This window comes from Blastococcus saxobsidens, from assembly GCF_010682065.1.
GTDB lineage: Bacteria > Actinomycetota > Actinomycetes > Mycobacteriales > Geodermatophilaceae > Blastococcus > Blastococcus saxobsidens_B.
Genome location: NZ_JAAGWG010000033.1, coordinates 1 through 47,361, shown reverse-complemented (window position 1 = coordinate 47,361; position 47,361 = coordinate 1). Strand labels below are relative to the sequence as shown.

Below are 47,361 nucleotides of genomic sequence, written 5' to 3'. Positions count from 1 at the left end.
TCGCCATCGTCTACCGAGCTGCTGCCGTCCTGGCCGCGATCATCACCTGGCTACGCACTTAAGAGACATGCCCTAGCGGCCGCCGGGTCGGTGGTCAGCGCCGAGCGGCGAGGCTGGTGATCTCGTGCGCGGACTCGACCGTGGGGGCCGAGGCCAGGGCGCGGGCCAGGGCGCGCTCCTCGCGCAGGTGGGCGCGAGCGGCGTGCCGGCGGCTGAGGACGGTGCGGATGCGGGTCATGGCTGGTCCTTCGGGTGCAGCGGATGGAAGCGCCGCAGGGGGCCGGGCGGGCCGGCCGGAGACCGTCCGCCTCCTGAGTTCGCAACTCGAACTCTGCGCCTCCCTACTGAGTTCGTCAAGTGAACCCAGCATGGCTACGATCACACTGTGAGCGACGCCTCCTACGACCGTTCCCGCTGCTCCGTCGCCGGCACGCTGGCCGTGGTGGGGGAGAAGTGGAGCCTGCTGCTGCTCCGCGAGGCGTTCCTCGGAGTGCGCCGGTTCGCCGACTTCCAGCAGGCACTGGGCGCTCCCAAGGCGGTGCTGACCGACCGGCTGGCCACCCTCGTGCAGGAGGGCATCCTGCGCAAGGAGCCGTACCAGGCCGACGGGTCCCGCCAGCGGCACGAGTACCGGCTGACCAGCAAGGGCCGCGACCTCTATCCCACGCTCGTGGCCCTGATGCAGTGGGGCGACCGCCACCTGGCCGACGGCCCGCCCCCGCTGGCCCTCGTGCACGCCGACTGCGGCGCCCCGGTGCGCGTCGCCCTGGTGTGCGACGACGGGCACGAGGTGGCCGGACCGCGCGACGTGCGACCCCACGCGGGCACCCCCACCGGCTGATCGGCGGCCGGCCGACGAGGGTCCTGACGCCCTCGCGCGGTTGTCGTAGGGGAGCCCCACACTCGACAGTGACGGGCCGGGCACGGTCCGGCACCACGTCGCCGAGGGGGAACAGTGATCGAACCGAGTGGCCCCGGGGTCCCAGGTCTCGTCCGGCACGGGGCGGTGGGGCCGCTGCCCCGCACCACCGGCCGGCAGATCGTCGTCCTCGCCGACGCCGGCGACGACCGCCCCGTCGACTGGGCCCGGGTGGGCCTGCACTCGGTGGCCGACTCCCGGGACTTCGCCGACGGCGACGTCCCGCCGCAGACCCTGCAGGACGCGGAGGCGACCGTCTTCAGCGCTCTCGGGATCGCGGTCGTGGCGGCCGAGCCCGGGCAGCTGGGCCTGCTGCAGACGGCGGGGGCCGGCGGTCGCCCGGTGCTCTCGGTCTCCCCGGAGCTGGTGCACCGCGTGCTGACCGGGACGCCGCGGGACGTCGGCCCGTACGCGGCGGGCTACCGCGACGGTGTCGCCGATCTGGCCGGCCGCCTCCTCGCGCCCGGCGCCCCGCCGGCAACGGCGGGGCCGGCGCGCTTCGAGGACACCGTCCAGGCGACGTGGGGCGTCCAGGCCGTCCGCGCCGACGCCTCGGCCGCCACCGGGCGCGGCATCCGGCTGGCGGTGCTCGACACGGGCTTCGACTCTGCCCACCCCGACTTCGCTGGCCGGACGATCGTCGCCCGCTCCTTCGTCACGGGGGAGGACGCCCAGGACGGGCACGGGCACGGCACGCACTGCATCGGCACCGCGTGCGGCCCCCGGACGCCGGCCACGGGGCCCCGTTACGGCGTTGCGCACGAGGCGGAGATCTACGCGGGCAAGGTGCTGGGCACCGACGGCAGCGGCACCGACGCCGGGATCCTCGCCGGCATCAACTGGGCGGTGACCAGCCGGTGCCCGGTCGTCTCGATGTCCCTGGGCGCCGACGTCATGCAGGCGCACCCGCCCTATTCCGCGGCCGGCCGCCGGGCGCTCCGACAGGGCTCGCTGATCATCGCGGCGGCGGGCAACAACGCCGACCGGCGGGCCGGCGACCCCGGGTTCGTGGGCGCGCCGGCGAACAGCGTCGAGATCATGGCGGTCGGGGCGCTGGACCAGGCGCTGGAGATGGCGTACTTCTCCGCGCGCAGCCTCCCCGCCCGTGGTGGTCAGGTGGACATCGCCGCTCCCGGCTGGGAGGTCTACTCGGCCTGGCCGATGCCGACCCGCTACAACACGATCAGCGGCACCAGCATGGCCACGCCGCACGTCGCCGGCCTGGCGGCGCTGTGGGCCGAGTCCACCGGGCACCGCGGCCTGGAGCTGTGGGCCACGCTCGTGCAGGAGAGCGTGCGGCTGCTGCAGCCCTCCGTCGACGCCGGGAGCGGTCTCGCCGTCGCTCCGCACGGAGGCGTCGCCGCGTAGCCTGCGCGGCATGACCCACGTCAGCGTCACCGTCGACGACGGGCACCTGGCCGCCCTGGACGGTGTCGTCCAGGGGTTGCGTGCGCGCGGCATGCAGGTGGACCAGGTGCTCGACAGCCTCGGCATCATCACCGGCTCCGTCGCACCCGGTGCCGCCGGTGGGCTCAGCGCCGTCGACGGGGTGATCTCGGTGGACGAGCAGCTGGGCGTCCAGCTGCCCCCGCCGGACGCGCCGGTGCAGTAGCACTGCGGCAGTCAGGGCGTCGGGGGCGCGGGCGTGGGGATCACGGGGGCGCGTTGACCGGCTCGCAGCACGCCGGCCGGGGGTGGCGAGCGGTGCTCGTCCGGGGCCGGCGGCCCGCCCGGCAGCAGGGCGAGCAGGTCGTGCAGGCCGACGAGCACCACCAGTCGGTGCAGGCACGGGCTGGGGCGCTCCAGGACCAGCTGGCAGCCGTGCCGCCGGGCCAGGTGGTGCCCGGTGACCAGGGTCCGGAGCCCCGCCGCATCGCAGAACGTCACCCGCTCGGTGTCCAGGACCCACCGTGGCCGGCCGCTCCCGGTCAGCGACCGCAGGCCGTCCAGCACGTGCGGGGCGTGGTCCCGGTCGAACTCCCCGGCCACCACCACGGTGGCCGAAGCGACGTCGACCGAGACCTGGAAGGGCACCCATCCGGCGTCGTGGTCCAGGCCCGTAGGGCTCGCAGGTGCTGCCATGGCCGGCCTCCCGCCGTCACCCGGGCTGTGCCCGGGCCCCGCTCTCGACCTCTTCGCGAAGCTACACCCGACGCGGCCCGGACACCGGCCCTGCGGTCGTGATGGGATGAGCGGGATGAGCGAGAACGCGACCCGACTCCGCGATGTCCGTCCCGAGGACGCCTTCGACGTCGAGGCGGTGCACGCGTGGCTGGCGCCGCGCGTCCCGGCGCTCGACGGCCACGCGCCACCACAGGTGCGGCAGTTCTCCGGCGGCGCGAGCAACCTCACCTACCTGCTGGACTACGGCGACCTCGACCTGGTGCTGCGTCGGCCGCCGCACGGCCACAAGGCGGCCTCGGCGCACGACATGGGCCGGGAGGTCCGGGTGCAGCAGCGGCTCCGTCCGCACCTGGACGTCGTCGCCCAGATCCACGGCTTCTGCGAGGACCCGTCGGTCATCGGCAGCGACTTCTACGTGATGGAGCGCCTGACGGGCACCGTGCTCGGCCGGAAGCTGCCCGAGGGCGTGGAGCTCTCGCCGGAGCAGGCCCGGGTGCTGGGGGAGACCGCCTACGACCGGCTGGCCGACCTGCACTCGATCGACGTCGACGCCGCGGGGCTCGCCGATCTGGGCAGGGGCCCCGGCTACGTGCGCCGGCAGGTCGAGGGCTGGTCGCGGCGCTTCCGCGACGCGCTGACCGACGACGTCCCCCCGGCCGAGGAGCTCATGGGCTGGCTGGCCGAGCACCAGCCGCAGGACGTGCGGGCCAGCCTGCTGCACGGTGACTGGAAGCTCGACAACCTCGTGCTCGACCTGTCCGGCACGCCCCGGATCACCGGCGTCCTGGACTGGGAGATGGCCACCGTCGGTGACCCGCTGATGGACCTGGGCGCCTCGCTCGCCTACTGGGTCACCGCGGACGACGACGAGGAGTTCGGGCTGGTCTCGACCCAGCCGAGCATCCTGTCGGGCATGCCGACCCGCGAGCAGCTGGTCGAGCGGTACCTGGCGCGCACCGGTCTGCAGCCGGCGAACTGGACGTTCTACGAGGTGTTCGGGCTGTTCCGGCTGGCCGTGATCATCCAGCAGATCTGGGCGCGGTACAGCTCCGGCCACAGCACCAACCCGCGGTTCGCCAACTTCGGCTTCGCCGCGGCCGTCCTGCTCCAGCGCGCGGAGAAGCTGGCCGGATGCCGCTGATCTGCCTGGTCCGCCACGGGCAGGCCTCCTTCGGCGCCGACGACTACGACGTCCTCAGCGACCTCGGTCGCGAGCAGGCGCGGTGCGTGGGGGAGGAGCTGCGCCGGCGGGAGCTGCGCGACCCGCTCGTCGTCTCCGGCACGCTGCGCCGCCAGCGGGACACCGCGGCCCTGCTGACGGAGACGGCCGGCTTCGGGCCCGTGGCCGGGCCGGACCCGCGGTTCGACGAGTACGACCACCTGGACCTCCTGGAGCGCTATCCGGCGGAGGGGGAGCAGCCGTCCGGGGACTCCGGGTCGCGGCAGGTGCAGCGGCTGCTCGACGGCGCCCTGCGGTCGTGGATCGCGGCCGGCGACGCAGACGGCTGGCCGGCCTTCTCCACCGGCGCGCCGACCGCGCTGCGCGAGCTGGCGACGGGCCTCGGCTCCGGTCGGGACGCCGTGGTGGTCAGCTCCGGGGGTGTGATCGCCGCCGTCGTCGCCGGGCTGCTGGGCGCCCCGGCCGACGGTGTGGTGGCGCTGAACCGGGCCGCGGTGAACGTCGGCGTCACCTCGGTGCTGGCCGGTGGGTCGGGCCTGTCCCTGCTCGCCTTCAACGACCACGCGCACGTCACCGGCGACCGCCGCCACCTGCTCAGCTACCGCTGACCCCGGGCCCGGCAGGCCCGTCGCCTCCGGCGGGCCGGCACGGGTGCCGGCGGCCCGGAGCGGACTACGGTCGTCCCATGAGCCACGACGAGGGTGCCGGTGACGTGCGGTACCTCGGCGAGACGATGAGCCGGATCGCCCGGCAGCTGCAGGGCGAGCACGGCGACGTCGAGGCGACCCTGCACGCCATCACCGCCGCCGCGGTGGTCGCCGTGCCGGACGCGGACGAGTGCGGCATCAGCTACGTGATCGGCCGGTCGAAGGTGGAGCCGCGCGCGTCGACGGGCGACCTGCCGCGTCAGGTCGACGAGTTGCAGAGCCGCCTCCAGCAGGGGCCGTGCCTCGACGCGATCTGGGACGAGGAGGTCGTCCGGGTGGTCGACCTGGCCGAGGAGCAGCGGTGGCCGGAGTTCGCTCCGGAGGCCGCTGCCCTGGGCGCTCGCGGGATGGTCTGCTTCCAGCTGTTCGTGGCGGGCGACCAGATGGGTGCGCTGAACCTGTACTCGCGGACGCCGGACGCCTTCGACGAGGAGTCCCGGGAGATCGGTCAGCTGTTCGCCGCGCACGCGGCCGTGGCGCTGGCCGGGGCCGAGCACGAGTCGCACCTGCGCGACGGCATGGCCAACCGCGACCTGATCGGGCAGGCCAAGGGCATCCTGATGGAGCGGCACGGGCTCACCGCCGACCAGGCGTTCGGCGTGCTCGCCCGCGTCTCCCAGGAGCTCAACCGGAAACTGGTCGAGGTGGCCCGCGAGCTGGCCGACACCGGTGCCGTGCCGGGCGGCTACCGCCGCGCGAGGTGAGCCGGCCACCCTCCGAGGAGGATGGCCGCGTGCCCGAGGAGCTGTTGCCCGACGAGCTGCTGCCCGGTGAGCAGCCACCCGGCAAGCCGCTGCCGGACGTGATCGCCCCGGGGCTCGAGGTGCTCTTCTGCGGCATCAACCCCTCGCTGATGTCGGCGGAGCGGGGACACCACTTCGCCCGGCCGGGCAACCGCTTCTGGCCGGCGCTGCACCGGGCCGGGCTCACGCCGCGGCAGCTGGCCCCCGAGGAGGACCGCGAGCTCCTCCGGCACGGGCTGGGGGTGACCAACCTGGTGGACCGGCCCACCCGCACCGCGGCCGAGCTGTCCCCGGCGGAGTTCCGCGCGGGCGCCGTGGCCCTCGCGGCCCTGGTGGCGCGCTACCGGCCGCGGGTGCTCGCCGTCCTGGGCATCACCGCATGGCGCCAGGGCTTCGACCGCCCGAAGGCCGTCGTGGGCCGGCAGCCCGAGCGGATCGGCGGCGCGGAGACCTGGGCGGTGCCCAACCCGAGCGGGCTGAACGCGCACGCCCAGCTGCCCGACCTCGCCCGGGCCTACCGGCAGCTGCGACCGGGGAGCTGACCGCGCTCAGCCGACGACGACGTTCCAGGTGCGGATGGTCCAGCCGGTCACGACGCCCCGGGTGACGTAGGGGTCCGCGGCGGCGAACCGTTCGACGACCTCGCGCGGCGCCGTCCACACCAGCAGGGCGCGGTCGAAGGGATCGGGGAGCGCGCCGGCGAGCAGCAGCTCGCCCCGGTCGTGCGCCTCCCGGAGCATCGCCAGGTGCTCCTCGCGGACGGCGTCCCGGCGCTCCAGGTAGTCGTCGGCCAGCGTGTACTCGAGGACCAGGTGCATGCCCCACCCTGGCACGACGGCGACAATGCCGGGATGCCCCGCCTGCTGGTCGTCCACCACACACCCTCGCCCGCGCTGCAGGCGGTGCTGGAGGCGGTGAAGGAGGGAGCCGCGATGGTCGACGACGTCGAGCTGTCCCTGCGGCCGGCGCTGTCGGCGGGCCCGGCCGACCTGCTGGCAGCCGACGGCGTGCTGCTGGGCACGCCGGCGAACATCGGCTACATGTCCGGGGCGCTCAAGCACTTCTTCGACACGGTGTACTACCCCTGCCTGGACGCCACGGCCGGGCTGGCCTACGGCGTGTACGTGCACGGCAACGACGACACCGCGGGGGCGCTGCGGAGCATCGAGCGGATCACCGAGGCGCTGCGCTGGAAGCGGGTCGCCGCGCCGCTGAGCCTGACCGGTGCACCGTCGCCGGCGGACCTGGAGGGTGTCCGCGAGCTGGCCGCGACGGTCGCCGTCGGCCTCTGAGCGGCTACCCGGCGTCCTCTGCCACCCGCAGCACCAGCAGTGCCACGTCGTCGGTGAAGTCCGGCGCGGTCCGGGTCAGCAGCGCGTCGCAGATCTGCGCGACCGGGGTGCGGTGCAGGTCGCGCGCGGCCGCGGTGAGCGCGTCGAGCCCGTCGTCCAGCGTCGCGCCCCGGCGCTCGACCAGGCCGTCGGTGTAGAGCACGACGGTCGAGCCGGCGGGCAGCGGCAGGGCGTGCGACTGCCGCGGGCTCCCCGGGCGCACCCCGAGCAGCAGGTTCCGCGGGCGCCCCAGCAGCTCCACCTCGCCGTCCGGGCCGAGCAGGAGCGGAGGTGGATGCCCGGCGTTGGACCAGCGGAGCAGCAGCGGTCCGTCGTCGGCCGGCCGCTCGACCCGGGCCACGAGCGCCGTCGCCAGGCTCCCGACGCCGAGGTCGGCCACCGCCTGGTCGAGGACGGTGAGGACCTGCGCCGGGTCGCCGTCCAGGGCGTGGGCGATGCCGCGCAGCAGGTTGCGCAGCTGACCCATGACCGCGGCGGCGTCCCGGTCGTGCCCGGTGACGTCGCCGACCACCAGGGTGGTGGCGCCGTCAGGGCTCAGGAACGCGTCGTACCAGTCCCCGCCGACCTCCGCCTCGCGCGCCGCCGGCCGGTAGCGCACCGCGATGTCGAGTCCGTCGAGCTGCGGTGGTTCGGTCAGCAGCGACCGCTGCAGCGTCTCGGCGAGGCTGCGGGTGGCCCGGGCCGCCCGGCGCTCGCTCTCCAGCCGGCCGACCCGGTCCAGCGCCTGACCGCACTGGTCGGCGAACGCCCGGAGCACCCGGACGTCGTCGGGCTCCAGGGGGTGCGGGCGCCGCCAGCCGACGAGCAGCGAGCCGAGCGCCCGCTCCCCGGTCCGCAGCGGCAGCGCCGCCCATGCCCGGAGCCCGGCGTCCGGGGGCGGCGCGTCGGGGGCGAGCTCGGCGGAGGGGACGAGGACCGGCCGGCCGGCCGCCGCGACGGCCAGGGGCGAGGCGGAGCCCGCCGGGATCCGCCGGGTGACCGAACCGCCGTCGACGACCGCCAGCTCCGAGCCGCCCGGGAGCACGAGCGCGGCGGCCAGCAGGTCGGCCGACAGCCCCGGGCCGCCGTGGTCGGCCAGCAGCCGGAACAGGTCGTCGCGCGTCTCCGCCGCGGCGAGGGCCGAGACGGTGCGGGCCAGCCCGGCCAGGGACCGTGCGGTGCGCTGCTCCCGCTCGGTGAGCGCCCGCAGCTCCGCGTTGCGCTGCTCGAGCTCCCGGGTGCGCGCGAACAGGTCGGACTCGACCTGCGCCACGCGATCGCGCCACTCCTGCCGCCTGGCCGCCTCCGCGCCGCCGGCGTCGCGGTCGCGGACGTACTCGGTGATGTCGTCGGCGCGGTGCAGCAGCAGCACCACCGTGCCGTCGTCGTCCAGGATCGGGACGTTGCGCGGACTCCAGAACCGCTCCACGTAGCTGCCGTCGGGCAGCGCGATGTCGTACTTCTGGATCGGCATGGTGTGCGGCTGCCCGGTGTCGCGCGCCTGCTCCAGGGACGCCCGGAGGTTCCCGGGGCCGTCGGCCGTCGGATCGTCGGGGTTGAGCGGGAAGACGTCGAAGAGATGCCGGCCGACCGTGCCCTCGAGCGTCGTCGCGGTCTCCTCCAGCCGCGCCCGGTTGGCGTAGACGATGACGAGGTCCGGGGTGAGCAGCAGGATCGGTGTCGGGGCCGCGTCGAGCACCCGGCGGAAGTCGGGCTCGCGCAGCTGGGGGATCACGCCGCTCCTCCTGCTGTCTCGTCGTCGGCCCGGGGCGCAGTCATCCTCCCCTGCCGCCCGTCGGGCAGCCCGCACCGCCCGTTTCCCCGGCCCGGCCCCGGGGCACGGCAGGCCCACCCCGTCAGCGGCCACCGGACCGGTCCCGGCATCTCCGGACGTGCAGGAGGGAACCGTGCCCACCCGTCGAGCGCTGCTGGCGGGCGGTGCGGGCCCGGCGGTGGCCGTCCTGCTCGCCGGTTGCACCGTGCGGTCCCCGGGCCGATCCGGGGACGGCAGGGGAGCGGAGCCGGCGCGGTTGTCCGCCCGGCCGGGTGCGCCGGCCGTGGCCACCGCACCCGCGCCCGGGACCCGGGCGCTGGACCTCGGGGCGGAGCCGGACCCGTTGCTGCACGTGCCCCCGGCCGGGGCGGCGGGGAGGCCGCTGCCGCTGGTCGTCAGCCTGCACGGAGCCGGGGGGAGCCCGCAGGCGGGGCTGGAGCTGCTCCGCGGACCGGCCGACGAACTCGGCGTGGTCGTACTGGCACCGGGCTCGCGGGGACCCACGTGGGACGCCGTCGGTGGGACCTACGGCCCGGACGTCGCCCGCCTCGACCGGGCGCTGCGGCAGGTGTTCACCGAGCTGCCGGTCGATCCCGGACGGATCGGGATCGCCGGCTTCTCCGACGGCGCCTCGTACGCCCTCGGGCTGGGACTGGCCAACGGCCGGCTCTTCTCCCGGGTCATGGCCTTCTCACCGGGCTACGTGCCGCCCGCGCCGCGATCGGGGACGCCGGAGGTGTTCCTCACCCACGGGGAGGACGACACCGTCCTGCCCGTCGACCGGACCAGCCGGCGGATCGTGCCCGCCCTGCGGGACGAGGGCTACGACGTCACGTACCGCGAGTTCGCGGGGCCGCACACGCTGCCGCCGGAGCTGGCACGCGCGGCCGTGGAGTGGTTCGCCCGGCCTTGAGGGACGGGTGGTTCCCCGGCAGGACGCCGTCACCGACCGCTGCAGTGGCGACGGCGACGTCCCGCCGGGGACGCTGCATGGCGAGGTGACGGACACCCGCGACGCAGCGGCTCAGGGGTGGTGCGACTACCAGCGCAGTGGGTGCGTGGAGCGGGAGTGCGCGGTGCGGCAGGCCCGGCAGTTGCCCCACGAGACGATGCTCAGCGGGGTGGTCGGGGAGCCGCACTCGGGGCACTCGACCGTCAGGTCGGCGGTGGCGCGGGCCTCGCTCAGTTCGCGGGACCGCTCCTCGTGGATGGCCTCGTCGCCCCGGCAGGGACAGCCGAGATGGGCTTCCGCGCAACGTCCGACGTGCATGGCGATGGGGTCCCCTCGGTGTCGTGCTCGACGCTACGCCTGGTCCGGGCCGGACAGGCGAAAGGGGCCACGGCGCGCTGCGCCGTGACCCCTTCGTGTTACCCGATCAGATCGGGCGGACGTTCTCCGCCTGGGGGCCCTTCTGGCCCTGCGTGACGTCGAACTCCACCTGCTGGCCCTCGTCGAGCGAACGGTAGCCGTCACTCGCGATGGCGGAGTAGTGGCAGAAGACGTCGGCGCCGCCGCCGTCCTGGGCGATGAACCCGAAGCCCTTCTCCGCGTTGAACCACTTCACAGTGCCCTGAGCCATGTCGTTCTCATTCCGTGCTGGGAGGTGTCCGCACAGGTACGTACCGGGTGCGGGGCCGCCGCACCGACCGGCAGGACCGAGAGGAACGTCAGGCAGAGACGACTGCGGACGTTCAAGAACGAAAGCAGAGGCGCAACAGCGACCAGGGAGGACACTACCCCGCGTTGGCGATCTTGGCCAGGGCCCCCCTCCGGCGTGTGTCGCCGCCCGCTCCGGTGCGGCCCCCGCCGCTGCGGGGTGGTCCCGGTGTGCGGCAGCATCGCGGGCATGAGCGCCCCGCGCACCGATGGACCGGAGTGGGTCCGGGACGCCATCTGGTGGCACGTGTACCCGCTGGGGTTCGTCGGCGCGGAGCAGCGCAGCGAGCCCGGCGCCCCCGTCCGCCACCGGCTGGCCCACCTGACCGGCTGGCTCGACCACGCCGTCCGGCTCGGGGCCTCGGGGCTGGCGCTGGGGCCGGTCTTCGACTCCACCACCCACGGCTACGACACCGTCGACCACCTGCGCATCGACCCGCGACTGGGCGACGACGGGGACTTCGACGCCCTGGTCGCCGGGTGCCGCGAGCGCGGCCTGCGGGTGCTGCTGGACGGCGTCTTCAACCACGTCGGCCGCGGGCACCCCGCCTTCCGGGCGGTCCTGGAGCAGGGACCGTCGGCGGCGACCGCCTCCTGGTTCCGGCTGCGGTGGCCGGGCGGGGCGGACGCATGGCGGCCTGGCGTCGAACCCGACCACGACGACTTCGAGGGCCACTCCCACCTCGTCGCCCTGGACCACGGCTCGCCGGCCGTGCTCGACCACGTCGTGGAGGTGATGTGCCACTGGCTCGACCGGGGCGCCGACGGGTGGCGGCTGGACGCCGCCTACGCCGTCCCCACCTCGTTCTGGGCGCAGGTGGCCGACCGGGTGCGCGCCCGGCACCCCGATGCCTACCTGATGGGCGAGGTCATCCACGGCGACTACGCCCGGGTGGTCGCCGACGGACACCTGGACGCCGTCACGCAGTACGAGTTGTGGAAGGCGATCTGGAGCTCGCTGAACGACGCGAACTTCTTCGAGCTCGACGCCGCGCTGACCCGGCACACGGGCCACCTCGAGCACTTCACGCCCTACACGTTCGTCGGCAACCACGACGTCACCCGCATCGCCAGCCGGCTGGGCGACGAGCGGCACATCCCGCACGCGCTGGTCGCGCTGCTCACGACCGGGGGGACGCCGGCGGTCTACGCCGGCGACGAGCACGCCTTCCGGGGGGTCAAGGAGGACCGGGCCGGGGGCGACGACGCCGTCCGCCCGCCCTTCCCGGCCGGCCCGGAGGAGCTCTCCGACCTGGGGCTGCCCACCTACCGGCTGCACCAGGAGCTGATCGGCCTGCGCCGCCGGCACCGGTGGCTGCACACCGCGCGCACCACGACGCTGCACCTGGCCAACGAGCAGCTGGTCTACGAGCTGTCCGGCGCGGGGGAGCGGCTGCTCGTCGCGCTCTCGGTCGGCGAGCGGCCCGCCGAGCTGCCGGCCGCGGGGGCCGGGGAGGTGCTCGCCGGGGCGGCCGACGTCCTGGCCGCCGGCACCGACGGGGCCCGCGTCCGGCTGCCCGCCCACGGGTGGGCGGTCCTCGCGGGCTGAGCCGGGTCAGCGGTTGCTCGCCAGGTCCTTCACCGCCTTCGCCACGTACATGACCGACAGGGCCAGGAACAGCGCCCCGATCGCGGCCCGCACCTGGTCGTCGGTGACCGACGTGCGCCGGGCGACCGGTCCGGCCACGGCGTCGGCCACCTTCGCGCGCCAGCCCTTGAGGCCGGCCTTTCCGAACGAGACTGCATCCATCGGACTGCCCTACCCGTCCACCCGCGGACCAGCCCCCGCGTCTCCCGGCCGGCCCGTCGGGGTTCCGGCCAGGCATCGCGGGTACGGCTGGACCATGACGTCGACGCTGGTCAGGCCACGGTCCGGAAAGATGATCGCGGGGGTCTGCGCCGCCCTTGCCGACCGGTTCGGGCTCTCCCGCGGGCTCGTGCGGCTGGGCTTCGTGATCTTCGGCCTGGTGGGTGTCGGCGAGCTGGTCTACATCGGCCTCTGGCTGATCATCCCCAAGGCGGGCTGAGCCGGCGGGAGCGGCGGACCGTGCTTGACTGTCCGCCGTTCCGCCCGCCCCCCGAAGGGACCGCGATGTCGATCCTGTCCAGCTTCGCCGAGGCCCTGGCCACGTCGCGGATCGAGGTCGTCGACCTCACCGCGCCGCTGTCGTCGGAGACGCCGGTCATCCAGCTCCCGGAGCAGTTCGCGCAGACGGCGACTTTCCAGCTGGAGGAGCTCAGCCGCTACGACGACCGCGGCCCGGCCTGGTACTGGAACAACCTCCGGACCGGCGAGCACACCGGCACCCACTTCGACGCGCCCAACCACTGGGTCACCGGCCGCGACGGCGAGGACGTCGCCTCGGTGCCGGCGCGCCGGCTGATCGCCCCCGCCGCGGTGCTCGACTTCTCCGAGCAGGCCGCCGCGGACCCCGACTTCCTGCTCGAGGTCGACCACATCCGCCAGTGGGAGGCCACCCACGGCCCGCTGCCCGAGGGCGGCTGGCTGCTCTTCCGCACCGGCTGGGACGCCCGCTCGGAGTCCCAGCAGGAGTTCCTCAACGCCGACGACACCGGCCCGCACACCCCCGGCCTGTCGGTCGACTGCGCGCGGTGGCTGGCCGAGGAGTCCCGGGTGCTGGGGCTCGGGGTCGAGACCGTCGGCACCGACGCCGGTGCGGCGCATTCGTTCGACCCGCCCTTCCCGTGCCACGCCTCGCTCATGGGCAGCGGCAAGTACGGGCTGACCCAGCTGCAGAACCTGGCGCAGCTGCCGCCCACCGGTGCGCTGGTCGTGGCCGCACCCCTGCCGATCGTCGGCGGCTCCGGCTCGCCGTCGCGGGTGCTGGCGCTGGTCGAGCGGGGATGACGGCGGCGCCCGGGGACGCTCCGGCGCGGACGGTCGCCGCCGCGGTCGGCGAGGTGCTGGTCCGGAGCGGGATCGACACCGTGTTCGGGGTCGTGGGATCCGGCAACTTCGTGGCGACCAACGCGATGGTCGCGGCCGGCGCCCGGTACGTGGCCGCCCGCCACGAGGGCGGGGCGGCCACGATGGCCGACGCGTTCGCGCGCACCAGCGGACGGGTCGCGGCGGTCAGCCTGCACCAGGGCTGCGGGCTGACCAACGCGCTCACCGGCATCACCGAGGCGGCCAAGAGCCGGACGCCGCTGGTGGTGCTCACCGCCGAGGCGACGTCGCCGCGGTCGAACTTCTTCGTCGACCAGCCCGCGCTGGCCGCCGCCGTGGGCGCGCTGTCGATGCGGGTGACCTCGGCGGCCGACGCGGAGGCGCAGGCGGCCGCTGCGGTGGCGGCGGCCCGCGACCAGCGGCGCGTCGTCGTCCTCAACCTGCCTCTGGACGTCCAGCAGCTGCCCGTGCCCGACGGGGCCCGCGAGGTGGCGCCCCCGGCCGGCGCCGCCGGTCAGGTCGACGTCGGACCGCTCGTGGCGGCCCTCCGCCGGGCCCGCCGGCCGGTGTTCGTGGCCGGCCGGGGTGCGCGGGGTGCCGGTGCGCGGATGGCCCTGGAGGACCTCGCCGACCGCTGCGGCGCCCTGCTGGCGACCTCCGCGGTGGCCAAGGGGCTGTTCCGCGGCAGCGCCTGGGACCTCGACGTCTCGGGCGGTTTCGCCACGCCGCTGGCGGCGGAGCTCATCTCCGGTGCCGACCTGATCGTCGGCTGGGGCTGCCAGCTCAACATGTGGACCATGCGGCACGGCCGGCTCATCGCCGACGACGCCGTCGTCGTCCAGGTCGACGTCGAACCCGGGGCCATCGGCGCGCAGCGCGCGGTCGGCCTCGGGGTGGTGGGTGACGTGCGGCTGGTCGCCGGGGCCGCGGCGGTGCTGCTCGAGGAGCCGGAGGTCGTCGGGTACCGGACGCCCGAGGTCCGGCGGGCGATCGCCGAGCGCGGCCGCTGGCGGGACGAGCCCTTCGCCGACGGCGGGGGAGCCGGGCTCGTCGACCCGCGCACGCTCACCCTGGCCCTCGACGACCTGCTCCCCGCCGACCGGGTGGTGGCCGTCGACTCGGGCAACTTCATGGGCTACCCGAGCATGTTCCTCGACGTGCCCGACGAGCACGGGTTCTGCTTCACCCAGGCCTTCCAGTCCGTGGGCCTCGGCCTGGCCACGGCCATCGGTGCGGCGCTGGCCCGGCCCGACCGGCTGCCCGTGGCGGCCCTCGGCGACGGCGGCGCGCTGATGGGCGCCGCGGAGCTGGAGACGGTCGTCCGGCTCGAGCTGCCGATGGTCGTGGTGGTCTACGACGACGCGGCCTACGGCGCCGAGGTGCACCACTTCGGCCCGGGCGGCCACCCGCTGGACACGGTGCGGTTCCCGGAGACCGACTTCGCCGCGATCGGCCGCGGCCACGGGTTCGAGGCGGTGACCGTCCGGGAGCCGGGCGACCTCGACGGCGTCGCCGCCTGGCTGGCCGGCCCCCGCAGCGCACCGCTGCTGGTCGACGCGAAGGTGACCAGGACCGAGCCGTCCTGGTGGCTGGAGGAGGCCTTCCGCGGGCACTGACCAGCGGCGCTACCAGGCGGTGGTGGCCTGGAGCACCGCCTCGGTCAGCGCCCGGGTGCGCAGCTGCGTCACCTGCTGGTACTCCGGGTCGGCCACCATCGCGCTGAAGGCCGCGCGCGACGGGTAGCGGACCAGCAGGACGGCGTCCCACTCCTGACCCTGCTCGGCGACCAGGGACGTCGAGCCGTCCCCGGCGTAGAGCACCTCGCCGCCGTAGCGCGGCAGGAACGTCGAGCTCAGCGCCTCGGCGTACTGCGCGTACAGCTCGCGCCCGCCCTCGGCGTAGCGCAGCAGGTTGAGCATGACCACGGGGCCGCCCGGGTCCTCCTGCAGGTACCGCTTCAGGTCCGCACCACGGGGATCGATCGCCATGCCGGCACGCTAGCAACGGTCGACGTGCCGGTTCGACGACATCCCGACAGGTCGATCTGCCGACAGGGCGACTTGTCGACACGGTGTGGGTAGGGGACCCGGCATGGGCGCGGGAGCGGGACCTCGGGAGAGCAGCATCCGGCTGGGCGACGGCCGGACGCTGGCGTACGCGGAGTACGGCGATCCGGACGGTGAGCCGGTGCTCGGCTGCCACGGGTCCCCGAGCTCCCGGCTGGAGCGGCACGTCGAGGACGCCGAGGACTACCGGCGCTGGGGGGTGCGCCTCGTCGTCCCCGACCGGCCCGGCTTCGGGCTGTCGGACCCCCAGCCCGGTCGCCGGGTCATGGACTGGCCCGACGACGTCCGGCAGCTGCTGGACTCCCTGGGGATCGGGCGGTTCGCCGTGCTCAGCCTCTCCGGAGGCGCGGCCTACGCGCTGGCCAGCGCGCACGTGTTCGGCGACCGCGTCCGGGTGGTCGGCATCCTCGGCGGGGCGCCGCCGCCCGACGTCCCGTGGCCGTGGCCGCGGTGGGTGCCCGAGCGGATCCGGGCGGCCGCGCACCGGCCCGCGCAGCTGGCCTCGGCGCTCCGGCCGGTGTTCGCACCGATCGCGCTGCGCCCGGCGATGATCCCGCGCTACCTGCAGGTCCGGCTGAACGCCGCCGACCGTCGCGTGATCGGCCGTCCCGCCGTCCGGCGCATCCTGGCCGACACCTTCTCCGAGGGGCTGCGCAACGGCCCGGCCGCGCTGGCCGAGGACCGCGCGCTGCTGTTCCGGCCGTGGGGGTTCCCGCTGTCGGCGATCGGGCAGCGGGTGCACATCTGGCACGGGACGCAGGACTGGCAGGTCCCCGTCGTCATGGGGCAGGTGCTCAGCGCGATGCTCCCGGACAGCTCAGGGCACTGGCCGATGGGCGAGGGGCACTTCCTCGTCTTCGACCACGCCGAGGAGATCTACCGGACGCTGCTGGCCTGAGTCACCGGTCAGAGCTGCGCGGCCACCAGGGGCTCGAGAGTGATGGTCGAGTGCCGCTGCTGGAGCATGCGCAGCGCCCACTTGTCGGTGAACAGCGCCAGGAGCTCGCCGTTGGACCGCTGGACCACCTCGGTGCCGCCGGAGGCCTGCACCAGCGGCACCGACTCCGCGTCGGTGCGCATGGCCAGGCTGTAGGGCAGCCGGTCCAGGTGCACCGCGGCGTTGAACTCGTGCTCCATGCGGTGCGTGGCCACCTCGAACTGCATCGGCCCGACCACGGCCAGCACGGGTGAGCCGTCGCCCCGGCGGTCCGAGCGCAGCACCTGCACCACGCCCTCGGAGTCCAGCTGCTCGATGCCCTTGCGGAACTGCTTGTGCTTGGCGGTGTCCTTGCTCCGGACGACGGCGAAGTGCTCCGGGGCGAACGTGGTGACCGGGGGATAGGTGACCGGCTTCTCGCTGTAGAGGCTGTCGCCCACGCCCAGCGCGTTGGCGTTCACCAGGCCCACGACGTCCCCGGGGTAGGCCAGGTCGACGACCTCGCGGTCCCGGCCGAACACCTGCTGGGCGTACTTGGTGGCGAACGGTCGCCTGGTCTTCCCGTGGGTGACGACCATGCCGCGCTCGAAGACCCCCGAGCAGATCCGGATGTAGGCCAGCCGGTCGCGGTGGGCGGCGTCCATGCCCGACTGCACCTTGAACACGAAGGCGCTGAACGGGGCGTCCAGGTCGCGGACGGCGCCCTCGGCGTCCGGGCGGCCGGTGGGGGCCGGCGCGAGGTCGACCAGGGTGTCCAGCAGCGCGCCGACGCCGAAGTTGGAGACCGCGGAGGCGAACAGGACCGGCGTGCTGACCCCGCCCAGGAAGGACTCCTGGTCGTGCACCTGACCGGTCTCGGTCAGCAGCTCGGCCTCCTCCTGCGCCTGCAGCCAGACGTCGCCCTCCCGCGCGGCCGCCGCCTCGGCGTCCAGCAGCTCCTCCGGGGCGATCGTGGCGCCGCCGGCGGTCCGGGTGAAGCGGCGGAAGTCGCCGGAGCGCCGGTCGAGCACGCCGCGGAAGTCACCGGCGATGCCCACCGGCCAGGTCAGCGGGGTGGGGGTGAGCCCGGTGCGCTCGGCGATCTCGTCCATCAGCTCCAGGGCGTCCTTGCCCGGGCGGTCCCACTTGTTGATGACGGTCACGATCGGGATGCCGCGGTGCTTGCAGACCGCGAACAGCTTCATCGTCTGGGTCTCCAGCCCCTTGGCGGCGTCGACCAGCATGACCGCGGCGTCCACCGCGGTGAGGACCCGGTAGGTGTCCTCGGAGAAGTCGGCGTGGCCCGGGGTGTCCAGCAGGTTGACGACGGCGTCGCGGTACTCGAACTGCAGCGCCGCGGAGGTGATGGAGATGCCGCGGGCCTTCTCCATGTCCATCCAGTCGGAGACGGTGCCGCGGCGGCCGGCCTTGCCGTGCACCGCGCCGGCCTGGCCGATGACGCGGGCGTGCAGGGCCAGGGCCTCGGTCAGCGTGGACTTGCCGGCGTCGGGGTGGCTGATGACGGCGAAGGTGCGGCGGCGGGCGGCTTCCGCGACCGCGGAGCGGGCGGCCTCGCCGGGCGAGCTGGCGACGGTCACGGGACGTTCTCCTCGGTGCGAGGGCGCGCCTCGCCGGAGAGGGCTGCGCGCCACGGTTGCGGGGGACACCGCGTCCGCAGGCGTCGACCGGCACGGGCCGGTGCGCCGGGGACGGGCGGGCGAGCTGTCCGCCGGTGTCCGGTACCCGTGAACGCTACAGGCGTCAGCCGGAGTAGCCGGCCCGCATGTCCTCCACGATCAGCGGGCGGTCCAGCGTCGAGGGGGTCAGCCGCTGGCGGGGCCGGTCGGCGGAGAAGACGGCGGCGGCGTCGAGGACGGCGTCGTCGAGGAACCTCGTGTCCGGGGTGGACGGCGACAAATCCAGCGCCGGTGGGGTGGTCCCGGCCTGGGCGAGGGCGAAGCCCCAGTCGCCGAAGCTCGGCACGTGCACGTGGTATGGCGCCGGGGCCAGCCCCGCGGACTCCATCGTCGACACCGTCCGCCAGAAGGCGGTCGGGGTCGAGTACGGGCTGCCCGCCTGCACCGTCACCAGGCCCCCGGGGGCGAGGGCCGCGGCGACCAGGCCGTAGAACTCCTCGGAGTACAGCCTGCCCAGCACCGGGGTGTCGGGGTCGGGCATGTCGACGATCACCGCGTCGAAGCCCGTGGCGGCCGGTGACCGCAGCCAGCGGAAGGCGTCGTCCTGCACCACCTGCACGCGCGGGTCGTCCAGGGCGTCGTCGTTGAGCGCGGCCAGCCGGGTGCGCGCGAGCTGCACCACCGCCGGGTCCAGCTCGACCTGCACCACCTCGCGCACGCTCGGGTGGCGGAGCACGTCGCGGGCGGCCAGCCCGTCCCCGCCGCCGAGGATCAGCACCCGGGCTGGGTCCCGGGCCAGCGCCGGGTAGACCAGCGACTCGGTGTAGCGGTGCTCGTCGCGGCTGGAGAACTGCAGGTCGCCGTCGAGGTAGAGCCGCACGTCACCGCCCCGCTCGGTGAGCACGATCTCCTGGTAGGCCGACCGGTCGGCGGCCACCACCGGGTCGTCGTACAGCCGCTGGCGGGCCGTCGTCTCGATGTCCTTCGCGCGAACCAGCAGCAGCCCCAGCACGGCGGCGGCCAGCAGCAGGGCTGCGGTGGCGGCGCGCCGGGCGCGCGGGCTGAGCTGGTGCCGCAGGAGCAGCGCGGCGACGGCGGCGGCGGCCAGCAGGTTCACCACGCCGGTCAGCGCCGCGCCGCGCACCTGCCCGGCCAGGGGGAGGAGGACGAACGGCCAGAGCAGGCCGCCCAGCAGCGCCCCGGCGTAGTCGGCGGCGTTGAGGTCGGCGAGGAGCCGTCCCGAGCCCTCGGCGTCGACGCCCGCGCGACCGGTCTGCAGCAGCGTCATCAGCAGCGGCACCTCGGCGCCCACGAGCACACCGATGACGGCGGTCGCACCGAGCAGCACCGCGCTGCTGGTGCCGTAGAAGGAGAAGGAGACGTACAGGGTGACCGCGCTGAGCCCGCCGACGATGCCGAGCAGGATCTCCACCGCGACGAACGTGCTCGCCGGGCGGTGCAGGAACGGCTTGACCAGCAGCGCCCCGGCCCCGAGAGCGGCGACGAAGCCGGCGACGATCAGCGAGGTCTGGGTGATGCCGCCGCCGACGAGGCTGGCCGACAGGGTGAGCAGGACGAGCTCGTAGATCAGCCCGCAGGCGGCGCAGACCGCGACCGCGGCGAGCAGCAGCGGCCGGGAGCGGACCCCGACGGCCACCGGCGGCGCCTGCGCCGTGGTCGGAGCCACCGGCTCAGGACAGGGCGGCGGCGTTCACCGCGCCGATGGCGACCAGGCTGATGCCCACGGCCCAGGCCGAACCGCGCACCCGCGGCTCGTTCACCAGGGCGCGCAGGTCGGCCGGGATGGCGGCGTCCAGCACCCGCAGGGCCAGGGCCTGGAGCAGGACGCCGACCAGGCCGTAGACGGCCGTGTCGACCAGCCCCTGGGCCAGGCTGTCGCCGCTGGTCATGATCGCCGTCACCACGATGATCGCCAGCGCCAGGTGGTTGGCGCCCAGCAGGATCGCCGCGTTCGGGTTGTGGTCGAGGTAGACCTGGGTGCGCAGGTTGCCCGGCGTGAGCAGGTCCAGCGCGAGGAAGCCCAGGGCCAGCACGGCCACCCCGATGACGAAGAACAGCAGCGTCGCCACGACCCCCTGCCCCAGGGCGTCGCCGTCGACGGTGCCGAACTCCAGCGCCTGCCATGTCGTGCTCACGTCGGGGTTCCTCCTGGGATCGGGTGGGGGCTGCGGGGCTGGGTCACTTGCCGTCTCCGGGGCCGCCGCCCCCGCCGCTCCCCACGGGGGAGCCGGGCCGGAACCCCGGGCCCAGGAAGGCGAAGAAGCCGCCCCGGTAGCGGCCGTCGAGGTCCTCGACGCGCACGGTGCTGCCGGAGGCCGCCGCGCTGACGATGACGATGTCGTCGGAGTAGCGCAGGTACTCGTTCCCGCCGTCGGCCTGGCGTTCGGCCGGTGGCACGGCGTCGACGATGGCGGCGGTGGTGGTGCCCACCGGGTCCGGCGAGGAGTAGACGGAGGTGTCGCCGTCGGAGTCGGTGAGGCGGTAGGTGTCCTGGAGGAAGCCGCGGACGTCGCCACCGCTGCCGCAGCCGGTCAGCAGGACGACGGCGGTCAGCGCCAGGGCGGCCAGCCGGCGGGGTGCGCTCACGGGTTCCACCTGCTCCGGGTCGTGACGATCTCGCCGGTCTCGCCGTCGGGGTAGAGGTGCCAGGTGTCCCACGTCCAGCCGCCTCCGGCGAGGGGCTGGGCGGTGAGGGCGGTCAGCGCCCCGGCCGAGCCGGGGAAGGCGCCGAGCAGCCAGCCCGGCTCAGCGGCGGCGCGGGCGCGGAGCCGGTCGGCCGTGGCGTCCAGCTCGGCGCGGCCGACGCGGGCGACCGTCGAGCTGAGCTCGTAGCCGGGCGCACGGTGGTGCCGGGGGAGCGGCTCCCCGCCGGCGCCGACGGCGTCGCAGGAGATCTCCTCGGTGAGCCGCTGCCCGTCGGCGACGGCGGTGACCACGTGCGAGGCGCCGAGCACGCCCAGCACGATCTCGCCGTCGGCGCCGTCGGTCAGCCGCAGCTCCGCCAGGGGGTGCGGGGCCGGCCGGTCGAGGACCAGGCCCAGCGCCGCGGCGACGACGTCGCGCGGCTCCACGTCCAGGAGGTGCAGGCTCACGGCGTCTCGGAGGTGCGGTGGTAGACGGTGAGCTCGCCGCGGCTGACCGCCCGTCCGGTGGAGACCTCCCACGACTGGGTGGGCGCCCACCGCTCGAACGCCAGCAGGCCGGTCTTGTCGGCGGTGGCGTAGTCGGCGTACTCCACCGTGCCGGTGGGCGGCGTGCCCGTGGTGCCCTCGGCGGTGTAGGCGGCCCGGCCGCGCTCGATCTGGCGGTGCACGCGGTCGTCGAGGACCACGTCGCCGCCGGGCTCGAGGTTGGTCCCCTCCCGCCGCATCCAGAGGGTCATCTCCAGGTCGCCCTCGTCGTCCTCGACGGTGAGCCAGCGGCGGCCGGTCGACCCGTCGAGCAGGTGCTCGCGCCAGATCATCCCGCCCTCCTCCAGCACGATGGTGCCGCGGACGACGTGGTCGATGCCCGCGTAGGTGATGACGTCACCCACGCCGATCTTGTGCGGGTCGTAGACGTCGGGCTCGTCGGCCAGCGGGTCCACGCGCCGGCGGGGTCCGGCCGCGGCCAGGTTGCGGCGGCGCAGCACGAGGATGACCACGGCGAGGACGGCCAGGGCCACCAGGACGACGATCAGCAGGACGAGGAGCACGTCGGACATCGGGGCGGCCTCCTGGCGGTCGGTGGATGGGCCGTACCGAACCTATCGCGCGGCCGGGTCGCCGGTCAGCGCCCGTGCCCCGGTCGCGCCGGCCAGCACGGACGGGCGAGCGGAAAAGTCGGTCGCCGGCGATGAGTTCCGGGTGCAGAGTCCGTCTGACCGAGAGACAAGGACGACGACCCCCGTTCCGGGCGAGGTACCCATGACCGTGCACGCACCACTGGCCATCGAGGCGACCGGGCTGGTGAAGACCTACGGCGACACCACCGCCGTGGCCGGCATCGACCTGGCCGTGCCCGCCGGCGTCGTCTACGGGGTCCTGGGCCCCAACGGGGCGGGGAAGACCACCACGATCCGGATGCTGGCCACCCTCATCCGCCCGGACGCCGGCACCGCGCGCGTCCTCGGGCACGACGTGGTCACCGAGGCCGACGCGGTCCGGGAGCAGGTCAGCCTCACCGGCCAGCTCGCCTCGGTCGACGAGGAGCTCACCGGCCGCGAGAACCTCGTGCTGCTCGGGCGGCTGCTGGGGCTGCGACGGGCGTCGGCGCGGGCCCGCGCCGACGAGCTGCTCGAGGCCTTCGGCATCGCCGCTGCGGCCGGGAAGCTCGTCAAGCACTACTCGGGCGGGATGCGGCGGCGGCTCGACATCGCCGCCAGCATCGTGGTCACCCCGCGGCTGATGTTCCTCGACGAGCCGACCACCGGCCTGGACCCGCGGTCGCGCAACCACGTGTGGGAGATCGCCCGCGCGCTGGTGGCGGAGGGCACCACGATCCTGCTCTGCACGCAGTACCTGGAGGAGGCCGACCAGCTCGCCGACGGCATCGCGGTGATCGACCGCGGCCGGGTGATCGCCGAGGGCACGCCGGGTCAGCTCAAGGCCTCGGTCGGCACCGGGGCGCTGCACGTGCGGCTGCTGGATGCCGCTCGGCGCCCGGAGGCCGCGGCCCTGCTGGAGCGCGCCGTCGGCGACGCCGTCCTGGAGGCGGACCCGGCCGCCCTCTCCGCGCAGTGCACCGACTCCGAGCGCGCGGCGGTCGGCCTGGCCGAGCTCGCGCGGGCCGGCATCGGGCTGGCCGACTTCTCCCTCGGCCAGCCCAGCCTGGACGAGGTGTTCCTGGCCCTGACCGGTCACCCCGCCGTGGACGCCCCCACCGGGGAGCCCCCGACCACCACCCTCGAGGAGCAGTCGTCATGAGCGCAGCCACCTCCGCCACGGAGACCGCCGACACCGCGGCGGTCCGCCGCGCGATCGCCTCCACCGCGCGGCCGCCCCGCCCCGGGCGGCTGGCGACGGCCCTCACGTTCGGCTGGCGCGGGATGCTCAAGGTCAAGCACGTCCCCGAGCAGCTGCTGGACGTCACGGTGACCCCGGTGATGTTCCTGCTGATGTTCACGTACCTGTTCGGCGGCGCGATCGCGGGCTCCACCAGCGCCTACCTGGACTACACGCTGCCCGGGCTGCTGGTGATGTCGGTGCTGTTCACCACCGTCTACTCCGGGGTCTCGCTCAACACCGACCTGACCAAGGGCGTCGTCGACCGGTTCCGTTCGCTGCCGATCTGGCGGCCGGCGCCGCTGCTGGGCTCGCTGCTCGGCGACAGCGTCCGGTACGTCATCGCCGGCACGGTGATCATCGTGGTGGGCGTGGCACTGGGCTACCGGCCCGACGCCGGGGTCGCCGGCGCGGTGGCGTCGCTGGCGCTGGTCGTCGTCTTCTCGTTCGGGCTGTCCTGGTTCTTCTGCGTGCTGGGCCTGCTGCTGCGCAGCCCGAACGCGGTGATGAACGCCGGGTTCATGGGCATCTTCCCGCTGACGTTCCTGTCCAACGTGTTCGTCGACCCGGCGACCCTGCCCGGGCCGCTGCAGGCCTTCGTCGACGTCAACCCGATCTCGGTGCTGGCGACGGCCTGCCGGTCACTGATGGACGGCACCCCGGACGGCGTCGCCATCGGGGTGTCGCTGGCGGTGGCAGCCGGGCTCGCCGCGGTGTTCCTCCCGTTGACCACGCGGCTGTACCGCAGCCGCTGACGCCGTTGCCGCGAGGTCAGGCGCCGGTCGCCGGCCGGGGGGCCTCGCGGCCCATCGCGAGGCCGGCGACCAGCCCGGCCGCCAGCACCGCGGTGCTCACCCCGAACGCCATCTGGAAGGACGCCACGTCGGTGAGCCAGCCGGCGACCAGCGGGCCGGCGATCGCGCCGAGGTCGGCCGACATCTGGAAGACCGCCACGATGCGCCCGCCGCGGGCCGCGCTGAGGTCACCGACCAGGGCGGCCGGGGCGCTGGCCAGGAGCGAGGCGGCCAGCCCGAAGACCGCCATGGAGACGAGGAAGGCGCCCAGCGCCGGCGGCAGCACCAGGATCGCCATCGCGGCGGTGGCCAGCGCGGCACCGAGGACCAGCGAGGGCCGCCGTCCCCAGCCGTCGACGAGCCGTCCCGACCGCAGCAGGCCCAGTGCCTGGGCCACCGATCCGGCGAGCAGCCCGGCCCCCGCCCAGGCGACGGTGCGGCCGAGCTCCTCGGTCACGTACAGCGGCACCAGGGAGTTGCGGACGCCGAACAGCACCCAGCCGACGCCGAAGTTCGCCACCAGCGCGGCGATGTAGGCCCGCGACCGCAGCGCCGACGCCAGGCCGACCGGTCCGGCGCTCAGGTCGGGGCCGGCGACGTCGGACGCCTCGGGTGCGCCCGGGTCCGGCTCGGCCGAGCGCAGCATCAGCATGCCGACGCTGCCGGCCAGCAGCAGGAAGCCGGCGTAGAGGAAGAACGGCAGGCGGGGGGAGAGCTCGGCCAGCAGTCCGCCGGCCGCCGGGCCCGCGATGCCGCCGAGGATGAAACCGCCCTGCCAGGTCGCCGCTGCCCGGCCGCGGTGCGACGGCGGGGCCACGCGCAGCAGCAGCGACAGCGCCGCGACGGTGAACATGGCGCTGCCGATGCCACCGGCCGCCCGCAGGCCGAGGAAGAGTGGGAACGAGCCGGCAAGGCCGGCCAGGCCCGTGGTGACGGCGACGATGACCAGACCGGCGGCCAGCACCAGCCGCTCGCCGAAGCGCTCGACCAGCGTGCCGCCGCTGAACGCCGACACGAAGCGGAAGAAGGCGAAGGCGCTGACGGCCAGCCCGACGGCCGTGGTGCCGACCCCGAAGTTGCGGGCGAACAGCGGGATGGCGGGGGCGACGACGCCGAAGCCCAGCGCGACGACGAACGCGATGACGGCGAGGACCTTGACCTCGCGGGGGAGGTCCCCCCGTGTCCCGACCCGCACGGATCGCGATGGTTTCATGCCGCACCCAGGTGACCGCGGGCACGGTCCCGGGCCCCGCCATGGCCGGGGTGCGACCGGTCCACCCGACGTCCAGCCGCGCCGTGGCGCGGCCGGACGTCCGGTGGTCCGGCTCAACCCGACGCTCGGACCGCTGTCAGCCGGCGATCACCCTGCCGGCTTCCGCGCCTCGGTCCGCTCCTCGCTCGTTCCTCGCTGCGATGCTCCCGCGGCTGTCAGCCGGCGATCACCCTGCCGGCTTCCGCGCCTCGGTCCGCTCCTCGCTCGTTCCTCGCTGCGATGCTCCCGCGGCTGTCAGCCGGCGATGCGGCGGGCGCTGGTGAAGTTGCCCATCGAGTCGATCGGCGCGACCTTCACCGGGACGCCCGAGGTGGAGGCGTGCACCATCTGCCCGTTGCCCACGTACATGCCCACGTGGCTCACCGGGCTGTAGAAGAACAGCAGGTCACCCGGCTGCAGCGCCGAGCGGGAGACCGGCGTCCCCATCTGCGACTGCATGCGGCTGGAGTGCGGCAGGTTGATCCCGGCCGCGGTGTAGGCGAACTGCGTGAGGCCGGAGCAGTCGAAGGCGTTCGGCCCGGCGGCTGCCCACACGTAGGGGTCACCCACCTGCGCCAGCGCCGTCTCCACCGCCTTGCGGGCCGCTCCGCTGCCGCCCGCGACCGGAGCCGGTGCCGCGACGGCGGGCGCGGGGGCGGGGGCGGCAGCGGCGGCACGTGGTGCCGGTGCGGGCGCGGAGTCCGCCGGTGCCGACGCCGCCGGCTCCTGCTCCGCCGCGGGTGCGGGCTCCTGCTCCGGCGCGGCGGCCGCCTGCTCCATGGCGTGCCGCTCGGCGGCAGCCCGCGAGGCGCGCTGCTCCTCGGCGTCCAGCCGGTCGTACTGCGCCTGGTAGAGGGCGATCTGCTCGTCGAGGCGGGCGCGCTCGGCGGTCACCCGGTCGACCTGCTGCTGGGCCTCGGCGGCCGCCTGCTCGGCCGAGGCCTGCGCGCGGTCGGCCTCGTCGCCGGCCTGCCGGGCCTCGCCCAGGACGCCGTTGTTGTGCGTCGCGATGGTGTCGAGCATGCCGACCCGGTCGATCAGGTCGGTGGGGGAGCCGCTGCTCAGCATCGCCTCGAGGGTGCCGAGGCGCTCCCCGGTGTAGGCGCTGCGGGCCACGGTGCGCACGTCGTCGCGGGCCTCGGCCAGTGCGGTGTGCGCGGCCTCGAGCCCGGCGGCGGCGCGGTCGGCTGCCTCCTTCGTGCTCTTCAGCTGCTCACGGGTCTCGTTGAACCGCTCGGTGAGCACCTCGAGGTCGTGCGCCTTGGCCGCGATCAGCGCGGCGGCGTCCTGGGAGGTCTCGGGCTGGGGGTCGGCGGCGGCGGGGAACGGCGTCAGGGCGACGCCGCCGGCGGCCAGGAGGGCGAGCAGGGCCCGTCGTCCGGTGATCCGACGATGGGCAGGGCTGAGCGAACTCGCCATGTTCGGCGGGTTGTCCTTTCTTCCACGGCCGCCTACCGGGTGAGCTGACGGGTTCGGGCGGGAAGGCGCCCGGCGTCCGGCGACCCGTGCGGGCCGGTCGGTCGCTTCACCCCAGGAGTGCGTTGGGTCCCCGGTCCGGGTGCCGGCGGGTGCCGGCGGTGGTTCGGCGGCGTCCGGGCGGCTGTCACCGGTAGAGCGACGGTCGGGCCGTCCGGACGGACCCACGCTAGGTGCCGGGACCGGACCCCACCACGGGCACGGACGAATTCGTCCGGAACTTCGCACCAGCCGGGCGGGTCGCCCACCGACCGTCACCGACGCGCCGCTGCTGCGGGCCGGCACCCGCGAGCTCCGGGGCCGGAGAAAATCGTTCGCGCGGCGAACGGCCCCTGGCGCAGGATCACCTGCCGCAACGCCGCACGACCGACAGGAGCCGTCCACCGTGGAAGCCATGACCGAGCAGCAGGTGCGCCGGTCGTTCATCAACTGCTCCCGGGGCGAGGCGGCCGGGCTCACGCTGCCCCGGGGCTTCGCGTCGCTGGCGTGGGACGACATCGAGCTCCTCGGCTGGCGCGATGCCAAGGCACCGCTGCGCGGCTACCTGGTCGTGCAGGAGGAGGGGCGACCGGTCGGCATCTCGCTGCGCGCCGCGGACACGAGGATGTCCAGCCGCACGCCGGCGATGTGCCTGCTCTGCCAGACGGCCCGGTCGGGCGACGCGGTCTCGCTGTTCACCGCCCGGCGGATGGGCGAGGCCGGCCGGAACGGCAACACCGTGGGCACCTACATCTGCGCCGACCTCCGCTGCGCCGAGCGGGCCCGCACGGAGATCCCGCCGTGGCTGCGCGACCGGGACCCCGAGGAGGTCGCCGAGGAGCGGGTGGCCGACCTCCGCGAGCGGGTGCACGGCTTCCTCGACGCGGTGCGCCACTCCTGAACCCGGGCGGCGCACGATTCCGGTCGCGCGCAATCCGATCGTCATGTGTGAATGCGCAGGTCGGCGGGGCAGACCAGGGGCATGACCGAAACCGCGTCGCTCCGAGCCCTCGCCCTCGTCTGCAGCCTCAGGCCCTCGTCGTCCCCGTCCAGCAGCGACCTGATCGCCCGTCAGATCCTCGAGGAGCTGGGCAAGCACGGCGTGACCGGCGACGTCGTCCGGGTGGCCGATCACGACGTGAAGCCCGGCGTCGAGGTGGACATGGGGGAGGGCGACGCGTGGCCGTCGATCCGCGAGCAGCTGATGGCCGCGGACATCCTCGTCGTCTCCACGCCGACCTGGGTCGGGCACATGAGCAGCATCGCGCAGCGGGTGCTGGAGCGCCTGGACGGCGAGCTGTCGGAGACCGACGACTCGGGCCGGCCGCTGGTCGCCGGCAAGGTCGCCGTGGTCTCCGTCGTCGGCAACGAGGACGGCGCGCACAAGATCGTCGCGGACCTGTTCCAGGCCCTGAACGACGTCGGCTTCACCATCCCGTCGCAGGGCAGCACCTACTGGAACGACCAGGCGATGGGCGGCACCGACTACATGGACCTGGAGGAGACGCCGGAGGCCGTGGCCTCCACGACCGCGACCCTGGCCGAGAACGCCGCGCACCTGGCGCGGGCGCTGCGGGCCACCCCCTACCCGGGACGCTGACCGGCGGTCAGGCCGGCAGCGACTCCTGCGCGGGCAGGGGTCGCTGCGCGGCCCGGCGGCGCAGGCGGACACCGGCCACCGCCGTCAGGGACAGCACCACGAGGACGGCGGCGTAGACCTCGGTGACCGTCTCGAGCCCGACGGAGGCCGAGACGGTGCCGGCGATGATCGCCGGCACGCTGAAGCTGAGGTAGCCGACCACGAAGACGCTGGACAGCAGCCCGGCCCGTTCGTCCGGTGCCACGCCGGCGCTCGCGGTGGCGACGGCGCCGAGGAAGCCCATGCCGAAGCCGAGCCCGGAGACGACCGCCGAGAGGAAGAGCACGACGGTCTCACCGGTCAGCAGGGCCGCGATCGTGCCGGCGACGCCGGTCGCGAACACCGACGCCCCGGCCACCATGGACCGTTCGGCGGGCAGGTTGTGCCCCACCACCGCACCGAACGCCGCCGTTCCCTGCATGGCCAGGACGAGCAGGCTGCCGACCAGCGGTGTCTCGATGCCGAAGACCGTGGCGGCCAGCGAGGGGCCGAGGGAGAGGTAGAGCCCGCCCAGCGCCCAGGCGGCGACGAGCACCGGCATCGCGGTGATGAACGCCGACCGCTGCGACCGGGGCACGCGCACCGTCGGGCGGAGCGAGGCCAGCGCCCCCGGGGCGCGTGGGGAGGTCTCGGGCAGGAGCGCGACGACCGTGGCGGCCACCAGCATCGCGCCGGTGAGGACGGCGAAGATCCACCGGGTCGGCGACGCCGCGTACTCGACGGCGAGGCCGGCCCCGATCACCCCGGAGGAGAGGCCCAGGCCCGGTGCGGCGCTGTTCAGCAGCGGTCCCAGCGGCCGATCGGGGCGCTGCGTGTCCAGCAGCAGGGCGCCCAGGGTGCCGGTGAGCGCGCCCACGGACAGGCCCTGCACGACCCGGGCCACCAGCAGCCAGCCGATGCCGTCGGCGGCCAGGAAGACCACCATCGCCGCCGCCTGGAGCAGCAGTCCACCGACGAGGACCGGACGCCGGCCGACGTGGTCGGACAGCCCGCCCACCACCAGCAGGGTCGCCAGCAGGGCGAAGGCGTAGATGCCGAAGACGCTGGTCAGCGCCCCGGGCCCGAAGCCGAACTCCTCCTGGTAGATGCGGTAGAGCGGCGTCGGGACACCCGAGGCGGCGAGGACGAGCAGGAGCAGTCCGGCCGCGGTCCAGAACGCCGGGGTCCGCGAGAGCGTCGGGACGGGCATGGTCGTTGCCAAGAGCAACGAGCGGCGGAGCATTCCCGGACCCGGCGTGTCGGCCCCGGACCTCCCACCGTGCGGAACGGCTACCGCGGCAGCGCGGGGCCCTCGCCGGGTGCGTCGAAGGACATCCACACCCGGCGGCGGTCGGCGCGGCGGGTGTGCGCCGCCATCGCGGCCACCCGGCGCCGCTGGTCGGCCGTGGCGACGTGCTGGACGACCGCGACCTCCGCGGCCCGCATCGCGTGCTCGGCCGCCCACTCCGCCGGGGTCGAGGGGAACTCGGCGGCCGGGTCGTCGTCCTCGCCCGCGGCGGCGGCGCGGGCGTAGGGGCTGTCCGGGGGGAGGTTCCCGCTGACCCGGCCGTAGGTGCCCAGGACCAGCAGCACCAGGCCCGCGACGACGGAGAACACGACGTTGGCGAAGCCGAACGCCAGGATGTTGAGGTCGGTCCGGAGCACGGCCAGGTTGGCCAGCGCGGACACCAGGAACAGGACGCCGACGACGATCATGACGGTCGAGGCGATCCGGGGCCCGCGCAGCGCGGCCGCGACGAGGACGGCGGCCGTGACCACGGAGATGGTCGACAGCAGGCCGTTGGAGGACAGTCCGGCGATCCGTTCGCCCTCGGTGGAGAAGAACGACAGCCCGTCGAGGAAGCCGAGGACGCCGAACGTCGCGATCACCGCCGCGACCGCCAGCGCGCCGATGCGGTGCACGGCCAGGACCCGGTCGCGTCCCGGTCCTGGCTCCTCCCGGTCGACCTCGGGGGACGGGGACGGTGCGGCGGCGGGCAGGGACGTCGTGCGGCGGAAGGGGAGGTGCAGTGCCATGGGGAACTCCCTCGGGCGAGCCGGTCGGTACCGCTTCTTCCGCCGCTGGGACGGATCCGGATGCGGCGTCCTCCGCTCCAGGGGGGGTCGCCCGGAAGCCCCACCGGTGGCTGCTCCTCGACCTGGGGCGGGGCCGTCCGGAGGCCGCCCCGCGATCGGTGGGTGTACGTGCTGGGACGCGGGGTAGGTCGTGTGCAACCGATCGTCGGGACCGGCGATCCTCTCCGCCCCCTCATCCCCGAGCAGAGGAACGCACCGTGGCCCTGGACTACCCGACCCTCCCCGGCGACATCGACCACCTCATCGCCGACGACCACGCGATCGTCGAGCGGCAGTTCCAGCACCTGGAAGCCGGGCGCGGCAACCGTCGCGTGCTCGTGGACCAGATCTCCCTGGAGCTGGCGCTGCACGCGTTCGCCGAGGAGACGGTGCTGTACCCGATCTGGTCGGAGATCGGCATGCAGGACGAGCACGACGACGCCGAGCACGAGCACCAGCAGATCAAGGAGCTGCTCGTGACGCTGGGCCGGACCGAGCCCGCGGAGCCGGAGTTCGAGGCGGCGCTGTCCTCGCTGATCAGCCTCGTCCGCCACCACGTGGACGACGAGGAGACCGACGAGCTGCCGGAGTTCCGGCGGAAGGCCGGCCCGGAGCGGATGGCGCAACTGGGCAGGGAGTTCCTCGCCGCCAAGCGCACGGCACCCACCCGGCCGCACCCGAACGCCCCCGACGAGGGCCTCGCCGAGCGGATCGCCGGGATGCTGGCCAAGCCGCTGGACCACGTCCGCGACCTCCTGTCGGGCAAGCAGAAGGAGGCGGCCACCGACGCGTCCGGGCTGCTGACCCCGCAGGCGCAGGCGATCGTCGACGCGCACTCCTCGTTGGGCCCGCTGCCGTTCGAGATCCTGACCCCTGAGCAGGCCCGCAAGCAGCCGGGGCCCAAGGAAGCGGTCGAGAAGGTCATGGCCGAGCGCGGCATCGAGGGCCCGGAGGCGGTCGGCTCGGTCGAGGACCTGGACATCCCCGACGGCGCCGGCGGCACGCAGAGGCTGCGCGTCTACAAGCCGGTCGGTGCCGGCACCGCGCCGCTGCCGGTGATCGTGTGGATCCACGGGGGCGGCTGGGTGCTGTTCGACATCGACGACCACTACGACGCGTCGTGCCGCGGCCTCACGAACAAGACCGGGGCGATCGTCGTGACGCCGGACTATCGGCGGGCGCCCGAGGCGGTCTTCCCGGCGTCGCACGACGACGTCCTCACCGCCTACCACTACGTGCTGCAGAACGCGGCGTCCTTCGGTGGCGACGCCACGAAGGTGGCCATCGGCGGGGAGTCCGTCGGCGGCAACATGGCCGCGGCGACCTGCCTGCAGCTGGCTGCCAACGGCCAGGCGGTGCCACTGGCGCAGGTGTGCGTGTACCCGCTGACCACAGGCGAGCAGTTCGGCGAGTCCGTGGTCGACGCCGCCGACGGTCGCCCGCTCAACCGCGCGCTGCTCAGCTGGATGGCCATGCACGCCTTCGAGGGCAAGCCGGACGCGGCCACGGACCCGCGCATCGACCTCCTCGGCTGGACGACCGAGCAGCTGGCGCAGATGCCGCCGACGCTGGTCGTCACCGACGAGCGCGACGTGCTCCGCAGCCAGGGCCAGCAGTTCGCCCAGAACCTGGAGGCCGCCGGAGTCGCGACCACGCACCGCTACTTCCCGGGAGTCATGCACGAGTTCTTCGGCGCCGCCGCGGTCCTCGACGAGGCGGAGCAGGCACAGCAGGAAGCCGCCGCGCACGTCACCCGCGCCTTCGACGCCGCGCGGACGAGCGTGGGCGGCGGGTCCCTGTGACCGCCGCGCCGCAGATCGCGGTCGAGGAGACCGTCGGCGAGCTCGAGGTCGTCCACCGGTTCACCGGCGCGATGCCCACCGGCGTCACCGTGTCGCACGGCGGGCGGATCTTCGTCTGCTACCCGAAGTGGGGCGACGACGTCGGCTTCACCGTGGCGGAACTGCGGGACGGGCAGGAGGTCGCCTACCCCTCGCAGGGACTGAACGACAACCGCTCCGACGCCGACCCCGACCGCCTGGTGTCGGTCCAGAGCGTCGTCGTCGACCCCGCCGACAGGCTGTGGATCCTCGACACCGGCAGCCCGATGTTCCGCCCGACCGAGCACGGCGGGCCGAAGCTGGTCTGCGTCGACCTGAGCGCCGACGAGGTCGTCCGGACCATCCTCTTCCCGACCGACGTGGCGCTGCCGACGACCTACCTCAACGACGTGCGCTTCGACCTGCGCCGGGGAGAGGCCGGTACGGCGTTCATCACGGACTCCTCCGACCAGGGGCCGAACGGGATCATCGTGGTCGACCTCGCGTCCGGGGAGAGCTGGCGTCGGCTGCACGAGCACCCGAGCACGAAGGCGACCACCCCGCCGGACCTGCGGATGGTCGTCGAGGGCGTGGAGTTCCTGGAGCGCTCGCCCGACGGCGACACCTCGCCGGTGACGATGGGTGCCGACGGCATCGCGATCGCCGCCGACGGCGACCGGCTGTACTACTGCCCCCTGGCCGGCCGACGCTGGTACTCGGTGTCGGTCGATGCTCTGTGCGACAGGTCGCGGGACGACGCCGCCGTGGCCGGCACCGTCCAGGACGAGGGGGACAAGGGCTGCGTCAGCGACGGGCTGGAGACCGACGACCAGGGGCGGCTCTACGTCACCGACGGGGAGCACGACGCCATCCACCGGCGGCTGCCCGACGGCTCGTGGGAGACCGTCGTCCACGACCCACGGCTGCTGTGGCCGGACACCATGAGCGTCGCGGCCGACGGTCACCTGTACGTCACGGCCAACCAGCTGTACCGCCAGGACAAGTACCGCGGGGGAGAGGACCAGCGGCGCAAGCCCTACGTGCTCTTCCGCACCCCCATCGACGCCGGTCCCGTCCGGCTGCGGTGAGGCCTGCTCCGGCGCGGGTGTAGCGGCTCGCACTGACGGGCATCCCCCCGAGGGCGGACGAGCCCACGAACGTGATCGAGAGGGCGGAGCAGCGGTGACCATCGCCGAGCACGGCAGCGTGGTCCTCGGCGACCGCTACGAACTGCTGGACCTGATCGCAACCGGTGGCATGGGGCAGGTGTGGCGGGGCCGTGACCTCCGCCTGGACCGGCCCGTCGCCGTCAAGGTCCTCCGCAGCGAGTACGCCGACGATCCCGGTTTCGCCGCGCGGTTCCGCGCCGAGGCCACCCACGCCGCGGCCCTGAGCCACCCCAACATCGCGGCGGTCCACGACTACGGCGAGTCGACCGTGGAGGGCAGCGGGGAGCACATCGCCTACCTGGTGATGGAGCTCGTCGACGGCGATCCGCTGTCCGCCCTGCTCAACCAGGAGGGGCCGCTGGACCCCGACACAGCGATGTCGGTGCTCCGGCAGGCCGCCGCCGCGCTGGCCGAGGCCCACCGGGCAGGCCTCGTCCACCGGGACGTCAAGCCGGCGAACATCCTGGTCCGGCCCGACGGCCGGGTGAAGCTGACCGACTTCGGCATCGCGTGGTCGGCGGCCAGCGTGCCACTGACCCAGGCCGGTCAGGTGATCGGCACCCCCCAGTACATGTCGCCGGAGCAGGCCTCGGGCGACAAGCCCCGCCCGGCCAGCGACGTCTACGCGCTCGGCCTGGTCGGCTACGAGGCCCTGACCGGCAACCCGGCGTTCGACGGCGACAACCCGGTGACCATCGCGCTCAAGCAGGTGCGGGAGCAGCCCGAGCCGATGTCCTCCGACGTGCCGGAGGAGGTCCGCAGCCTCATCGACGCCGCACTCACCAAGGACCCCGACGACCGCATCCCCGACGGCAAGGCCTTCCTCGCCGCCATCGACGAGACGCTGGACCACCAGGCCACCGACACCGGTCCGACGACGCGGGTCCTGCCCGTCTCCGCACCGGGCACCCGCCCGGACGGGGTCCGGCCGGCTGTGCCGGCCGCCACGCAGGTACCGGCGGCGGCCGGGGGCGCGACCGTGCGCGGGACCGGGGCGGTCTCGACCGCCCCGGCTCCCGACGAGCCCCGGCGGACCGGGCTGCGCACGTGGCTGGTGGTGAGCACGGTCCTCGCGGTGCTGCTCGGGGCGGTGGTCACCGGCAGCGTGCTGGGGCTCTTCTCCGGCGGTGGTGCGCCCGCGGACTCCGCCGGGGCGGCCCAGACGACGCCGGGCGGGATCGTGCTGGCCGCGGACGACCACGTGGGGCGTCCGGCCGACGAGGTGGCCGCGGACCTGACCGCGCTGGGTCTCACCGTGCAGCGCCGCGACACCGTCACCGCCGAGCGGGCGCCCGGGACCGTCGTGGCACTCGACCCGGTGGGCACCGCGCTGTCGGCCGGGGACCGGGTCCGGCTCGACGTCGCGGTCGCCCCCGCCGGGACGCCGTCCGCCGAGGTCGCGGACCCGGGCACCGGTCCGGCCGACGGCGGGTCCGGCGACCGGGCGCCCGTGGACAGCGCACCCTCCGCCCGACCGAGCACACCGGCCGCCGGAGATCCGGGGAGCGGCTCCAGCGGGACGGCCGCCGGCGACGAGGCGGAGGGCTCGACCGACCCCGAGGAGACCGGGACGCCGACGGACCCGGCCGGCACCGATCCCGGGACCGACGACGGCACGGGCGACGGCACGGGCGACGGCACGGGCGACGGCGCGGGCGAGGGCACGGGCGACGGCGCGGGCGAGGGCACGGACCCCGACACCGCGCCCACCACCCCGTCGGAGCCGGCCGACCCCACCCCGTCCACGCCGCCCGCCGGGGACGGTGAGCCGGACACGGGGACCGAGGACCCGGCGGCGTCGTCGACCGCGTCCAGCACGGTGGTCCAGGCCGAGCCGACCACCGGGCCCTGACGGCCGGACCCGCGGGCAGCGACTGCGACACTGCCGGGATGCGCGAGCTCCGGACAGCGGGATCGATCGTCGTCGCCGCGTCCCCCGAAGCCCTGTACGACCTGCTCTCCGACGTGACGCGGACCGGTGAGTGGAGCCCGGTCTGCGTGGCCTGCTGGTGGGACGAGGGCGCAGCCGGTCAGGTGGGTGACTGGTTCACCGGCCGCAACGTCACGCCCGCCCGGACGTGGGAGACCCGTTCGCAGGTGGTGGTCGCCGACCGCGGCCGGGAGTTCGCCTTCGTCGTCGGCGGGTCGCTGGTGCGCTGGGGGTTCGGCTTCGTGCCGGTCGACGGCGGCACCGAGGTGACCGAGTCCTGGGAGTTCCTCCCCGCGGGGCAGGCGTTCTTCGCCGAGCGCTACGGGGACGCCGCCGACGAGCAGATCGAGGACCGCACCCGTGCCGCGCACGAGGGCATCCCGGTGACGCTCGCCGCCGTCAAGCGGATCGCCGAGGCCGGCTGACGGCTCGGCCGCCCTGGTCAGGCCCGGGTCAGCGCCCGGTGGTCGACCGCAGGTGGTCGAGGACGACGGGGTCGAGCCGGCCGTCGTGCCAGCGCTCCTCGAAGTTCTCCCGGCCCATCCAGTCGTACAGGTCGCGCTGCACGTCCCCGGTGGCGTAGCCGGTGGCCGCCAGGCGCGCGCGGAGCTCCCCGACCAGGACGTCGTCGTAGGGCAGCAGCTGGTCGGCCGGCGTGCTGCCGAAGTAGAGGTCGTGCAGGTCGAGCATCCGGGCGAGCTCGCCGATCGGCTCGGGGGAGTCGTCGCTGCGCAGGTGGACGACGACGTCGCCCAGCCCGCCGTAGCCGGCGCCGTCGGCCACCACGAGGACGGCCGCGGCCTGCTTGCCGCGCGGGTCGCCGCCGGCGTCCTGCCCGGCGGCGAGGCAGGCCACCAGCCGGCGGGCGAGGGAGGGCTCGGCGGCCGTGGCGAGCCAGCGGTCGGCCATCGCGTCGACCACCTCGGGCCCGGCGAGCAGGTTGCCCTGCGCGGCGAAGGACCCCTCCGGTCCCTCGCCCGTGCGCCCGCCGGCCCACGGCTGGGCCCGCTCCCCGGTGAAGGTGGCTGCCGCGCCGTCACGGTCGACGACGCCGGCCTGCCGCTGGTCGCGCTGCGGGTCGTCGGCGAAGAACCGGGTGAGCAGCTCCGCGGCGCCCACGCCCTCCCGCAGCAGCTCGATGCCCCGCGTCCGGAGCTCGAGGTTCACGTGCGCCTGGGTGGCGAGCGCGCCGGCGTCGGCCGCGGCGGCCGGGACGTAGGCACCCGCGGCGAGGAACTTGCTGGCGACCGCGACGCCGAGCGAGCTGCCGTCCGGGGAGCGTCCGACGATGGAGAAGGTCACCCGCCGGACCCTAGCCAGCCGGTGCGGCGTCGGACCGGGCGCTCCGGCCGCGGAGCACTCCGGCGACCACCACCGCGACGATGCCGGCGGCGACGACGGTCAGCAGCCCGGTGCGCAGCCCGGCCTGGTCGGCGATCACCCCCACCAGCGGGGGGGAGGCCAGCAGGCCGACCCGCAGCAGCCAGTTGATGATCGACAGGCCGGCGCCCGGGGGGAGCCCCGGCAGGGCGTCGGCCGCGGCGTAGGCGGCCGGCACCAGGGTGGCGGCCCCGAGACCCGCGACCGCCAGCCCGGCCAGCGTCGTCGGCACCGACGGGAACGCCAGCGCCACCCCCATGCCCAGGGTGATGAGCGCACCGCCGGCGCGGGCCACCGCGCGCTGGCCGAACCGGTCGACGACGCGGTCTCCGGTCAGCCGGCCCACGGTCATGGCCGTCTGCAGGGCGACCAGGCCGAGGCCCGCGACGGCGGGGCCGGCGCCGAGGTCCCCGCGCAGGTAGATGGCGCTCCACGACGCCCCGGCGTCCTCGACGAAGACGCCGGCCGCCGCGAGCAGACCGAGGGCGCCGAGCACCAGCAGCGAACGCGTCCGCGCCCGGGACCGGCCCGGCGCCCCGACGGCGGACCCGGGCGCCTCCGGCTCCCGGTCGTCCTCGTCCGGGCCGGGCAGCATGGCCCGGCCGGCCAGCACGGCCGCCAGCGCGAACACGCCGCCGACCACGCCGAGGTGCCAGGGCAGCGGTACGGCCAGCCCGGCCGCGGCCGAGCCGATCAGCGCTCCGGAGACGGCGCCGATGCTCCAGATCCCGTGGAAGGCGTTGAAGATCGACCGCTCGTAGCGCCGCTGCACCCGCAGCCCGTGCGCGTTCTGCGCGACGTCGACCAGGGCGTCCACGGCGCCGGCCGTGAACAGCACCGCGGCCAGGACCCCCCACGACGGCGCGAACGCCACGCCGGTCATCGCGACGGCCAGCACCACGAGCCCGTACGTGGCCAGGTGCCCGGAGCCCAGCCGCCGGATGAGCGGCGCCGACCACAGGGTGGCCAGCAGGGCGCCGACGGGGCCGGCGGCCAGCGCGGTGCCCACGCTGGCGTTGCTCAGGTCGAGGGCGTCCTTGATCTCCGGCAGCCGCGGCAGCACGTTGGTGTAGAGAACGGCGTTGACGAAGAACCAGGTGCCGACTGCGGCACGGGCGGCCCGCGGCGGGGCCGCGGCCGGGGGAGCGGACGGCACGGGCCCGATCCTGTCAGGTGCCGGGGACGGCCCGGCCGTGGGCGCCGGAGTACGGCCGCGGTGGCCGGGTAGTCGTGCGCCCGTGGACACGCGACGACTCCTGCTCGGGGACTGGACGCCGCTGGTCAGGGACGGGATCGACGTCCTGCGGCTGCTGCTGGTGGGAGGGGCGGTGTACTACGCGCTCGCCGGCGAGACCGGTTCGGCCGCGGTCCTGACGGTGATGGCCGCGGTCACCCTGGTCGCCCGGCTGGTGCAGCTGCCGCGCGTCTACGACCTGTCGGTCACCGCGGCCATGGCCCTGCAGGGGTTCGGCGAGGTCTGGGGGCTCTACGACCGCTTCGTGCGCTTCGACGACCTCGTGCACGTCACCCTGCCGATGCTGACCGCGCCGGTCGTCTACATCGCGCTGGCCCGGCTCGACGTCGTCCCCGATCCGCGGGACGAGACGCACCTGCGGCACTACGTCGGCATCGCCGTCGTCACCGCGGCGCTCGGCATCACCATCGGTGCCCTGTGGGAGGTCTACGAGTGGCGGTCGGACGCGTGGCTGGGCACGAACCTGTCCGAGGGCAACGACGACACCAACGGTGACCTCGTGCGCGACAGCCTCGGCTCGCTCGCGGGCGCGGCGCTGCTGGTCGTGTGGGCCCGCTTCGGCTGGGGATCGGTGCGGCGGATCCCCGGCGTCAACACCCACGAGGCGGTCAGCGCCTGAGCGTCAGTCCTCCGCGATCCAGACGGCGGTGTCGGCCGGCAGCGCCAGCGTCCTAGAGGTCTGGGCGACCTGGGGCGCCGAGGAGAGCAGCACGGTGCCCGGCGTCCGGACGATGACCGTGTGGTCGCCCATGTTGATCACGCACCGGACCGAGCGGCCCTCGGCCGTCGAGCGGATCGTCAGCAGGTCCCCGCGGCGGGTGATCGACGCCTCGCCGGAGCCGAGGGCCGGGTGCTCGGCCCGGATGGCCAGCGCCCGGCGGTACAGCCGGAGCATCGAGCGGTCGTCCCGGGCCTGCCGGGAGACGGCGTAGCGGCGCCAGGTCGAGGGGATCGGCAGCCACGGCGCGGCCGCGCCGGCGGGGGAGAAGCCCACCCCGGCGGCGCTGTTCCACGGCATGGGCACCCGGCAGCCGTCGCGACCGGCGCGGGCGCCGCCGCTGCGGTGGAAGATCGGGTCCCGCTTGGCCTCGTCCGGCACGTCGGCCTGCGGCAGGCCCAGCTCGTCGCCGGCGTAGATGTACGGGGAGCCGGGCAGGCTCAGCATCAGCAGCGCGGCGGCGCGGGCCCGGGCCTCACCGAGCTCGCCCCCGCCGAAGCGGGTGACCTTGCGGTCCTTGTCGTGGTTGCCGAGGACCCAGGACACCGGGGCGCCGACGGCGCCGAAGGCGTCCAGGGCGCTGCGCACGCCGTCGGCGAAGCCCTCGGCCGACCAGCCGGACTTCAGCAGCCGGAAGCAGAAGGACTGGTGCAGCTCGTCGGGCCGGGAGTAGAGCGCGACCTCCTCCGGGTCGGCGAGGCACACCTCGCCCACCAGCATGGTGTCCGGGTACTCGTCGCAGACCGACCGCCACCGGCGCCACACGTCGTGCACCTCGGGCTGGTTCCAGGTCATGGCCTGCTCGGGGCCGTGGCCGAAGAGGGTGGGGGAGTAGGAGCCCGGGTTGTCGCGCAGCTCGACGTCCTTGAACAGGCCGTAGGCGACGTCGACGCGGAAGCCGCTCACGCCGCGGTCGAGCCAGAAGCGCAGCGTCCGCTCGAAGTCCTCGGCGACGGCGGGGTCGCGCCAGTTCAGGTCGGGCTGCTCGGGGGCGAACAGGTGCAGGTACCAGCGGCCGTCGGGGGTCCTGGACCAGGCGGGCCCGCCGAAGAGCGACTGCCAGTTGTTCGGCGGCTCCTCCGAGGCGGGGGCGAAGTGGTACCGGGAGGCCTCGGGGGAGTCGGGGTCGGCCAGCGCGGCCTGGAACCAGGGGTGCTGGTCGGAGGTGTGGTTCGGGACGATGTCCAGCACGACCCGCAGCCCCAGCGCCCGGGCCTCCTCGACCAGGGCCTCCAGGTCGGCGACGTCGCCGTACTCGGGGTCGACCGCGCGGTAGTCGCTGATGTCGTAGCCGCCGTCCGCACCGCCCGAGGGGTAGTGCGGGTTGATCCAGAGGGCGTCCACGCCGAGCCAGCTGAGGTAGGGCAACCGGGAGCGGAGCCCCGCCAGGTCGCCGATCCCGTCGCCGTTGCCGTCGGCGAACGAGCGCAGGTAGACCTGGTAGACCACCGCCGTCCGCCACCAGGGGGACGCCGACTGGACCGCGACCTGATCCTCGGTCGCGGTCCGCACCGTTGCGAGCCGCACTGCCATGCGACCTCCATCGGCAGGAACCGTCGCCGACTTGCGACCCCTGGGCGCCCAGTGACCCGTGGGGTGGAGCGTGACCGGTCCGTGACCCGGGCCCGCCGGCTGCCGGGCGGCACGCCACGGGGAAGGATGGCGGTATGGCAGCGGACGGTGCACGGACCCATGACCTGGTCGTCTACGGAGCCACCGGCTTCGTCGGGCGGCTCCTCGCCGACTACCTGGCCGGGCACGCCCCGGAGGGGACGCGGATCGCCCTGGCCGGGCGCTCACGGGCCCGGCTGGAGGAGGTCCGGGCCGCGCTGCCCCCTGCCGGGCGGAACTGGGCGCTGCTGGAGGCCGACTCCACCGACCCGGAGTCGCTGCGCGCGCTCGCGGAGAGCACCCGGGTGCTGGCCACCACGGTGGGGCCCTACGCCCGGTACGGGCTGCCGGTGGTCGAGGCCTGCGCCCGCGCCGGCACGCACTACGCCGACCTCACCGGCGAGGTCCTCTTCGTCCGGGACGCCATCGACCGGTGCGACGCGGTGGCCCGGGAGACCGGCGCGCGCATCGTGCACGCCTGCGGCTACGACTCCATCCCCTCCGACCTCAGCACCTTCCTCCTCGGCCGGCGTGCGGCGGCCGACGGCGCGGGCGGACTGCGCGACGTGCAGCTGGTCGCGACCGCGCGCGGCGGGTTCAGTGGCGGCACGATCGACTCGATGCGCGCCCAGGTGGAGGCGCTGCAGGAGAACCCGGCGCTGCGCCGCGTGATCGGCGACCCGTTCGCGCTGAGCCCCGACCGCGCGGAGGAGCCGGACACGCGCCAGCCGCGGGACGCCGGGCTGCCCACGCGGACGGCGGACGGGCGGTGGACGGCGCCGTTCGTGATGGCGCCGTTCAACACCCGGATCGTCCGGCGGAGCAACGCGCTGCAGGACTGGGCCTACGGGCGCGAGCTGCGCTACAGCGAGGTCATGGGCACCGGGGGCGGGCCGGTGGGCGCCGTGACCGCCGCGGGGGTGACCGCCGGGCTGCTCGGGGCGGTGTCGGCCATGAGCTTCGCGCCGACCCGCGGGCTGCTGGACCGGGTGCTCCCGGCCCCCGGCACCGGCCCGAGCGAGGCGGCGCGGGAGAAGGGCTGGTTCCGGATGGTGGTGGACGCGACCGCCGAGGACGGGCGCCGGTACCGCGCCACCGCCGGCGGGAAGGGCGATCCCGGGTACGCGGCGACCGCGGTCATGCTCGGGGAGGCCGCCCTCGCGCTCGCACTCGACGGCGACCGGCTGCCCGACCGGGCGGGCTCGCTCACCCCGGCCTCGGCGATGGGCGAGGTGCTCGTGGAGCGGCTGCGCGCCGCGGGGCACACCTACGAGGTCACCGAGCGCTGACCGTCGCATAGAGGGGACACGAATCCGGTAGCGGCAGGCAGCGCGAGCAACAGGCCGGCGCCAGGTGAGCACGAGCTGTCGTCTGGCTTGGGGACGATGGCGGCGTGTCGGCTCTGTGCGCGCGCTGCGGCGGACTGTCCTATGCCGTCGTCGACATGGTGACGACGGGCTTGACGCCGGCGGACGACGCAGCGATCGAGGTGGCGGTCGTGTTGGCGGGCGCCCAGGGCGAGGCGGAGGCCGACTGGCACAGCCTGGTTCGTCCGTGGCGGCCGGTCGGAGCCACCGAGATCCACGGCCTGCGCGAGGGGGACCTCGACGGGGCGCCGGCGTTCGGGACGGTCGCCGGGCGGCTTGATGGGCCGCTCGACGGGCGGGTTCTGGTGGTGCACAACGCCGGGTTCGACGCGGCGATGCTCGCGCGGGGGTGGCAGCGCCTCGGCCAGGCGCGCGGCTGGATGACTGCCTGCACGGGGGAGGCCGCCGAGGAGCTGGGCTGCGCGGTCGGCGGCTGCCCGAGCTGATGGAGGCGCTGGCAGTCGAGCGAGCCGGAAATGCGCACCGCGCGGCGTCTGACGCTGAGGCGACGGGGCTGGTGTGGTGGCGGCTGCTGAACCTCGCTCGGGCGCGCCGGGTGCATCTTCCACTGCGTCGGCCTCGAGGAGCGGCACCATGTCCGACGTGACGGCAACGACCGCTTCCCCCTTGCGCATGTGGCGCGTCGGCAGATCCGGCCGGGTCTGGGTGTCCGTCATCGCCGGCATGCCGACGTTGACGGCGCTGGCGTTTGGGATTCAGGCGCTCGTTCACCTGTCCAGCGACTACGCGATTGACGGTCTGGCCGCCGGCGGGACCGCTGCGGTGATGTGGCTAGGGGCCTGGTGGGTGGCCCTGCGTCCACGGCTGGTGCTGACCGTTGACGAGGTGACCGTGATGAACCCGTGGGGCACCCAGCATGTGCCTCTCGGCGATGTGGTCACCGTGACGCCGGGCTTCGCCGCGGCCCGATTGCAGCTTCGCAGCGGGGTCTCCCTGGCGGTGTGGGCGTTGGCCGATGGGGACGGGGCACTGCCGATCCGAGGCCGCCGGGCACACGAGGCGGCCGTGGCCATCGCCGAGGCGCAGGAGCAGGCCGGTCTGCGGTAGCCGGCCGCGCTACTGGATGCTCGGCGAGCCGGCCGGCTCAGCCATCCACCGAGGCCGGTACCCAGGCCGCCCTCCCTGCACGAGCAGGGCTCTTCGCATGAGCAGGGCTTCTCGGATCACGGCCGCTCCAACCCCTTGGGCTGGCTCAGCACCGCCCGGCCACGGTGCCCGCGGGCAGCGCGGCGCGCTCGGGTCGCGCTTGGGCGGCCGCCCGGGCCTCGCCGTCGATTCAGCCACACCTCTGAGCGTCGGAAGCTTTCGGACAGCACTTGATCTCTTCGGTCACCTCTATGCGACGCTCACCGAGCGCTGAGCCGCCCGGGCCGGACCGGCGGACTCGCCGGTCCGGCCGTGCGCCGGGTCAGGACGGGCGCGTCCCGGAGGCCGCCGGCACGCCGGTGCCGGCGTCGTTCCCCGTCCGGCCCTCCGCGGCGGTGTTCTCCTCGAACGCCGTCGGCCGGTCCGCGTCGTCCTCCGGTGCGGCCCGCTGGGCCGGGGGCCGGGCCGGCGCCGGGAGGGCACCCGGGTGGGCGCGGCCCCATTCGTTCTCCACGTCGCTCAGCAGCGCCTCCAGGTAGGCGCGCAGCTGGGTGCGGCAGGCCTGGCCGAACGCCTTGAGGTAGGCGACCTGCTCCTCCAGCTCGGCGACGCCGTGCCCGCCCTGGGCGGGTCCGTCCGGGGCCGGGCCGGTCAGCCGGGCGGCCGCCTCCTGGGCGGCCTGGATGATCGCGCCGGCGTTCTCCCGCGCCAGCCGCACGGCCTCCTCGTACTCGGCCCGCGCCTCCCCGGTCACCTGGCGGCTGAACTGCTCCGCCTCGGCCACGTAGTTGTCGGCGGTCTGCTGGGCGCTGGCCAGGATGCGCACCGCCTGCTCGCTGGGCGGCTCGTGCGCCGGCGCACCGTCGAGCTGGGCTTCCAGGGTGCGCACCCGCTCGCGCAGCTGGGCCTTCTCCGCTGCGTGCCGGGCCAGTTCCTCGGCCGCCCGGTGCACCACCCGGTCGACCTCGCTCTCGACGTAGCCCGGGTGCAGCATCGAGGCCCGCGTGAAGCGGACGTCGTACAGGTCGGCGGGCGTCAGCCCCCGGTCCGTGCTGCCGGGCCCGCTCGGTGCGCTGGTCATTCGGTCACCTCTCCGTCGACACTGGGCCCCGGTCGGCTCGGGGCGAAGACCTCGCTGGACATGCGGTGCTCCGGGACGCCGTCCTCCCGGAGCGCTGCCACGGTGGCCGTCACCATGGGTTCGGGGCCGGCGACGCGCACCTCGCGGCTGGACCACGGGCCCGCCCGGCGCACCACCTCGGCGACCTCGCCGTGGGCGAGGGACGATGCGGCGTCGTCGGAGACGGCGAAGGTCACGGTGAGCCAGGGGTGCTCGCCGGCCAGCTGCTCCAGGTCGGCCCGGTCGTAGATCTGGTCCTCGGTGCGGAACCCGGCGAACAGGTCCACCCGGCGCGGTGGACCCTGCCGGGCGACCTGGTCGACCATCGCCTTCAGGGGTGCCAGCCCCATCCCACCGGCGACCAGCAGCAGGTCCCGGTCGGAGTCCTCGCCCGTGGTGAGGTGGCCCAGCGGTGGCCCCAGGCGGAGGACGTCGCCCACCCCGATGCTGCGCACCAGCGCGGAGCTGACCGGCCCGCCGTCGCGCGCCTTGACGTGCAGCTCGATCAGCCCGTCGGGGCGCGGGGCGTTGGCGGGGGAGTAGTACCGCCACAGGCGGGGCCGCAGCTCGGTCTCCAGCGACAGCGACTGACCCGCGAGGTAGTCGTAGCGCACCTGCGGGCGGATCCGGAGGACGGCGACGTCGAGGCTGCGCCGCTCGTGGCCCACCACGTCGGCGTCCCACCAGGCCGGCTGCCCCGCGGCCTCCTCCGCCCCCTGGATCATCACGGTGGCGACCACGTCGTAGGCCTCGGCCCAGCTCTTGGCCAGCTCCGGGGTCCACTCCGGGTCGAAGTGCTCCAGGGTGGCCAGCAGGCTGGCGCCGGCCGCCGGGTAGTGCGCCGGGAGCACCCCGAACTTGAGGTGGTCGCGGCCGAGCTGGCGCAGGATCGGCACCAGCGCGTCGAGGTCGTCGACCCGGGTGACGACGTCGCCGAGCGCGGTGAAGAAGCGGTCCCGCTGGTGGGCCATCGAGACGGGGAACATCTGCCGGGTCTCGGGGTGGCTCAGGAACAGGTGGGCGTAGAAGTACAGCGGCGCCTCGTCGCCGGTGGCCGCGGCCTTGGCGAAGTTGGCCCGCATCGCCGGGATGTCCATGCGGATCTCCTCGGGTCCGGCGGGTCAGCCGACGGCGGCGGCGTGCCGGCCGGTGCGCTCCGCGGCGCCGGGGCTCTCCTCCGTGGCGAGGTCGGCCTGCCACAGGTCGGGGCCGAACACCTCGTACTGGATGTCGCGCGCGGCGACGCCCCGCTCGACCAGCGCGCTGCGCACCGCCTTCATGAAGGGCAGCGGGCCGCACAGGTAGTAGACGGCGCCCTCGGGCAGGTCGACGGCGTCGAGGTCCATGACCCCCTCGTGCACCCCCGTGGGCAGGGTGCTGCCGGTGCCCCGCTCGAACCAGACGTGCGCCTTCCCGCCGGAAAGCGTGCGCAGGTCCCCGAGCACCTGGTCCCGCAGCGCGAAGGACTCCTCGTCGGCGTCGGCGTGCAGCAGCGTGACCGGCAGCCGCGAGCCCGCGCCGGCCAGGTGGGAGAGCATGCCGGCCATCGGGGTGATGCCGATCCCGGCGCTGGCGAAGACCACGGGGCGCCCGGAGTCGTCCAGGACGACGTCGCCGAAGGGCACCGACATGGTCAGCCGGTCACCCACCTGGACCCGGTCGCAGAGGTGGTTGGAGACCTCGCCGTCGGGCTTGCCGCCGCCGTGCACCCGCTTGACGGAGAACTGGCGGTGCTCCCCGTCGTCGGCCCGGGTGAGGCTGTACTGGCGCGGCTGCCGGATGCCGTCGGGCATGGGCACCTGAACGGTCACGTACTGGCCGGGCAGCGAGCTCTTCACCAGGCGGTCGTCGACCTTGCGCATCCGGAAGGTGACGACGTCGGGGGTCTCCTGGACCTTCTCGGCGACCTCCCATTCCCGCCAGACCGTCTCCGGGCGCACCCCCCGTGCGCTGTAGAGACCGCGCTCCTGGTTGATCAGGGCGTAGGCCATCAGCCAGTAGACCTCGTCCCAGGCGGCGGCCACCTCCGGCGTCACGGCGTCGCCCAGCACGTCGACGATCGCCCAGAACAGGTTGTCGTGGACCACGTCGTACTGGGCCGGGGTGATGCCCAGCGAGGCGTGCTTGTGCGCGATGCGGCTGAGCAGGTGCTCCGGGAGCTGCTCGGGCACCTTGAGCAGGGACGAGGCGAAGACCGCCACCGAGCCGGCGAGCGCCATCTGCTGGGTCTTCTCCGCCTGGTTGCCCCGGTTGAACACGCCGTCGAAGAGCCCGGGGTGCTCCCCGAACAGGTGGGCGTAGAACCGGGTGGCGATCTCCTCGATGTTGTCCGCCACCACCGGGAGCGTCGCCTCGATGACGGGACGGGATCGATCAGAGAGCACGTGTCCTCCTTGCCAGTCGACTTGCCCCCCGCTGGCGCGGTCACGTTCCGCTAGGCATCCGCTACCCGGTCACCTGCGTTCGAGTCCTCCGAAATCTGCCGGGCGTGTCGCCGGACCGGCTCCGGGGCACCGCGACGGGCAGGCCGTGCTCGCCGAGCGATGGTTGAATGCTGAACGACCTGTGCGGTCGTCGTCCGGCCGGTCGACGTCGTCACCGGACCCTGGGAGGAACGAATGCACCTCGGCGTCGACAGCTTCGTGGCGGCGGTGACCGATCCGGCCTCCGGGCGGGCGATCGGGCCCGAGGAGCGGATGAGCGACCTGCTCGAGGAGATCGCGCTCGCCGACGAGGTCGGGCTGTACTCCTTCGGCATCGGGGAGCACCACCGCAGCGAGTACTACGACTCCGCGCCGCCGGTCATCCTGGCCGCGGCGGCCGCCCGCACCTCCCGCATCCGGCTGGGCAGCGCGGTCACCGTCCTCAGCGCGGCCGACCCGGTGCGGGTCTTCCAGCAGTTCGCCACCCTCGACCTGATCTCCAAGGGCCGGATCGACCTGGTGGTGGGCCGCGGGTCCTTCACCGAGGCCTTCCCGCTCTTCGGGCTGAGCCTCGGGGACTACGACGATCTGTTCACCGAGAAGCTGGACCTGCTGCTGCGCATCCGGGAGTCGGAGAAGGTGACCTGGTCGGGCAACCACCGGCCGCCGCTCACCGGCCAGGGGATCTACCCGCGGCCGCTGCAGGACCCGCTGCCGATCTGGGTGGGCGTCGGCGGGACGCCGGAGTCCTTCGTGCGGGCCGGGCTGCTCGGGCTGCCGCTGATGGTGGCGATCATCGGCGGGGAGCCGCGTCAGTTCGCGCCGCTGATCGACCTCTACCGGCGGGCCGGGGCGCACGCCGGCCACGCCCCGGAGAAGCTGCAGGTGGGCCTGCACGTGTTCGGGTTCGTGGCGGAGAGCACGCAGGCCGCGGCGGACACGATCTACCCGGGCTGGCACGAGATGTTCACCAAGGTCTCCCGGGAGCGCGGGTTCGCCTCGCCGAGCCGGGCGCAGTTCGACGCGACCAGCGGCCCGGACGGCGCCTTCTTCATGGGCGACCCGGCGACGGTCGCCGAGAAGCTGGTGCGGATCGGCGAGCAGCTCGGCGGTGTCGACCGCGTCGCGCTGCAGATGACCAATCCCCGGCTGGCGCATGCAGACCTGCTGCGTGGCATCGAGCTGCTCGGCACCGAGGTCGCGCCGAGGGTGACTGCCGCGACGGCCTAGGTGTACTGACCACGGACGTTGGTGACGGCGGACGGCGTGGGTCGATGACATGAGGAAGACCTCCGAGTGAG

At 74.7% G+C, this 47,361-nt stretch carries 51 protein-coding genes and 1 riboswitch; of the genes, 27 read left to right on the top strand and 24 right to left on the bottom strand.

Going from position 1 to position 47,361, the window contains the following annotated elements; all coding sequences use genetic code 11:
- Nucleotides 1-94: 94 nt before the first annotated feature.
- A complete protein-coding gene (locus tag GCU60_RS17265; protein ID WP_163207506.1) occupies nucleotides 95-238 on the bottom strand; it encodes a hypothetical protein in 144 nt (47 codons plus the stop codon).
- A gap of 147 nt (nucleotides 239-385) precedes the next feature.
- On the opposite strand from GCU60_RS17265, the gene GCU60_RS17260 reads away from it, so the two are divergent.
- The 3 genes from GCU60_RS17260 to GCU60_RS17250 all read left to right on the top strand — a co-directional run bounded on the left by GCU60_RS17260 (nucleotide 386) and on the right by GCU60_RS17250 (nucleotide 2,531).
- The gene (locus tag GCU60_RS17260; RefSeq protein WP_163207504.1) at nucleotides 386-841 is read left to right on the top strand and encodes a winged helix-turn-helix transcriptional regulator; all 456 of its coding nucleotides are present in this window, start codon (nucleotides 386-388) and stop codon (nucleotides 839-841) included.
- 114 nt (nucleotides 842-955) lie between these two features.
- Entirely contained in the window at nucleotides 956-2,287 is a 1,332-nt protein-coding gene (locus tag GCU60_RS17255) for a S8 family serine peptidase (protein ID WP_345770664.1), read from the top strand.
- Nucleotides 2,288-2,297: 10 nt separating this feature from the next.
- Nucleotides 2,298-2,531 carry a ketohydroxyglutarate aldolase gene (locus tag GCU60_RS17250; RefSeq protein WP_163207502.1) on the top strand — a complete coding sequence of 78 codons (234 nt, stop codon included), beginning with the start codon at nucleotides 2,298-2,300 and terminating at the stop codon, nucleotides 2,529-2,531.
- Nucleotides 2,532-2,542: 11 nt separating this feature from the next.
- On the opposite strand, the gene GCU60_RS17245 is transcribed toward GCU60_RS17250, so the two are convergent.
- Nucleotides 2,543-3,001, bottom strand: coding sequence for an STAS domain-containing protein (locus tag GCU60_RS17245; RefSeq protein WP_163207500.1), 459 nt, complete (start codon nucleotides 2,999-3,001; stop codon nucleotides 2,543-2,545).
- Between the two features lie 115 nt (nucleotides 3,002-3,116).
- On the opposite strand from GCU60_RS17245, the gene GCU60_RS17240 reads away from it, so the two are divergent.
- From GCU60_RS17240 to mug, 4 genes are all read left to right on the top strand, one after another.
- Nucleotides 3,117-4,184, top strand: coding sequence for a phosphotransferase family protein (locus tag GCU60_RS17240; protein WP_163207498.1), 1,068 nt, complete (start codon nucleotides 3,117-3,119; stop codon nucleotides 4,182-4,184).
- Nucleotides 4,175-4,831, top strand: a complete 657-nt coding sequence (locus GCU60_RS17235) for a histidine phosphatase family protein (protein WP_163207496.1) — start codon at nucleotides 4,175-4,177, stop codon at nucleotides 4,829-4,831. Before GCU60_RS17240 ends, GCU60_RS17235 begins: the two co-directional genes overlap by 10 nt.
- A gap of 77 nt (nucleotides 4,832-4,908) precedes the next feature.
- On the top strand, nucleotides 4,909-5,634 hold the full coding sequence (locus tag GCU60_RS17230) for a GAF and ANTAR domain-containing protein (RefSeq protein WP_163207494.1): 726 nt from the start codon (nucleotides 4,909-4,911) through the stop codon (nucleotides 5,632-5,634).
- Between the two features lie 29 nt (nucleotides 5,635-5,663).
- Nucleotides 5,664-6,215 carry a G/U mismatch-specific DNA glycosylase gene (gene mug, locus GCU60_RS17225; RefSeq protein ID WP_345770663.1) on the top strand — a complete coding sequence of 184 codons (552 nt, stop codon included), beginning with the start codon at nucleotides 5,664-5,666 and terminating at the stop codon, nucleotides 6,213-6,215.
- Between the two features lie 6 nt (nucleotides 6,216-6,221).
- Here the strand turns inward: mug and GCU60_RS17220 are convergent, their stop codons facing one another.
- Nucleotides 6,222-6,491 (bottom strand): YciI-like protein, encoded by a 270-nt coding sequence (locus GCU60_RS17220; protein WP_163207492.1) that lies wholly within the window; start codon nucleotides 6,489-6,491, stop codon nucleotides 6,222-6,224.
- A gap of 33 nt (nucleotides 6,492-6,524) precedes the next feature.
- On the opposite strand from GCU60_RS17220, the gene GCU60_RS17215 reads away from it, so the two are divergent.
- A complete protein-coding gene (locus GCU60_RS17215; protein ID WP_163207490.1) occupies nucleotides 6,525-6,965 on the top strand; it encodes a flavodoxin family protein in 441 nt (146 codons plus the stop codon).
- Nucleotides 6,966-6,969: 4 nt separating this feature from the next.
- Here GCU60_RS17215 and GCU60_RS17210 read toward each other — a convergent pair whose 3' ends face one another.
- Nucleotides 6,970-8,739: a SpoIIE family protein phosphatase gene (locus GCU60_RS17210; protein ID WP_204262227.1), complete on the bottom strand. Its 1,770-nt coding sequence runs from the start codon at nucleotides 8,737-8,739 to the stop codon at nucleotides 6,970-6,972.
- A 172-nt stretch (nucleotides 8,740-8,911) separates the two neighbouring features.
- Between GCU60_RS17210 and GCU60_RS20540 the strand changes: the two genes are divergently transcribed.
- Nucleotides 8,912-9,691, top strand: coding sequence for an alpha/beta hydrolase (locus GCU60_RS20540; RefSeq protein ID WP_345770662.1), 780 nt, complete (start codon nucleotides 8,912-8,914; stop codon nucleotides 9,689-9,691).
- Nucleotides 9,692-9,817: 126 nt separating this feature from the next.
- On the opposite strand, the gene GCU60_RS17200 is transcribed toward GCU60_RS20540, so the two are convergent.
- Both GCU60_RS17200 and GCU60_RS17195 read right to left on the bottom strand, forming a co-directional pair.
- Nucleotides 9,818-10,048, bottom strand: coding sequence for a hypothetical protein (locus tag GCU60_RS17200; RefSeq protein WP_163207486.1), 231 nt, complete (start codon nucleotides 10,046-10,048; stop codon nucleotides 9,818-9,820).
- 106 nt (nucleotides 10,049-10,154) lie between these two features.
- Complete coding sequence (locus tag GCU60_RS17195; protein WP_104529886.1) at nucleotides 10,155-10,358, bottom strand: cold-shock protein; 204 nt, start codon at nucleotides 10,356-10,358, stop codon at nucleotides 10,155-10,157.
- A 267-nt stretch (nucleotides 10,359-10,625) separates the two neighbouring features.
- Here GCU60_RS17195 and GCU60_RS17190 point away from each other — a divergent pair, with 267 nt between their 5' ends.
- Nucleotides 10,626-11,984 carry an alpha-amylase family glycosyl hydrolase gene (locus GCU60_RS17190; RefSeq protein ID WP_163207484.1) on the top strand — a complete coding sequence of 453 codons (1,359 nt, stop codon included), beginning with the start codon at nucleotides 10,626-10,628 and terminating at the stop codon, nucleotides 11,982-11,984.
- A 6-nt stretch (nucleotides 11,985-11,990) separates the two neighbouring features.
- Here GCU60_RS17190 and GCU60_RS17185 read toward each other — a convergent pair whose 3' ends face one another.
- A complete protein-coding gene (locus GCU60_RS17185) occupies nucleotides 11,991-12,185 on the bottom strand; it encodes a hypothetical protein (protein WP_163207482.1) in 195 nt (64 codons plus the stop codon).
- 94 nt (nucleotides 12,186-12,279) lie between these two features.
- On the opposite strand from GCU60_RS17185, the gene GCU60_RS17180 reads away from it, so the two are divergent.
- From GCU60_RS17180 to GCU60_RS17170, 3 genes are all read left to right on the top strand, one after another.
- On the top strand, nucleotides 12,280-12,462 hold the full coding sequence (locus GCU60_RS17180) for a PspC domain-containing protein (RefSeq protein WP_104529884.1): 183 nt from the start codon (nucleotides 12,280-12,282) through the stop codon (nucleotides 12,460-12,462).
- Between the two features lie 65 nt (nucleotides 12,463-12,527).
- Entirely contained in the window at nucleotides 12,528-13,304 is a 777-nt protein-coding gene (locus GCU60_RS17175; RefSeq protein WP_163207480.1) for a cyclase family protein, read from the top strand.
- Nucleotides 13,301-14,959 (top strand): thiamine pyrophosphate-binding protein, encoded by a 1,659-nt coding sequence (locus tag GCU60_RS17170; protein ID WP_163207478.1) that lies wholly within the window; start codon nucleotides 13,301-13,303, stop codon nucleotides 14,957-14,959. The genes GCU60_RS17175 and GCU60_RS17170 overlap by 4 nt, the downstream gene beginning before the upstream one ends.
- A gap of 9 nt (nucleotides 14,960-14,968) precedes the next feature.
- Here the strand turns inward: GCU60_RS17170 and GCU60_RS17165 are convergent, their stop codons facing one another.
- The gene (locus GCU60_RS17165) at nucleotides 14,969-15,331 is read right to left on the bottom strand and encodes a DUF1330 domain-containing protein (protein WP_163207476.1); all 363 of its coding nucleotides are present in this window, start codon (nucleotides 15,329-15,331) and stop codon (nucleotides 14,969-14,971) included.
- Between the two features lie 103 nt (nucleotides 15,332-15,434).
- On the opposite strand from GCU60_RS17165, the gene GCU60_RS17160 reads away from it, so the two are divergent.
- The gene (locus GCU60_RS17160) at nucleotides 15,435-16,307 is read left to right on the top strand and encodes an alpha/beta fold hydrolase (protein ID WP_163207474.1); all 873 of its coding nucleotides are present in this window, start codon (nucleotides 15,435-15,437) and stop codon (nucleotides 16,305-16,307) included.
- 8 nt (nucleotides 16,308-16,315) lie between these two features.
- Here GCU60_RS17160 and GCU60_RS17155 read toward each other — a convergent pair whose 3' ends face one another.
- From GCU60_RS17155 to GCU60_RS17130, 6 genes are all read right to left on the bottom strand, one after another.
- Nucleotides 16,316-17,923, bottom strand: a complete 1,608-nt coding sequence (locus GCU60_RS17155; protein ID WP_345770661.1) for a peptide chain release factor 3 — start codon at nucleotides 17,921-17,923, stop codon at nucleotides 16,316-16,318.
- A 163-nt stretch (nucleotides 17,924-18,086) separates the two neighbouring features.
- Complete coding sequence (locus tag GCU60_RS17150; protein ID WP_163207470.1) at nucleotides 18,087-19,649, bottom strand: polyamine aminopropyltransferase; 1,563 nt, start codon at nucleotides 19,647-19,649, stop codon at nucleotides 18,087-18,089.
- A gap of 4 nt (nucleotides 19,650-19,653) precedes the next feature.
- Nucleotides 19,654-20,118: a DUF350 domain-containing protein gene (locus tag GCU60_RS17145; protein WP_163207468.1), complete on the bottom strand. Its 465-nt coding sequence runs from the start codon at nucleotides 20,116-20,118 to the stop codon at nucleotides 19,654-19,656.
- Nucleotides 20,119-20,161: 43 nt separating this feature from the next.
- Complete coding sequence (locus tag GCU60_RS17140) at nucleotides 20,162-20,569, bottom strand: DUF4247 domain-containing protein (RefSeq protein WP_163207466.1); 408 nt, start codon at nucleotides 20,567-20,569, stop codon at nucleotides 20,162-20,164.
- Complete coding sequence (locus GCU60_RS17135; protein WP_163207464.1) at nucleotides 20,566-21,075, bottom strand: DUF2617 family protein; 510 nt, start codon at nucleotides 21,073-21,075, stop codon at nucleotides 20,566-20,568. The genes GCU60_RS17140 and GCU60_RS17135 overlap by 4 nt, the downstream gene beginning before the upstream one ends.
- Nucleotides 21,072-21,686: a DUF4178 domain-containing protein gene (locus GCU60_RS17130; protein ID WP_163207462.1), complete on the bottom strand. Its 615-nt coding sequence runs from the start codon at nucleotides 21,684-21,686 to the stop codon at nucleotides 21,072-21,074. Before GCU60_RS17130 ends, GCU60_RS17135 begins: the two co-directional genes overlap by 4 nt.
- Nucleotides 21,687-21,888: 202 nt before the next feature.
- On the opposite strand from GCU60_RS17130, the gene GCU60_RS17125 reads away from it, so the two are divergent.
- Together GCU60_RS17125 and GCU60_RS17120 are read left to right on the top strand one after the other, a co-directional pair.
- Nucleotides 21,889-22,887, top strand: coding sequence for an ATP-binding cassette domain-containing protein (locus tag GCU60_RS17125; RefSeq protein ID WP_204262226.1), 999 nt, complete (start codon nucleotides 21,889-21,891; stop codon nucleotides 22,885-22,887).
- The gene (locus GCU60_RS17120; RefSeq protein ID WP_163207460.1) at nucleotides 22,884-23,720 is read left to right on the top strand and encodes an ABC transporter permease; all 837 of its coding nucleotides are present in this window, start codon (nucleotides 22,884-22,886) and stop codon (nucleotides 23,718-23,720) included. Before GCU60_RS17125 ends, GCU60_RS17120 begins: the two co-directional genes overlap by 4 nt.
- Before the next feature lie 16 nt (nucleotides 23,721-23,736).
- Here the strand turns inward: GCU60_RS17120 and GCU60_RS17115 are convergent, their stop codons facing one another.
- Together GCU60_RS17115 and GCU60_RS17110 are read right to left on the bottom strand one after the other, a co-directional pair.
- Complete coding sequence (locus GCU60_RS17115) at nucleotides 23,737-24,954, bottom strand: MFS transporter (protein WP_163207457.1); 1,218 nt, start codon at nucleotides 24,952-24,954, stop codon at nucleotides 23,737-23,739.
- Between the two features lie 312 nt (nucleotides 24,955-25,266).
- Nucleotides 25,267-26,430, bottom strand: a complete 1,164-nt coding sequence (locus tag GCU60_RS17110; protein WP_163207455.1) for a C40 family peptidase — start codon at nucleotides 26,428-26,430, stop codon at nucleotides 25,267-25,269.
- Nucleotides 26,431-26,444: 14 nt separating this feature from the next.
- Nucleotides 26,445-26,598, bottom strand: a riboswitch (cyclic di-AMP (ydaO/yuaA leader).
- 283 nt (nucleotides 26,599-26,881) lie between these two features.
- Between GCU60_RS17110 and GCU60_RS17105 the strand changes: the two genes are divergently transcribed.
- Entirely contained in the window at nucleotides 26,882-27,367 is a 486-nt protein-coding gene (locus GCU60_RS17105) for an FBP domain-containing protein (RefSeq protein ID WP_204262224.1), read from the top strand.
- Between the two features lie 81 nt (nucleotides 27,368-27,448).
- Entirely contained in the window at nucleotides 27,449-28,066 is a 618-nt protein-coding gene (locus tag GCU60_RS17100; protein ID WP_163207451.1) for a flavodoxin family protein, read from the top strand.
- Between the two features lie 7 nt (nucleotides 28,067-28,073).
- Here the strand turns inward: GCU60_RS17100 and GCU60_RS17095 are convergent, their stop codons facing one another.
- Nucleotides 28,074-29,294: an MFS transporter gene (locus GCU60_RS17095; RefSeq protein ID WP_239521358.1), complete on the bottom strand. Its 1,221-nt coding sequence runs from the start codon at nucleotides 29,292-29,294 to the stop codon at nucleotides 28,074-28,076.
- Between the two features lie 80 nt (nucleotides 29,295-29,374).
- A complete protein-coding gene (locus tag GCU60_RS17090; RefSeq protein WP_163207447.1) occupies nucleotides 29,375-30,121 on the bottom strand; it encodes a DUF4383 domain-containing protein in 747 nt (248 codons plus the stop codon).
- Nucleotides 30,122-30,378: 257 nt separating this feature from the next.
- On the opposite strand from GCU60_RS17090, the gene GCU60_RS17085 reads away from it, so the two are divergent.
- From GCU60_RS17085 to GCU60_RS17070, 4 genes are all read left to right on the top strand, one after another.
- Nucleotides 30,379-31,962 (top strand): alpha/beta hydrolase fold domain-containing protein, encoded by a 1,584-nt coding sequence (locus GCU60_RS17085; RefSeq protein WP_163207445.1) that lies wholly within the window; start codon nucleotides 30,379-30,381, stop codon nucleotides 31,960-31,962.
- Nucleotides 31,959-33,068, top strand: coding sequence for an L-dopachrome tautomerase-related protein (locus tag GCU60_RS17080; protein ID WP_345770660.1), 1,110 nt, complete (start codon nucleotides 31,959-31,961; stop codon nucleotides 33,066-33,068). The genes GCU60_RS17085 and GCU60_RS17080 overlap by 4 nt, the downstream gene beginning before the upstream one ends.
- Nucleotides 33,069-33,162: 94 nt before the next feature.
- On the top strand, nucleotides 33,163-35,001 hold the full coding sequence (locus tag GCU60_RS17075; RefSeq protein WP_345770659.1) for a protein kinase domain-containing protein: 1,839 nt from the start codon (nucleotides 33,163-33,165) through the stop codon (nucleotides 34,999-35,001).
- Between the two features lie 38 nt (nucleotides 35,002-35,039).
- Nucleotides 35,040-35,504, top strand: coding sequence for an SRPBCC family protein (locus tag GCU60_RS17070; RefSeq protein WP_163207443.1), 465 nt, complete (start codon nucleotides 35,040-35,042; stop codon nucleotides 35,502-35,504).
- Between the two features lie 28 nt (nucleotides 35,505-35,532).
- Here the strand turns inward: GCU60_RS17070 and GCU60_RS17065 are convergent, their stop codons facing one another.
- Complete coding sequence (locus tag GCU60_RS17065) at nucleotides 35,533-36,381, bottom strand: DUF1028 domain-containing protein (RefSeq protein ID WP_163207441.1); 849 nt, start codon at nucleotides 36,379-36,381, stop codon at nucleotides 35,533-35,535.
- Nucleotides 36,382-36,391: 10 nt separating this feature from the next.
- Nucleotides 36,392-37,615, bottom strand: a complete 1,224-nt coding sequence (locus tag GCU60_RS17060) for an MFS transporter (protein WP_163207439.1) — start codon at nucleotides 37,613-37,615, stop codon at nucleotides 36,392-36,394.
- 82 nt (nucleotides 37,616-37,697) lie between these two features.
- On the opposite strand from GCU60_RS17060, the gene GCU60_RS17055 reads away from it, so the two are divergent.
- Nucleotides 37,698-38,333, top strand: coding sequence for a hypothetical protein (locus GCU60_RS17055; RefSeq protein ID WP_163207437.1), 636 nt, complete (start codon nucleotides 37,698-37,700; stop codon nucleotides 38,331-38,333).
- A 3-nt stretch (nucleotides 38,334-38,336) separates the two neighbouring features.
- Here the strand turns inward: GCU60_RS17055 and GCU60_RS17050 are convergent, their stop codons facing one another.
- Nucleotides 38,337-39,965 (bottom strand): glycoside hydrolase family 13 protein, encoded by a 1,629-nt coding sequence (locus tag GCU60_RS17050; RefSeq protein WP_163207435.1) that lies wholly within the window; start codon nucleotides 39,963-39,965, stop codon nucleotides 38,337-38,339.
- A gap of 134 nt (nucleotides 39,966-40,099) precedes the next feature.
- Between GCU60_RS17050 and GCU60_RS17045 the strand changes: the two genes are divergently transcribed.
- The 3 genes from GCU60_RS17045 (at nucleotide 40,100) to GCU60_RS17035 (ending at nucleotide 42,478) form a co-directional block, all read left to right on the top strand.
- On the top strand, nucleotides 40,100-41,332 hold the full coding sequence (locus tag GCU60_RS17045) for a saccharopine dehydrogenase family protein (protein ID WP_163207433.1): 1,233 nt from the start codon (nucleotides 40,100-40,102) through the stop codon (nucleotides 41,330-41,332).
- A gap of 104 nt (nucleotides 41,333-41,436) precedes the next feature.
- Complete coding sequence (locus GCU60_RS17040) at nucleotides 41,437-41,856, top strand: exonuclease domain-containing protein (protein ID WP_163207431.1); 420 nt, start codon at nucleotides 41,437-41,439, stop codon at nucleotides 41,854-41,856.
- Between the two features lie 148 nt (nucleotides 41,857-42,004).
- Nucleotides 42,005-42,478: a PH domain-containing protein gene (locus tag GCU60_RS17035; protein WP_163207429.1), complete on the top strand. Its 474-nt coding sequence runs from the start codon at nucleotides 42,005-42,007 to the stop codon at nucleotides 42,476-42,478.
- 361 nt (nucleotides 42,479-42,839) lie between these two features.
- Here GCU60_RS17035 and GCU60_RS17030 read toward each other — a convergent pair whose 3' ends face one another.
- From GCU60_RS17030 to GCU60_RS21740, 3 genes are read right to left on the bottom strand one after another with little or no spacing between them, the layout of a single operon-like run.
- Nucleotides 42,840-43,598 carry a DivIVA domain-containing protein gene (locus GCU60_RS17030; protein ID WP_163207427.1) on the bottom strand — a complete coding sequence of 253 codons (759 nt, stop codon included), beginning with the start codon at nucleotides 43,596-43,598 and terminating at the stop codon, nucleotides 42,840-42,842.
- Complete coding sequence (locus tag GCU60_RS17025; RefSeq protein ID WP_163207424.1) at nucleotides 43,595-44,734, bottom strand: globin domain-containing protein; 1,140 nt, start codon at nucleotides 44,732-44,734, stop codon at nucleotides 43,595-43,597. The genes GCU60_RS17030 and GCU60_RS17025 overlap by 4 nt, the downstream gene beginning before the upstream one ends.
- A 24-nt stretch (nucleotides 44,735-44,758) precedes the next feature.
- On the bottom strand, nucleotides 44,759-46,021 hold the full coding sequence (locus tag GCU60_RS21740) for an FAD-binding oxidoreductase (RefSeq protein WP_163207422.1): 1,263 nt from the start codon (nucleotides 46,019-46,021) through the stop codon (nucleotides 44,759-44,761).
- 234 nt (nucleotides 46,022-46,255) lie between these two features.
- Here GCU60_RS21740 and GCU60_RS17015 point away from each other — a divergent pair, with 234 nt between their 5' ends.
- Nucleotides 46,256-47,290 carry an LLM class flavin-dependent oxidoreductase gene (locus tag GCU60_RS17015; RefSeq protein ID WP_163207420.1) on the top strand — a complete coding sequence of 345 codons (1,035 nt, stop codon included), beginning with the start codon at nucleotides 46,256-46,258 and terminating at the stop codon, nucleotides 47,288-47,290.
- Nucleotides 47,291-47,361 lie beyond the last annotated feature (71 nt).

Bases quoted from the DNA above. Each gene is read 5' to 3' on its own strand.
- GCU60_RS17105 (WP_204262224.1), top strand. From the start codon at position 26,882: ATGACCGAGCAGCAGGTGCGCCGGTCGTTCATCAACTGCTCCCGGGGC.
- GCU60_RS17195 (WP_104529886.1), bottom strand. From the start codon at position 10,358: ATGGCTCAGGGCACTGTGAAGTGGTTCAACGCGGAGAAGGGCTTCGGG.
- GCU60_RS17110 (WP_163207455.1), bottom strand. From the start codon at position 26,430: ATGGCGAGTTCGCTCAGCCCTGCCCATCGTCGGATCACCGGACGACGG.
- GCU60_RS17015 (WP_163207420.1), top strand. From the start codon at position 46,256: ATGCACCTCGGCGTCGACAGCTTCGTGGCGGCGGTGACCGATCCGGCC.
- GCU60_RS17070 (WP_163207443.1), top strand. From the start codon at position 35,040: ATGCGCGAGCTCCGGACAGCGGGATCGATCGTCGTCGCCGCGTCCCCC.
- GCU60_RS17170 (WP_163207478.1), top strand. From the start codon at position 13,301: ATGACGGCGGCGCCCGGGGACGCTCCGGCGCGGACGGTCGCCGCCGCG.
- GCU60_RS17120 (WP_163207460.1), top strand. From the start codon at position 22,884: ATGAGCGCAGCCACCTCCGCCACGGAGACCGCCGACACCGCGGCGGTC.
- GCU60_RS17160 (WP_163207474.1), top strand. From the start codon at position 15,435: ATGGGCGCGGGAGCGGGACCTCGGGAGAGCAGCATCCGGCTGGGCGAC.
- GCU60_RS17125 (WP_204262226.1), top strand. From the start codon at position 21,889: ATGACCGTGCACGCACCACTGGCCATCGAGGCGACCGGGCTGGTGAAG.
- GCU60_RS17100 (WP_163207451.1), top strand. From the start codon at position 27,449: ATGACCGAAACCGCGTCGCTCCGAGCCCTCGCCCTCGTCTGCAGCCTC.
- GCU60_RS17250 (WP_163207502.1), top strand. From the start codon at position 2,298: ATGACCCACGTCAGCGTCACCGTCGACGACGGGCACCTGGCCGCCCTG.
- GCU60_RS17130 (WP_163207462.1), bottom strand. From the start codon at position 21,686: ATGTCCGACGTGCTCCTCGTCCTGCTGATCGTCGTCCTGGTGGCCCTG.
- GCU60_RS17090 (WP_163207447.1), bottom strand. From the start codon at position 30,121: ATGGCACTGCACCTCCCCTTCCGCCGCACGACGTCCCTGCCCGCCGCC.
- GCU60_RS17235 (WP_163207496.1), top strand. From the start codon at position 4,175: ATGCCGCTGATCTGCCTGGTCCGCCACGGGCAGGCCTCCTTCGGCGCC.
- GCU60_RS17245 (WP_163207500.1), bottom strand. From the start codon at position 3,001: ATGGCAGCACCTGCGAGCCCTACGGGCCTGGACCACGACGCCGGATGG.
- GCU60_RS17030 (WP_163207427.1), bottom strand. From the start codon at position 43,598: ATGACCAGCGCACCGAGCGGGCCCGGCAGCACGGACCGGGGGCTGACG.
- GCU60_RS17230 (WP_163207494.1), top strand. From the start codon at position 4,909: ATGAGCCACGACGAGGGTGCCGGTGACGTGCGGTACCTCGGCGAGACG.
- GCU60_RS17165 (WP_163207476.1), bottom strand. From the start codon at position 15,331: ATGGCGATCGATCCCCGTGGTGCGGACCTGAAGCGGTACCTGCAGGAG.
- GCU60_RS17215 (WP_163207490.1), top strand. From the start codon at position 6,525: ATGCCCCGCCTGCTGGTCGTCCACCACACACCCTCGCCCGCGCTGCAG.
- GCU60_RS17190 (WP_163207484.1), top strand. From the start codon at position 10,626: ATGAGCGCCCCGCGCACCGATGGACCGGAGTGGGTCCGGGACGCCATC.
- GCU60_RS17050 (WP_163207435.1), bottom strand. From the start codon at position 39,965: ATGGCAGTGCGGCTCGCAACGGTGCGGACCGCGACCGAGGATCAGGTC.
- GCU60_RS17200 (WP_163207486.1), bottom strand. From the start codon at position 10,048: ATGCACGTCGGACGTTGCGCGGAAGCCCATCTCGGCTGTCCCTGCCGG.
- GCU60_RS17045 (WP_163207433.1), top strand. From the start codon at position 40,100: ATGGCAGCGGACGGTGCACGGACCCATGACCTGGTCGTCTACGGAGCC.
- GCU60_RS17025 (WP_163207424.1), bottom strand. From the start codon at position 44,734: ATGGACATCCCGGCGATGCGGGCCAACTTCGCCAAGGCCGCGGCCACC.
- GCU60_RS17180 (WP_104529884.1), top strand. From the start codon at position 12,280: ATGACGTCGACGCTGGTCAGGCCACGGTCCGGAAAGATGATCGCGGGG.
- GCU60_RS17095 (WP_239521358.1), bottom strand. From the start codon at position 29,294: ATGCCCGTCCCGACGCTCTCGCGGACCCCGGCGTTCTGGACCGCGGCC.
- GCU60_RS17175 (WP_163207480.1), top strand. From the start codon at position 12,528: ATGTCGATCCTGTCCAGCTTCGCCGAGGCCCTGGCCACGTCGCGGATC.
- GCU60_RS17185 (WP_163207482.1), bottom strand. From the start codon at position 12,185: ATGGATGCAGTCTCGTTCGGAAAGGCCGGCCTCAAGGGCTGGCGCGCG.
- GCU60_RS17220 (WP_163207492.1), bottom strand. From the start codon at position 6,491: ATGCACCTGGTCCTCGAGTACACGCTGGCCGACGACTACCTGGAGCGC.
- GCU60_RS17035 (WP_163207429.1), top strand. From the start codon at position 42,005: ATGTCCGACGTGACGGCAACGACCGCTTCCCCCTTGCGCATGTGGCGC.
- GCU60_RS17240 (WP_163207498.1), top strand. From the start codon at position 3,117: ATGAGCGAGAACGCGACCCGACTCCGCGATGTCCGTCCCGAGGACGCC.
- GCU60_RS17265 (WP_163207506.1), bottom strand. From the start codon at position 238: ATGACCCGCATCCGCACCGTCCTCAGCCGCCGGCACGCCGCTCGCGCC.